The following is a 56,438-nucleotide window of genomic DNA, read 5'->3' as shown; positions in this document are numbered from 1 at the left end:
AAAAAAACAGTCTAGAGAATGATTATATACAGCTTTCGCCCTTAAGCAAAGCTGCCAAACCTTTCCTATATGTAGGAAATTTGAGCGAAACCCCAAGTTCTGTTTTGATTTTGGCATTACTGACCCGTTTGCTGTCTGAATAGAAACTCCGCGCCATCGGGCTGAGTTCAGCGTTCTCGAAGTCAATCAGTGGGGGCGGCTCCATCCCAAGCAATTCTGCTGCGTAGGCGACAACATCCTGTGGTGGCGCCGGCTCATCATCGGCGACATTATAGACTGCGCCAGGATTAGGATGCTCCATCGACGCGACCAGGATCGCCGCCAGGTCCGCGACATGAATGCGCGAGAAAACCTGACCGGGTTTGGCGATTCGTCGTGCTTTTCCGTTCTTCAACGACACCAGCTGGTTCCGCCCGGGGCCGTAAATTCCGGGAAGGCGGAATATATGAACCGGTAGGCCTTTTGCCTCATGAAGACCGCGCCAGGCCTGTTCCGCCCGCATGCGGCGCCTGCCCCTCTCGCCGGAGGGGTTATAGGGGCTGTTCTCATCGACCCAGCCACCCTCGAGATCGCCATACACACCCGTAGTCGACAAATACCCAACCCATTGCAGGTTTTTAAGACGCAGAATTTCTGCTGCCATGACGTCAAAAACCGGATCACCTTCCTCATCGGGCGGGACAGAGAGAAGAATATGAGTCACATCCGCCGCAATTTTAGCGAAATCCTCGACTGGCTGGTCACGGCGGAAGGAGACAAGGGGAACCTTATTGTTCCTGTCACCACTGGCGGGAGACCGGCTGGTGCCCATCACCCGCCAATGAGGAAAGTCTGTCCCAATCTGACGAGCTGTAAAGCCAAGACCAAAGCAGAATAATGTGTTTGTCATGCTACTCCTGCGTTACCGCTGGCGCCGCGGACCGACCAAGGATCACCCGTGCAGACTCCGACTGTTTCACGGAAACCAGAAGCTCCGCCCCGCCTTGCGATCCTGAGGCTGATTCCGCCATGCTGGACTTCATCATCATTGTGCGCGGGGCTGCATCCATGGTCTGCACCGGATAAAGCTGTACGAAATCGATCTTGCGGACATGATAATCAGCGCCCGGCATCACCTTGTTGAGCCGCGCCACTTCATCCAGGGCTTGCTGGTAAATCTGCGACCGCAAATCGCCGCGCAATTTTTCAAATTCTGCCAGAGACGGCGTGAAATCAACATTGGAGATTGTTGCCTTATAGCCCGGGCTGCTTGCCTCTTTTGCCCGATCCTGTAGGCCTGCGAGCACGGCCTCCGGGATTCGCGCTTCTGCGCTTACATACCAGCGGTTGAGCCCCGTCTGGTCGAGTTGCTGGCGAGACGATGTAATACGCCATTCAACATCTTTCGCGAGCGATTGCAGCGATCCGTCAATCCGGTTCTTAAGGGCGTCTGTCGCTTCTTCCTGCTGGACCAGCTCAAAATAGACAGATACCCGCGCCGTGTCTGTCTTCACCCAACCTTCTGTCGTCAAATTTAGAACAACTTGATCCTGCATGATAGAAGACTTGTGGGGCATTTCCGCTGCCGCAAGGGGAACGAAACTTAAAAAAGCGATAGTGGCAATAACCAGTTTGTTCATGATAGAACTCCCAATATAATCAATCCTGTATTCGGCATGTAGGATCGAATCAAGACTAATTTAAGGCAATCTATGATCGCGCGATTTTCAATTATTCTCATGGCCATTACCATATCGCTCGCTGCTCGGCCACAGCTCACTTTGGCGGCCGGCGCAATGGATGGGGTGCGGACGCAGGAAAGTGAATATGAAGCCTGCCTGACGCTAACCCGGAGGGAGCCAGAAAAAGCTTTTGAATCAGCCCTTGCGTGGCGCGATTCCGGCGGCGGCTTTCCGGCCCGTCACTGCGTCGCGCTGGCGCTGGTCGCGATGAAAAAATATGATCATGCGGCGCTAACCCTGGAAGAGCTGGCAGAGGATATGCAGGGCGCTGGTTCGGAATTACTCGTACCCGTCTTGACGCAGGCGGCTAATGTCTGGCTGCTGGCAGATGAGTACGACCGCGCCAATGCCGTCGCTACCACAGGCCTGGAGATTGACCCCGAAAACATAAATCTGCTGGTCGATCGAAGCCGTATTCTGGCGAAAGTCGGAGACTATAAAGGCGCCTTCGATGATCTTGATCTCGCACTCAAGCTCGACCCTGCGCGGAGCGACGCGCTTACTTTCCGTGCTGCCGCCTGGCGTCATCTGGGGGACAACGCCCGAGCGTTAGAAGACGTGGAACTCGCCCTATCGCTGGAACCTGACCTGCCTGACGCCCTGATTGAGCGTGGGATCCTCTATGAGGCGGCGGACAAACGGGATTTAGCGCGCAAAGACTGGTTGCGGGTGCTGGACCTCGCAACCAACACCGCGGCTGGCGACGAAGCGCGCCGTCACCTGGAATCCCTCGACGTCAATAAGGATAAATAGTCACCTCACCCATTCATGGCGAGGCGGCGACGATATTCGAGCGCTTCTGCAATATGGGATCGCAGGACAGTCTCACTCTCCGCAAGATCGGCAAGGGTTCGCGCGACTTTCAACACCCGATGATAGCCACGCGCAGAAAGTTTCAGCTTGCCAATGGCCTCCTGAAGGAGCGCTGTCGCGGACGTGTCCGGCTGGACAAACCGCTCTAACACCTCTCCTTCCGCGTCCGCGTTCGTGCGTATTGGCGTTGCATGATCAATATTCCGGTAGCGTTCCCGCTGTATTTCCCGGGCCCGCGCGACACGGGCCGCGACGATTTCTGTAGTCTCCGTCGGTGGAGGCAATGTCAGATCCGCGGCCGAGACAGCGGGCACATCCACATGAATATCGATTCGGTCCAGCATTGGTCCGGAAATACGGGAACGATATTCAACGGCGCATTTCGGCGCCCGGGCGCAAGCCTGCGCCGGATCATTGAGATGACCGCAACGACAGGGGTTCATCGCCGCAATCAGTTGCAGGCTCGCAGGGTAGGTGACATGCAGATTGGCGCGCGCCACCACCGCCCTGCCAATTTCCACCGGCTGGCGCAGGGATTCCAGGACCTGCCGGTTAAACTCCGGTAGTTCATCGAGGAACAAAACGCCGAGATGGGCGAGTGAAACCTCTCCCGGCTTCGCCCCCCGTCCGCCCCCAACCATGGCGGCAACCGATGCGGAATGATGGGGGTCGCGAAAGGGACGCCGGCGAGAGAGCCGACCCTCCTTCATTTCTCCGGCAATACTGGAGATCATGTTGACCTCCAACGCCTCGGCCGCATCGAGCGGCGGGAGCAAACCCGGAAGCCGCGCCGCCAGCATCGACTTGCCAGAGCCAGGAGGCCCGGTCATCAGCAGGTTATGCCCACCCGCTGCCGCAACCTCTAGAGCGCGCTTTGCTGTTTCCTGCCCCTTGATATCCTCAAGCTTCAGCGACAGCGCCTCATCGAGAATATCGCCATGGGCCGGCGGGGTGAGAACCTGCGTTCCCTTGAAGTGATTGATGAGCGCGAGTAGATCGGCAGGCGCCAGTACATTTAGATCTCCGGCCCAGGCAGCCTCAGGTCCCGAAGCCGCCGGGCAGATAATATTTTTATCCTCCCCCACCGCCGCAACGGCGGCAGGCAAAATACCCGTCACCGGATTACAGCTGCCATCGAGCGAGAGTTCGCCCATCACATAGTAATCATCGAGTTCTTCAGCGGGGAGAACACCCATCGCTGCGAGTATGCCAAGCGCGATCGGCAGATCATAATGCGCCCCTTCCTTGGGAAGGTCCGCCGGAGCAAGATTGACGGTAATGCGTTTGGGCGGCAGCCCAATACCGAGAGAGGTGAGCGCTGCGCGCACCCGCTCCCTGCTTTCCGCAACGGATTTATCCGCGAGACCGACAATGGTGAACGCAGGCAGGCCGGAGGCCATCATCACCTGCACATCCACTTCCCGCACATCCAGCCCTTGAAAAGCGACCGTCTTGATCTTCGCCTGCATGTCAACCTTCGGTTCATTAAATCGTTATACGCGCAACGATAGCATGTGTCCGAAGAATCTTCATGGTTAAAATTTAGTCGGCAAAATTAATAAGTGGTGGAATTACTGATCTTTTCCTCAAGGCAATCCCAGATGGTCGCCTCCAGCTTCACACCATCAAAGCGATTAATCTCCTGCAGGCCGGTGGGAGAGGTGACATTGATTTCGGTAAGATAATCCCCGATAACATCAATTCCGACAAAGATAAGGCCCTGTTCTTTCAGCGCCGTGCCGATGGCCTTGCATATCTCTTCTTCCCGCTTGGTGAGGGCCGATTTCACGGCCTGACCGCCGACATGCATGTTGGAGCGAACCTCACCCTTCTGCGGCACACGGTTGATCGCGCCGACCGGCTCTCCGTCCACAAGGATGATCCGTTTGTCGCCCTCGCGTACTTCAGGCAGGTATTTCTGCACAATCATCGGTTCGCGATAGAATTGCGTGAACATCTCACAGAGCGCCGTCAGGTTTTCGTCTTCGGGCTTCAGATGAAACACGCCAGCGCCACCATTGCCGTAGAGCGGCTTGATGATGATGTCCTTGAATTCACGTCGGAATTCCTTGATTTCATCCAGATTGGAGGAGATAAGCGTTGGCGGCATTATGCCATCGAAATGAGTGACGAACAGTTTTTCCGGCGCATTCCGGACGCTGACCGGATTATTCACCACTAATGTTTGCGGATGGATGTGCTCCAGCAAATGGGTCGCGGTGATATAGGACATATCAAACGGCGGATCCTGCCGCATCAGCACAACATCCATGGTCGCAAGATCGATCCGTTCGGGCGCGCCGGCGGTAAAGTGATTTCCCGGCTCACGCCGCAGTTCGAGCGGACGGGCATTGGCGATTATCCGACCTTGCGAAAAGGACATATCCTGAGGGCCATAATGGAATAGGCCATGGCCACGCGCCTGTGCCTCCAGGCCAAGGACAAAGCTACTGTCCCCGTTAATATCTATTTTTTCGATGGGATCCATCTGGATGGCTACGGCAAGACTCATTATTCCCGACCTTTATTGTTTAACGTAATGCGCCGCTATTTTTCTGAGGAGGGACCCTATCCCGCTTGAGCTGTCAATTCAAGCTGACTTCAGGTCCTATTTTGTTTTGACATAGCTGATGATATGACGAACGCCAGAAATTTCCTTGGCGTGATTTTTTACCCGCTGAAGTTCCGCCTCATCCTGGGCGATCCCCATCAGATAGACTGTTCCATCCACCGTCTCGACAGAATAATTGATGTTCATTATCTCCGTGTCGCCCAAGAGCTTCAATTTGAGCTTCGTCGTGATCAGGCTGTCAGACGCAAAACTTCCCCCCGACCCGCTACCCGCAACCTTGACCTCATTATGCACTTCCTTGACGCCCTTCACGCCCCAGATCAGGCGGGCCAGCGTTATCCGATCCTCTGGTGTTGGCACCTCCCCGGTTATCAGGACGACGCCATCAATCACTGTTGTTGAGGTTGAGGTGAACATCGGTTCGCTTTTCTGGAAGATGGCGTTCATGACCTGCGTCTTGATGGTCGCATCATCAATTACCGTCCCCACAGAGCGCTCCTCCGCGACGGCAACGCCTCCAATGGCCGCTCCGCCCAAAATTACTGTCGGGGTACATCCACTTAAAACAACGAGGGACGATAAAGCAATAAAAGCATAAGCAACAAATTTCATTCTGGGACGCCTTCAACTATAATTTTCACGCTACTATAAATACAATTCGCTCCGGTTAAAAGGGTCAGTTCACCCCAATTCCCATGCTCCTTCTATATGCCGCGGCCATTGCCAGAAGGACGTGACAAGCAGCACATCGAAGCGCACATTAAAGCCATTGAATTTCGGCTTTTCCATGACAAACGCTTCAAGCGCCCGAGCGATCCTGCGTTTTTGCTTGGCGCTCACAGCTTCTGCTGCATCGCCGATTCGCGGCCGCGCCTTCACCTCAACAGCAACAAGAAGATTATTGCGCCGGGCTATAATATCAATTTCGCCAACAGGCTTTCGATATCCCCGGGCGACAATATGATATCCCTTTAACCGAAGCGTGTTTGCCGCCATAAACTCAGCCGCATGCCCCCAGAAATAGGCACGACGGCGTTTACGTTTTAGCGCTTTTCTTGAAAGATGTGCCAAAATGTCGCCTCATGAACCTGTTTGTAATACCGCCATCAACAATTTACTTGCTCCGCTTGCGGGGGTTACCTAGTCTTCCGGGTCAGGAAATTGACATGAACACCGACGGAGTGAAAATTTGTTTCCCGCCAATTCTACCATGACATCGCGCTTCAAACGAAATTGGAACTCCCTGATTTATGTTGGCCTTGTCAGCCTTCTTGCCTTGCTTTTATCTGCCTGCCAGCCAGCAAAAATCGCCGATTCAGACCAGAAAGATATCAAGGAAGATAGCACAAAGACGATCGACTCCCAAGATCTGAACGATCTACTACCGTCGGATAAGACGCCATCAACCGAAGATCTTGCGAATACGCCAACCATCGATCCGATGACGCGATTGATAGAACCCGCGCCTGCGGTAATCGGACTGCGCGCGCCGGAACAATTAACCCCTGACCGGATAAAGATTGCCATCCTTCTACCGCTCTCCGGTCCGACTGCAGCCGTTGGTAATGATTTGCTGCGCGCCGCGAATATCGCCTTATTCGACCTCGGAAATCGCCAACTGGAACTGCTCCCCTTCGATACCAAGGGGACGCCGCGCGGTGCGGAAAGCGCCGCAGCAGAGTCGTTGGTTTCAGGCGCAGAGCTTATTCTAGGCCCTCTCTTTTCATCCTCCGTTGCCACCGTGCGCCCACTCGCACAGGAACGTGGTGTCAATGTCATTACCTTCTCCACCGACACGACGGTGGCAGGCGATGGGGTGTATGTCATGGGACTGACCGTCGGGCAGCAAGTTCGGCGAGTGATGGAGTTTGCCTATCGTCAGGGATTGTTTAATTTTGCGGTATTGGCCCCAAGTTCGCCATATGGCGACGCGGTTGTAAAAAATGTAACCGAGACAACCTCTAGCCTGGGCCTGTCTCTGGATCGCACGGTGCGCTACCCGACCGACGTTCCCGCCGGATCACAGGACCTGCACGAGATTGCCAGAATAATGGGGGATTACACGTTACGGCAAAAACAGCTGGAACAAGAAATTCAGCTTTATAGCAAAAAGGACGATGATGAATCGAAGGCCTATGTCAAACGGCTTGAAAAGCTCGACACGTTTGGTGAAGTAAGTTTTGATGCGCTGCTCATCCCCGAAGGCGGCGCCCGGCTGAAAGAGCTGGCGTCCTTGCTCTCTTATTATGATATCGATCCGGAAGTGGTCCAGTTCCTTGGCACCGGGCTTTGGGAAGATCCGTCGCTTTCAGCAGAGCCGGCGCTTGTTGGCGGGTGGTTCTCCGCGCCCTCCCCGGAAAAAGCCGCAGCTTTTCAAAAGCGTTTTACCGATCTCTATGGCTACCAGCCCTCCCGCATTGCCAGCCTCGCCTATGATGCGATGGCACTTGCCGGAGTCTTGGCGCTTGATCCGGCGGACATCCGCTTTTCCCCCGCCGCCATAGAAAACCCAAGCGGGTTTGCGGGGTATGACGGTATTTTCCGGTTCCCGGAGAATGGCATTGCCGAGCGTGGCCTTGCGGTGCTGGAAGTCGGGCCGAGAAAACAGCTCGTCCTGGAGCCGGAACCTGAGAGCTTTGCCCCTGCCTTAAACTAGGATTTCAGGAAGCAAACTATTCAGGACAAGGCGACCGCGGTCCGTGGCGCGCAGCTTTTGCTCATCCATCTGCATCAAACCAGCGTCGATGAGGTTATCCAACCTGTCCTGTCGCAGAAAGCCGGACATGGGCTGGCCGATGACAGCAGAAAAGTTCTCGAACCAAACTCCTTCGTCAAGGCGCAAACCCATCAGCAACATTTCTTCCGCGCATTCGAGTGAACTCCTGAGCGCTTCAGACACTTCCGTTCCATGGCCTTCTTTCTCAACCGCCGCAAGCCAGCTTTCCGGTCGTTTAATTTGCTGAGACGCTGTGCGTATTCCGTCTCGCACAAGCCGCCCATGCGCGCCGGGCCCGACACCGACATACTCTCCATAGCGCCAGTAGGTCAGGTTGTGGCGGCACTCAAAACCGGGGCGGGCATGGTTTGATATTTCATACGCGGGCAGACCGGCGGAAGCGCATAACGACTGCGTCATCTCAAACAGCTCTTCGGCGTTTTCTTCCGCGGGCATCGCAAATTCACCGCGCCTTACCGCGCCGGCAAATCCGGTATTCGGCTCGATCGTGAGCTGATAGAGCGAGAGATGGTCCCCGGCAAGGGTGAGTGCCGTCTCAAGATCGCTCCGCCAGTCATCAAGGCTTTGACCCGGCAACGCATAAATCAAATCGAAGGAGATATTCCGGAAGCTCTCCCGAGCGAGCTCAATTGCCTTCAGAGCCTCGCTCACAGAATGCTCCCGCCCAAGAAATTTTAGCGCTTCGTCCCGTATTGACTGAACACCGAGCGACAGGCGCGTCACCCCCGCCTGGCGATAGCCCGCGAAAGACGCGGCCTCGACCGATGTCGGATTTGCCTCCAAGGTAATTTCGATGTCGTCTGCGAATGTAAAATATTGGGCGGCACCCTCAATCAGCGCCCGGACCGTCTCTGGCTCCATAAGCGAGGGGGTGCCCCCACCGAAGAAAATACTGGTGAGCCTTTTCTTTGATGTCTGCCCCGCAAACCAGTCGAGATCCTGCAGCAGCGCCGCCGTCCAGCGTCGTTGGTCCACGGCCTCACGGACATGACTGTTGAAATCACAGTAAGGACATTTCTTACGGCAGAAAGGCCAATGGAAATACAGGCCAAATCCGGGGTCGGGGGCGCTATTCTCCGTTAAAGCAGGCATTTATCAGTTGCCGAAAGGCATCAGCCCTATGGCTCATGGCGTGCTTTTCCTCCGGCTCCATTTCCGCGAAAGTAACCTGATAGCCATCGGGCATGAAAATTGGATCATAACCGAAGCCTTTGTCGCCGCGAGGAGGCCAGACAGCGGTGCCACTGACCCGGCCCTCGAAACTCTCCACATGACCATCCGGCCAGGCGAGCGAGAGCGCGCAGATGAACTGAGCCTTGCGCCGCTCAGGCGTCATGGCGCCACGTTTCTGGAGTTCGTCCTCAACCTTTTGCATGGCAAAGGAAAAATCCTTCGTTGGACCAGCCCAGCGCGCGGAAAAAATGCCCGGCGCGCCATCAAGCGCATCCAGCGCAAAACCGGAGTCATCGCTAAGCGCTATCCTATTCGCGCCCGTCGCCGCCGCCAGTGCCTTGATCTCGGCATTGGCAATGAATGTATCGCCGTCCTCAACTGGTTCCGGCAAGCCCAACTCACCCGCAGAGACCGGTTCCACGTCGAAAGCAGCCAATAACTCGCCGATTTCGCGGACCTTGCCCGGATTGTGACTGGCGACAACCAATTTGCCGCCATCAAACTTTCGATGATTGCTCAAATGCCGAGAGCCTGTCGCTGGAGAGCGCATAGCTCTTTTACACCCTTCTTGGCGAGCGTGAAAAGGGATCCAAACTCAGCTTCAGAAAAAGGATCTTCCTCGGCTGTACCCTGGATCTCAATGATCTGTCCTTCGGATGTCAGCACGAAATTGGCGTCGGCCTGAGCATTGCTATCCTCCGGATAGTCAAGATCGAGAACAGGCGCGCCCTTGTAAATACCGCAGGAAACAGCCGCGACCTGGCCCTTCATCGGGATTTCAAGAATTTTCCCTTGCTCTACTAGCTTTTCAAATGCCTGATACAGCGCAACATAGGCACCGGTGATGGACGCTGTGCGCGTGCCGCCATCCGCCTGAATAACGTCGCAATCGACGGTGATCTGCCGTTCTCCGAAGCCTTCGAAATTGACCAGTGCCCGCAATGATCGCCCGATCAGTCGCTGAATTTCTACGGTTCGGCCCTGCTGCTTGCCGCGCGCGGCCTCCCGACCCATCCGCGATCCGGTTGAACGGGGTAACATGCCATACTCCGCCGTCACCCATCCCTTGCCCGTATTGCGCAGGAAGGGTGGCACCCGTTCCTCAATACTGGCAGTGCAGAGCACGTGTGTATCGCCGCATTTTATGAAGCAGGACCCCTCGGCATTCTTGGCATAGCCGGGTTCCATGATGATGTTGCGCAGTTGATCTGGGGCTCTGCCGGAGGGGCGCATAAAACTTCCTTTAATTTGAGAAACAAGATTTGCGCCTTTTGTACCTGCTGCACCAGATTGACGCAAGCCTCCCGCGTCACTACATTCAAGTGCAAGAGAGAAACAGCTATATCGCGATTGATCAACATGACGATACAAGAACTTAACGAACGCAGCCGCATCGTCTTCCGGCATATAGTGGAAACCTATATGCAAACCGGAGAGCCCGTCGGCTCGCGCACGCTGTCGCGGATAAGCGAACTTGACCTCTCTGCCGCCTCGATCCGCAATGTCATGGCCGACCTCGCCGATGCGGGCCTTCTGTATTCACCACATACGTCGGCCGGACGGCTGCCAACGCAGCAAGGGCTCCGCTTATTTGTGGACGGCATACTTGAAATCGGCAATCTGACGGAAGCAGAGCGAGCGGATATCAAGGCACGTTGTGCCGTTGACGGCCGCAATATGGAAGAAATGCTCACCGAGGCATCCTCCATGCTCTCCGGGCTGTCAAACTGCGCATCTCTGGTGATCGCCCCGAAAAGCGACAGCTCGATCAAGCAGATTGAGTTTGTTCGCCTCGGAGTTGACCGGGCCCTGGTGATTATCGTGACCGCCAACGGGATGGTTGAGAACCGGGCCGTCGATCTGCCGCCGGGGCTTACCGATTCCGGCCTCCGGGAGGCTGCCAACTATCTCAATGCGAAGCTGGCCGGGCGTACACTGCATGAGATGAAACAGGACATACAGCTCGAACTTGATAATCATCAGGCTGAACTCGATGAACTGACACAGGAACTGATTGCCCATGATATTGCGAGCTGGGGCGGTCGGGAAACCCTGATTGTCCGTGGTCATGCAAATCTGCTGCAGAATGTGCAAGCGCTTGAAGATCTTGAAAAAATCAGGGAACTGTTCGATACACTTGAAGTCAAGAAAGAGCGAATTAAATTGCTGGAATTGGCTGAAAAAGGGAGTGGTGTAAAAGTTTTTATTGGCTCGGAGAATAATCTTTTCTCGCTTTCCGGCACATCAATGATTATCTCTCCATATCATAACAGCCAAGAACAGGTCGTCGGCGCCATTGGTGTGATTGGCCCGGCGCGGTTAAACTATGCGCGTATCGTCCCGATGGTGGATTATACCGCAAAGGTAATCGGTAAATTGCTGGATTAGGAAACAGACAAAATGAATGAACCAAAGCAGCACCCCCTGAATGATCAGGAGGAGAATGAAAAATTGTCAAAAGAGGCACAAGCCGCGGCAGACGCCCTGAAGCAGGACGAAGAAGACGCGAACTCCGAAACGGACACGACTGAACAGTCGAGCGACGTTGATATCGTTGCTGAAAAAGATGCCGAGATTGCGGACCTGAAGGACAAGCTGCTCCGGGCAATGGCGGATGTTGAGAATATGCGCCGCCGGGCTGAGCGTGAAAAGCAGGATGCGCACACCTACGGGGTCACCAAATTTGCCCGGGATATTTTAGGTGTCGCCGATAATCTTCGACGCGCAATCGAAAGCATTCCTGATACGGCACGCGAGAATGCGGATGTAAAGAGTGTTCTGCCCGGCATTGAAATGACAGAGTCAGAATTACTCAACACGCTGGAAAAACACCAGATCCGTAAGATCGACCCAAAAGGAGAGAAATTCGATCCCAACCTGCATCAGGCGATGTATGAAATTGAAGACCCTTCCGTCGAGCCAGGCACTGTCTTGCAGGTGACCCAGGCTGGCTTCGTAATTGCCGACCGTCTTCTGCGTCCGGCTATGGTCGGGGTGTCAAAAGGTGGCCAGAAGCGCACCGAAACCCATATCGACGAGAAGGTGTAACCCTTTAAGGTACACCCTTGAGCACCGCGGGGCGACGCCGCCCCCGGTAACCATCTACGCTATAAATAATCAGGCCAATCCAGATCAGCGCAAAAGCAAACAGCCGCGACTGATCAAACGGTTCGTTGTAAAGATACACCGCGATAAAAACATGCATGGTCGGAGATAAATACTGCAGGACACCGATCGTCGTGAATTTTAGATACTTGGCGGCGGTGGTAAATAGTATTAGTGGGACCGCCGTCACTACGCCCGTGCCAACCAACAACAGCAAGGTGCTCGTATCAAACAGAAATCCGGTTGGCGCCTCCGTTGAGGTCGCGGGATCCACAGTGAACGTCAAATAAAGCAAATACCCGAGCGCCACCGGAAACAGCAACGTCGTCTCAACCACCAGACCAACGGCGCTGTCTGCACCGGTCTTCTTGCGAAGCAGGGCATAAAACCCGAAAGAAAAAGCGAGCACTAGCGATATCCACGGCAGATAGCCAACCTGTATCGTCAGGATGGTTACCGCAGCAACGGCGCATAAAATGGACACCGTCTGCCATTTATTAAGCCGCTCCCCCAGAAAAATCATACCGAGCAGGATATTGACCAATGGATTGATATAATAGCCGAGACTTCCTTCCAGAATACGATCATTGGATATAGCCCAGACGAAAGTCAGCCAGTTGCCTCCAATCAGCACTGTGGTCAGCACAAAAACGAAAAGCCGGCGCGGATCCCGGTAAATTTCCAGAAGCTGGCCAATTTTCCGTGTCGATAGGATCAACAGCAAAACCAGCACAGACGACCAGATGATGCGATGAGAAATAATCTCTATCGGAGAGACATGGGACAGCCATTTAAAATAGACGGGGGAACAGCCCCACACGAAGAAAGCACCAAATGCGCTCAACAGGCCGCGAGTCTCATCGGGCGAGAAAAAGGTGATGGCCGCACTATTGCCGCGACTGGGGGGTTCTGCGGTCACACGGATTTCCTGATTTAGTTGATTACATTTTCGTCTATCACACGCATCAGAGCCTGGTGGCAAGTAAAAAATAGGTGAAGCACGCCAGCCATGTCCTGCCTGCGGGGCGTGTCTGTACCGTTGAATCCAATATTATAGCGTTGCGCAACCACTCCGACCCTTGCACTGAATTTGTTTCGAACTTATATACACGGCAACGGACTTAACGTTTTAAATCCTGGGGATCACCAAGGTGCATGAGGTGGCTTTGATGATTTGCCATAATTAATGAGGATATGATGGCTAAAGTAATTGGAATTGACTTAGGAACGACCAACTCCTGCATCGCCGTTATGGACGGCAAGAATGCAAAGGTCATTGAGAATTCAGAAGGTGCCCGTACGACCCCATCAATGGTCGCCTTTACAGAAGACGGCGAAAAGCTCGTCGGTCAGTCAGCGAAGCGCCAAGGGGTAACGAACCCCCAGAATACCTTCTTCGCGATCAAGCGCCTTATCGGCCGCCGGTTTGACGATAAGACTACCCAAAAAGATAAAGAGATGGTCCCTTACGACATTGTCAAAGCGGACAATGGCGACGCTTGGGTCGAATCTCGCGGTGAAAAATACTCTCCAAGCCAGATTTCGGCCTTCATCCTGCAAAAGATGAAGGAAACGGCCGAAAGCTATCTCGGTGAAAAAGTCAGTCAGGCCGTTATCACGGTTCCAGCCTATTTTAATGATGCCCAACGTCAGGCAACGAAAGATGCAGGCAAGATTGCCGGCCTTGAAGTCCTTCGTATCATCAACGAACCGACAGCGGCCGCACTTGCCTATGGCATGGACAAGGCGAACCAGACCGTTGCCGTGTATGACTTGGGTGGCGGAACGTTTGACGTCTCCATCCTTGAAATTGGTGATGGCGTTTTCGAAGTCCGCTCAACCAACGGCGACACTTTCCTCGGCGGTGAAGATTTCGACCTGACACTGGTTGACTATCTGGCGGATGAATTCAAGAAAGAGCAGGGCATCGACCTGCGTGCCGACAAGATGGCGTTGCAGCGCCTGAAAGAGGCTGCAGAGAAAGCGAAAATCGAACTTTCCTCCTCTCAGTCAACAGAAATCAACCTGCCATTTATCACGGCGGACGCTTCTGGTCCGAAGCATATGCAGTTGAAGCTGACCCGCGCTCAATTTGAGCGACTGGTGGAAGGTTTGATCAAGCGCACTCTCGCCCCTTGTGAGAAAGCATTGAAAGACGCCGGATTACAAAAAGGCGAAATCGACGAGGTTATCCTGGTTGGCGGCATGAGCCGTATGCCCAAGGTTATCGAAGAGGTTAAAAACTTCTTTGGCCGCGAACCGCACAAGGGTGTGAACCCGGACGAAGTGGTTGCTATCGGCGCAGCCATTCAGGCCGGCGTGCTTCAAGGTGACGTGAAAGACGTTCTACTGCTTGACGTAACGCCGCTGTCGCTTGGTATCGAAACATTGGGGGGTGTCTTTACCCGCCTGATCGATCGTAACACGACGATCCCGACGAAGAAGAGCCAGACTTTCTCGACCGCCGAGGATAATCAGTCGGCCGTGACCATTCGGGTGTTCCAGGGCGAGCGCGAGATGGCTGCGGACAACAAGCTACTTGGCAACTTTGACCTGACCGATATCCCGGGTGCCCCACGCGGCGTTCCGCAGATTGAGGTGACCTTCGATATTGATGCGAACGGTATTGTCAACGTTTCGGCGAAAGACAAGGGCACCGGTCGGGAGCAGAAGATACAGATTCAGGCTTCCAGTGGTTTGAGCGAGGCCGACATCGACCAGATGGTCAAGGACGCCGAAGAGCATGCCGCCGAAGACAAGGCCCGCAAGGAAAAAGTCGAAGTCTTGAACCAGGCCGACAGCCTTGTTCACGCGACGGAGAAAACCCTTGAAGAAGCCGGTGATAAAGTAGGCGACGACGTCAAGGCGCCGATCGAAACCGCACTCGGTGAGTTGAAGGAAGCCAAGGAAGGTGATGATGTCGAGGCCATCAAGGCCAAGATGGAAGCACTGCAGGCAGCCTCCATGAAACTCGGTGAAGCTCTCTACGCCCAGTCGCAGGACGCGGGGCAGGCCGAGGCCGGTGAAGGCCAGGAACAGAGCAACGCCTCCGATGATGACGTTGTCGATGCCGACTTCGAGGAAGTCGACGAAGACAAGAAAGATAAGTAAGGATTTTTAGGGGAAACCCGATGAAATCCTGTCTTCCAACATACCGCTCCGATTCTGGGCAGACGCTCAATCGGGGCGGCTTTCGTTAAGTGATAGATACTGATGGCCAAACGTGATTATTACGAAGTTCTTGGGGTGGAAAGCAACGCTGACGCCGCAGTGATCAAATCCGCCTACCGCAAAAAGGCAATGCAATACCACCCAGATCGTAACCCCGGTGACAGTAGTGCCGAGGCCGCTTTCAAGGAAGTCAACGAAGCCTACGAAGTTCTGAAAGAACCGCAGAAGCGAAGTGCCTATGACCAATATGGTCATGCCGCCTTTGAAAATGGTGGTGGCCCCGGCGGCGCACAGGGCTTTGGCGGTATGGGCGGCGGTTTCAGCGATATTTTCGAAGACCTGTTTGGCGACTTTATGGGCGGCGCCCAGGGTGGTGGACGATCTCGAAGCCCGCGCGGCTCTGATCTTCGATATAACCTCGAAATCTCCCTCGAAGACGCCTACAATGGCAAAAAGATGGAGCTGAAAATCCCGACAACCGCCCCTTGCGAAAGCTGCGATGGGTCGGGAGCAGAGGCTGGATCTGAACCCACAGCCTGCGACAGTTGTCAGGGAATGGGTAAAATCCGTGCACAACAGGGATTCTTTACGATTGAACGTACCTGCCCGACATGTCAGGGACAGGGACAGGTTATCAAGAACCCCTGTAAAACCTGTCGAGGCCAAGGGCGGGTAAACAAGGAAAAAACCTTGTCCGTCAATATCCCTGCAGGTGTCGATGACGGCAACCGAATCCGCCTCTCCGGTGAAGGTGAAGCTGGCATGCGCGGTGGACCGCCCGGCGATCTCTATATTTTCCTGACCGTTCAGGATCACCGGATATTCCAGCGCGATGGCCAGAATATTCACTGCCGCGTTCCCATTCCGCTCACGACCGCCGCGCTTGGCGGCGATATTGAGGTGCCAACACTGGAAGGCGCGCGCGCCAAAGTCAGCATTACGGCAGGCACCCAGTCCGGGCGGAAGTTCCGTCTGCGCGGCAAGGGCATGCCGATCATGAATTCCCACAGCCATGGCGATATGTATATCCATACCATCGTTGAAACGCCGGTTAATCTCAGCAAGCGCCAGAAAGAGCTGCTGAAGGAATTTGAAGCAGAGGGTAAAGGCGCACACAGCCCCGAATCCGAAGGCTTTTTCTCGCGTGTGAAGGATTTTCTCGCCGATCTAAAGGACTGATGGACCGTCACGGCATTACCATCTCGCCACATTCTTCTGACTGTGCTACATCCTGTGGCGCGATAACAGAGGTAGTGTGACATGAGCGACTTGAAGATTGGAATTGTCGGGGCGGCTGGTCGAATGGGCCGGATGCTGGTAAAGCAGGTAACGGAAACGGCTGGCTGCGAGATATGCGGCGGGACCGAACCCACCAATTCCCCGGACATCGGTAAGGATATCCACGCCCTCGCCGGACTGGACCCCTCCGGCATTCTGGTCAAAGATAATACTGAAAAACTTTTCGATTTGGCCGATGCGGTGATTGATTTCACGACACCCGCTGCTTCTGTCGCCCATGCGAAGCTTGCCGCGAACAGCGGTAAGATTCTTGTCATTGGCACCACCGGCCTCAGCAATGACCAACAGGCTGAGATTACCGCCTGCGGGGATAAAGCAGTCATTGTCCAGGGCGCAAATATGAGCCTTGGAGTCAATTTGCTGGCCCAACTCACCCGCAAGGTTGCCGCTATTCTCGATGATGAGTTTGACGTCGAAATTCTCGAAATGCATCACCATCACAAGGTCGATGCACCGTCGGGAACCGCTTTACTGCTGGGCAAGGCGGCTGCGGTCGGTCGGGGTGTTGATCATAATACGGTTGCGGATCGCGGTCGCGATGGCATTACCGGTGCCCGCAACCGTGGGGATATCGGTTATGCGGTGTTGCGCGGGGGGAATGTTGTCGGCGATCACACGGTGATGTTCGCCGCGGAAAATGAACGGATCGAGCTGACCCACAAGGCCGGAGATCGGTCCATCTTTGCCCGTGGTGCCGTCCGTGCCACGCTCTGGGCGAAGGACAAGTCGGCTGGAAATTATGATATGATGGACGTCCTCGGGCTGGGTGACTGAAGAAAACCGCCCTCGCGATAAGTCTCAAGCGCCGTTGCAATCAATTCCTGCACCTCGATCTTTTCATCTTCGCCGAGAAAGTTGCCAATTTCGTATAATTTCCCCCGGTTCGTCACCCAGAGCCGCCCCTTCTCGATCATCGCCCGTGCCCAATAGGCATCGAACACTTCCACCTTCGCGGCACCGTCAGGCGCGATGCGCGTGATGGTGAAGACATCATTCTGGATATCCACCGTCTCATAACGCCGGGCGGCACGGAAATTGAGCCGGAAAGCGAGATAGATCAGAAGCGCGTCCAGCCCGAAAAAACCTAAAACCGGCCAAGCCCCCATGGAGAGGAAGGCCATTCCCGAGATAAAGCTGATCAGGGCAACGCTGCTCATCAGAAAAACAAACCCAGGCTGCGACAAACTCCGGTTCGGATGAAGGGACATAAAGAAGGAACCTGCCGCGCCTGTCTGCAAGTCCTCCACTTCCGTCCTGTCATCTGATTTCGGCATCGCCTGATCCTCCATATTGATTATTGCGCATAAATCCCGCCTATGCCAATAACTAAGGAATAGAGCCCATCAAGTTAACGTCATTTCGCGCAAGGCAGGGAGAATTGCCATGAAAAAAGCAGATATTCACGAATTTTTTCGCCGCCTTGAGGAAAACAACCCCGAACCGGAAGGGGAACTCAATTACGTCAATCCCTTCACGCTTCTGGTTGCCGTAGTTCTCTCCGCACAGGCCACAGACGTCGGTGTGAACAAGGCGACGGGGCCACTGTTTGCCATCGCCGATACCCCGGAGAAGATTTTTGCACTCGGGGAAGATACTTTACGCGATTATATCAAGACCATCGGGCTTTATAAGACCAAGGCAAAAAATGTTATCAAGCTGTGCGAAGCCTTGATCCGTGATCATGACAGCAAGGTGCCCGAAACCCGCGAGGAACTTGAAAAACTAGCCGGCGTCGGGCGGAAAACAGCAAATGTTGTCCTCAATATCGCCTTTGGCCATCCAACGATTGCGGTGGACACACATTTATTTCGCCTCGGTAATCGGACGGGGCTCGCGCCGGGCAAAACACCGCTTGAGGTCGAAAAGAAGTTAGAGAAGAAAATCCCGAAAGAATTTCTTCGCCATGCCCATCACTGGCTGATCCTGCATGGGCGCTATGTCTGCAAGGCCCGCAAGCCCGAATGCTATCGCTGCATCGTCGCCGACCTTTGTGCCTTCAAGGGCAAAACAGTCGCATAGAACCCAGTAGCGAAATTGCCGTGGCGTCAGGACGCCTTTTTAGCAATGAAGGCCTCTTCTGCGCCGACTGAGCGTAAATACTCATTAAAGCAATGCTTGCGATCAACGTCCGAAAAGGAAGCGACGCTCCGTCCATTTATAGCGATATGGCGGACAACCAGTCTGCCCTCAGACGACTTCGCGGGATAGAAGAACAGATGCAAGGCGCACTCCCGCGTGAGATACTGCCAAACCTCCGCCGGACTGTCCTCACGCTTCAGGTTAGGGTCACCAAATGCCTGTTCTATTTCTGTTGTAGTTTTACCAACGACAACCGTTGGATCCAATAATACCCGGGGGCGGACCGCTGCAATAGCCGGAGGTATATCCTGCGTCTTTGATTTAGGTTGTTGTGTCGCCGCCGGATTTTGTAGCCTGATAGATGTGCTGGCTTTTGGTATGTCCGTGGAGCTTGCCGGCGCCTGCGCACAGGCCGTAAGCCCGAGTGCAAGTACAAGCAGGCAAAGACCTGAAAGCCTGCCCATCAGGTAACCAATTCCCGGCTCTTGGGTTTGCTTCCGACCCGCTTTTTGTATAGATGAACCATTGCCGCTGTCGCGATAATCGGGGCGACCAGATTGAGGATCGGAATGGTCAGAGTAAAGGCAATCACTATACCCATCAGATAAAGCTCAGAGGCGTTAGTCTTGCGAAGCCGAGCCACTTCTTCCATATCATGATGGCGGATCGCCACCATCTGGAAATATTCCCGAGAGATCAGATAGCCGTTCAGCAGGTAGTAGACAAAAAGATTAATGACCGGGATGAAATAGAGTGGCAGTACAATGATATTGCAGGCGATGACTAGCGCGAGAAATTTAACTGCATCCCAGATACTCGACAGGATCGGAATATCATGCGCCGGATCATCCTGTGGATAGTGCTTTTTCTCGACCGCATCGGATATATCATCCAGAAACAGTCCGATCAGGGCACTGATTACCAGTGGGAAAAGAAAAAACCCGCCGAGCAGAAAGCCGAGCCCGGCAAGAAAACTGATCGCCGTATTAAGCCAGCCATACTCGAATTCGGGGACGAGCGAAAATGCCTCCGACGCGCCAAAACCGACAAGAATGAAGATGCCGGCCGTCAGAGCCAGGGCTTTCAAAAGAACAGAACGAAATGCTTTGTCATCCAGTTGCCCAACGGCCTTGCTAATTGCAGAAAACAAAATGCGCCCTCTTGCTTGTTAAATCGAAAATACTTCGGTTCATGTAAGCGTTACCTGACTCCGGTGCAAGATTTTTAGGGTTTATGCCGGTGTAATCGGATCAATCGGCACCTGCGACGCAAAGTCATGGTCGCGTTCAAACGCATAGGCCGCCTGAAGTACCCGGTCTTCGCGCGCATTTGGTCCCACGATCTGCAATCCCACGGGAAGACCACTTTTTGTGAACCCGCAAGGGATTGATATGGCCGGGCAGTTGGTTACCGTGATCATGGAAGGTAGCGCTAGCCAGGACATGTAGTTGTCAAACTTGACGCCGTTAACTTCCTCAACATAGCGTAATTTATGAGGAAAGGCGGGGACGATTGCCGCCGGTGTCAGCAAAAAGTCGTACTTCGAGAAAAATTGAACAACCCGCTGGTACAGATCGCCCTGCGCCCGCTGTGCCGCTCCAATGTCACCAGCGTTAAGTTTCGCGCCCTTTTCGATATTCCAGATAACTTCCGGCTTGAGCTTGTCGCGATGTTCTGCAAGGAGCGGCGCATGGTTGGCAATAAAAAGTTGCGCGCGCAGGGTCTGGAAAATCTCCTCGGCATCATGAAGGTCGGGGCAAGCTTCATCGACACCCTCACAATATCGCATGAAGTCCGCCGCCGCTTTCGCGCATATCTCGGCTACTTCCGGATCAACAGGACATTGACCGAGATCAGGGCTGTAAGCAATGCGACCAAATTTAGGGATATCCTTCAGGCTATCCACATAGGAGGTTTCAGGTGCTGGCAGACTGCCCGGATCGAGGATGTGCGACCCAGCCATCATATCAAGAAGCAACGCTGTATCTGGAACATTTCGGGCCATTGGCCCCTCCACCGGATAGGTCGCGAAGGGAAGGCGCAAGGGACCATGCGCCACTCTCTTTGGCGACGGACGCAAGCCCACAACACCGGTAAAACTAGCCGGGGTACGCAGACTACCTCCCAAATCGCTTCCCTGTGCCAGCCAGACCTGCCCCGAGGCCAGCGCTACTGCGGCCCCCCCAGAGGATCCAGCCGGTGTCAGCTCCGTATTCCAGGGATTCTTGGTCGTGCCAAAAACCTCATTAAAGGTCTGGCCGCCCGCACCAAATTCCGGCGTGTTTGATTTGCCAATGACAATACCGCCCCGCTCCTCCAGCCGCTCGACCATCACATCGGAATAGTCGGCAATGCGGTCGGCAAAAATTGGGGAACCGGAGGTGAACCGCACATCCTTGACAGGTGTCAGGTCCTTTATCGCAATGGGAAGGCCATGGAGATGCGTCTTCGAGCGATCTGCGGGATTTTCGTTTTCCAGCTTCGCCGCATGGGCCCGCGCACGATCGAAGCACAAAATCGGCATCGCATTAACAGTACCGTCCGTCTCCTTAATCCGCGTTTCGGAGGCGTCGAGAAGCTCGCTCGGGGATACTTTCCCCTTTTTCAGAAGGCCGACAACCTCCGTTGCCGTCATTTTTACCAAATCCGTCATCTCTAATCTCCTAATTCGCAACACGACGCAAAGCGTTCTTGCTCCGGCAGCCGCAAAGACTATACTCGCCCGATACCGGAGTAACGAGCGGGAATAGTATGACGAAGCGGATGTTTGACACAACCTGTATTGGCAATGCCATTGTCGATGTGATCAGTAAAGCGGATGACGCCTTTCTGGCGACAGAAAACCTGACGAAGAATTCGATGAACCTAATCGATAAGGCCCGTGCCGAAGAGCTCTATGCGAAGATGCAGTCGGCAATTGAAATGTCGGGAGGGTCTGCGGGAAATACGGCGGCAGGTGTCGCCTCTCTCGGCGGAAAATGTGCCTATATCGGCAAGGTCCGCGATGATCAGCTCGGCGATATTTTCAGCCATGATATCCGCGCTGCGGGGGTCACCTTCGAAACCGCGAAATCGACAAACGGCGCCGCAACGGCCCGTAGCCTCATTCTCGTGACACCGGATGCGCACCGCACGATGAATACCTATCTCGGCGCTTGCATAGAGCTGGGGCCGGAAGACATTGACCCGGAGATCATCGCCGCCTCCAAGGTGACTTATATGGAAGGCTATCTGTGGGACCCCGAGAACGGCAAGCAGGCATTTCGCAAAGCGGCCGAAATTTCCCATGACGCGGGGCAACGGGTCTCGCTTACCCTCTCTGACAGCTTCTGCGTCGATCGCTATCGCACGGAATTTCAGGAGTTTATCAAGGGCGGTGTCGACATTCTCTTCGCCAATGAAGATGAAATCAAATCCCTCTATGAAACGCAGAGATTTGATGAAGCCCTGGATACGGTGCGTGGACAGGTCGAGATAGCCTGCCTGACCCGTAGTGAAAAAGGTTCCGTCATTGTTAAGGGGTCGGAAGCCCATGCCATCCCGGCGGATACTGATATTGACGTTGTCGACACCACGGGCGCGGGCGATCTTTTTGCAGCCGGCTTCCTCTATGGCCTTACCAACGGTCATGATCTCGCCATGAGCGGGCGAATTGGTGCCATGGCGGCGGCGGAGGTTATCAGTCATTATGGCGCCCGACCGACGGCAGATCTGAAAAAGCTGTTACAACAGAAGCTGGCCGTCGTCTAAAAACTAAGGCATACCGGATGGAAAGACCACAGGGCCTAAAGCGAGTAGCATCGTCGATCCGAATAGCCCTTCGGCCGGACCGGATCCGACTGGCAAGCGGCGTTATTCTGATGGTGTTTCTAACCGGGCATCTTCTCAATCACGCGCTGGGGCTGATCTCACTTAACGCCATGGAGGTCGGTCGGGACATTTTCCTCGCTCTATGGCGGAGTGTTCCCGGCACGATCCTGTTACTCGGTGCCATAAGCCTTCATATTGCCCTGGTATTCTACAAGCTGCTCCGGCATCGGTCGTACCGCCGCCTATCGGGCAAGGACATCCTGCAAATCACCCTTGGGCTTTTCATTCCACCCCTCGTTATCCTCCATATCATTGGCACCCGCGTTGCCCATGAAATTTATGGCCTTGAAGACAGCTATACATTTGTACTGTTCAGCCTGTGGGTAGCGACACCAACCCTTGCCTTGCTGCAAAGTATCGCCCTGATTGTTGCCTGGATACATGGCTGTCTCGGCATACATTTCTGGCTCCGGCTAAAGCCTTGGTATGAAAAGAAATTTTCACTCCTTTATAGTCTTGCACTGATCCTGCCTGTTATCTCGCTGAGCGGCTTCATCAATGGGGCGAATGAAGTGGAACGGTTGTTCGCGGATGCGGACTGGCGCGATGCCTTTTTCGCCCGCCTTGACTTACCGCCAGATCTCATCGGCTGGGCTTATACAACGCGGGATATCGGTTTTCTCGTGATGTTTGCGGCGCTTGGAGTCCTTATCCTCAGCCGACTTTACTGGACCATCCGTTTTCGGCGTCGCAAAGTTAATGCCATTACTTATCCGGATGAAAAAATTGTTCTTGCGGCGCCAGGCCTTTCCATTCTGGAAGCAAGCCAGTTGGGTAATATTCCTCATGCGTCGGTCTGCGGTGGACGCGGACGTTGTTCCACCTGTCGCGTCCGTATTATGGAGGGGTGGGATAAACTGAACCCGCCAAGTGACAAGGAAATTGCCGTGCTTCGCCGCGTAGGTGCACCGGAGGGAACCCGCCTCGCCTGCCAGAGCGTTCCGACCGGCGATGTGTCCGTTATCCCGCTTTTGCCGACAACCGCGACTGTGCGACAGGCTTTCAATCAACCCGCCTATCTACAGGGGCAGGAAAGGGAAATCGCAATCCTGTTCGCTGACTTGCGGGCCTTCACCAAATTTTCCGAGCAAAAACTTCCCTATGACGTGGTGTTCGTAATCAACCAGTATTTCCGCCATATGGGTGAAGCAATTGAGGAAAATGGCGGACATCTGGATAAATTCATCGGGGATGGCGTCATGGCGCTATTCGGCCTGAGCGAAAATAGCAAAACCGCCAGCCGCATGGCCTTAAACGCCGCCCGGTCGATGGCCAATGAGCTTGAAATAATGAACGAGAACCTCAAAACGGATCTACCCTCACCGCTTAAAATAGGGATCGGTATACATGTCGGGCAGGTCATCGTCGGTCAAATGGGCTATGGCAGCGCCACGTCGATCACCGCAATCGGCGACCCGGTCAACACCGCAAGCCGTCTCGAATCCTTGACCAAGGAATACGCCAGCCAGCTAATTTTTTCAGACAAGGTAGCAAAATTTGCGGAAGATGATTTTTCAGAATTGCGCCATGAAAGCGTGGACATACGCGGACGTGTTGAACCGCTCGGCATTTATATTGTTAAAGACGCCCGGCGCCTGCCTTACTTCACGGTCTGATCAGTCGCCCGTCATTCCTTCCGTCATGCCCGCCTCTCCAAGTGGCTTGCCAGACATGATATGAATATGGAAATGCGGCACCAGCTGGCCTGAATTCTTACCCGTATTGGCAACCAGCCTGTAACCATCCTCACGAAGGCCAAGCTGATGCGTAATCTCGACAACCTTCGAGAAGAAATTGCTGACTTCTTCGGGCGCGCCATTAAGAACGAAATCATCCATATCGATATAGGGGCGTTTTGGGATTACCAGCACATGGACAGGTGTTCTGGGCGCAATATCGTTGAACGCAAGAACGCTCTCATCCTCATAAACAGTTGTGTTCGGAATTTCGCCTCTCAGTATTTTGGCAAATACATTGTCGTTATCGTAGGCCATTTTTCTTTTCTCCATCATTCTTTCGCGCCGCCTTCTCCGCAAGGCCCGACTGACCTTCACGCGCTTCTAATTTGGCATAGATATCGGCAGGGTCAACATCCGCATTCGCCCAGAGAACACTTAAATGATAGAGGAGGTCCGCACTCTCCGAAATAATCTCATCGCGATCCTCTAGCGCAGCAGCAATGGCGAGCTCGACCGCTTCCTCGCCCACTTTCTGGGCAATCTTTGCACTCCCTTTTGTGTAAAGCTTTGCCGTGTAGGACTGAGCCGGATCACCGCCTTTTCGTGCTGCCACAGTCGCGAAAAGTCTGTCCAGGCCACCTAAATCATCCTTGCTCATGCCATGTCCTCTTCCAGCCGAACCGCAATGCCGGCGTCGCGCATCGCCTCTTTCGCCTCTTTGATCGTGAATTCGCCAAAATGAAAGATCGAGGCCGCAAGTACCGCTGTCGCATGTCCGTCGCGAATGCCTTCTGCGAGATGTTCAAGCGCACCGACACCACCCGAGGCAATAACCGGGACCGGAATGGCATCAGCCACTGCACGGGTTAGCGGGATATTAAAGCCCGAACGCGTACCATCACGGTCCATGGAGGTCAGCAGGATTTCACCTGCGCCGTAGTCCGTCATCCTTTTCGCCCACTCTATGGCATCAATGCCTGTGGCCTCTCGTCCGCCATGGGTAAAAATCTCAAACTTGTCTGGCCCGGTCTGCTTGGCATCGATGGCAACAACGATACATTGACTGCCGAACTGTTCCGCCGCTTCCCGCACGAAATCGGGCCGCTTGACCGCCGCGCTATTGATCGACACCTTGTCCGCCCCAGCCAGCAACAGTTTTCGCACATCTTCCACCTGGCGAACACCGCCGCCAACAGTGAGTGGCATAAAGCATTGCTCTGCTGTCCGTCGCACAACATCGTAAATCGTTTCGCGATTGTCAGAGGTTGCGGTGATATCAAGGAAGCAAAGCTCGTCTGCGCCTTGCGCATCATAGATACGCGCCTGCTCCACCGGGTCACCCGCATCAATCAGATCAACAAAATTGACGCCCTTGACAACGCGTCCGTCCTTTACGTCAAGGCAGGGTATGACGCGCGCCTTAAGCATTGTCGCGCCTCACAAGCTCGATCGCCGCTGCTGGATCAATCCGCCCGTCATAAAGCGCGCGACCGATGATTACGCCCTCAATCCCGCTTGTCTCGACAGCCAGAAGTTTCTCGATATCGACAATGGAGGCTACCCCGCCCGAAGCAATCACCGGTATTGAAATCGCGGCGGCAAGATCGCGCGTTGCCTCGACATTCACGCCCTGCAGCGCGCCATCGCGGTCGATATCCGTATAGATGATCGCCTCTACGCCCGCATCCTCGAACTTGCGAGCGAGATCAAGAGCGGAAGTTTCACTGGTTTCCGCCCAGCCTTCCACGGCAACCATGCCATCCCGCGCATCAATACCCACGGCAATATGTCCCGGAAATGTCTTGCAGGCTTCTTTCACCAGTGCCGGGTTACGAAGAGCAATCGTACCGAGAATGACCCTGCTCAACCCCTTTTCAAGCCACATCCCGATGGTTGCCAGATCACGAATGCCACCACCTAGCTGCGTTGGAGCATCTGTCGCCGCCAGAATACTTTCCACAGCGCTCGCATTGACCGGCTTGCCTTCGAATGCACCATTCAAGTCTACAAGATGCAATCGGTCAAACCCCGCTGTTTTGAAGGCACGCGCCTGATCAGCCGGGTCAGTATTAAAAACTGTCGCAGCGTCCATTTCGCCGCGCAACAGGCGGACGCAGTTGCCATCCTTCAGGTCAATAGCCGGATACAAGTTCATCGCCGTTACAGCTCCACCAGTTCTTTTTTGTAATAATGTCCGTCTACGTAACGATCGCCGTTCCAGGCATAGTTCGTCTTGGTCGCCCATTTCTCATAGCCATTCGCTTCAAGCAGCGCGATAGCCGCAGACTGGGTTTCGCGCACATCCACCTCGAGTATCTTGAAGCCCTGCTCCTTTGCACTTTTCTCAATCACCGCAAGAAGGCCGATGGCAAGGCCGTGACCGCGCGCGTAAGGCGCGATGAAGAAAGTCGCGACCTGTGCAATATGGGCCCCGGCCTCGTTATTCGAGAAAGGCTTCACAAGCTGGCCAGAGCCGACGATGCGTCCTTCGAAGCGGGCGCAATAAAGCTCCCGCACCGGGACCATCAATACGCCCTTCCAGAAATTCTCCTGCACCGAGCGGCGCGGGGGAGTCAGCCAGCCAAACCCGTTCCCGTCAACGATCGCTTCTTCTGCAGCTTCGCACAGGTCGTCAAGATCGGCCGGGTCGAATTCCTTTATTGCCTCGATGACCGGCTGTTGAATATATCTGGTATTATCTACCATTCTAAGGATTCCATCTCAAAAAATTCGCTATCAGCTGAAGACCCGTCTCCTGGCTTTTCTCCGGATGAAATTGTGTGCCGATCATGTTGTCCCGACCGACAATCGCCGTGACGGGCCCGCCATAATCCACGGTCGCCAGAATATGGGCCGGGTCCTGAGCCGCCAGATGATAACTATGCACAAAGTACGCATGCTGACCGCTCTCTATACCGTCGAATAAAGGATGGTGCGCGTCAATCTGTAACTCGTTCCACCCCATATGCGGGATTTTCAGCTCCGGATCATTCGGGGTTAGTTTTACAACATCTCCCGCGATCCAGCCAAGCCCTTCCGTCGTGCCGTGTTCGATCCCCCGGCTCGCCATGAGCTGCATTCCGACACAAATACCGAAAAAGGGTCGGCCTTTTTCTATTACCGCCTTCTGCAGGGCCTCAACCATGCCATCGACAGCGAGGAGACCGTTCTTGCAGGCCCGAAAGGCGCCAACGCCCGGCAACACGATGCGGTCAGCAGCAGCAACCTCCGCGGGATGGCTGGTCACCTCGATCGCCATTTTCAATCCGGCTTCCCGGCTGGATCGTTCAAACGCCTTCGCGGCGGAGCGCAGGTTGCCCGAACCATAGTCAATAATTACAGTCTTCATATCCGGTACAATTTCTTCCGCAGACTAATGCGGCAATTCGAAACTAGAGGCTTTGACCGAGCGTTCCCTTGGTGGAAGGTACGGCGTCCGCCCGGCGTGGATCGATCTCAATGGCATCGCGCAAAGACCGCGCCAATGCCTTGAAACAACTTTCCACGATATGATGGTTGTTGGTGCCGTAAAGATTTTCCACATGCAGCGTAATGCCCGCTGCCTGCGCGAAGGCCTGGAACCATTCTTTGAACAATTCCGTATCCATCTCACCCAGCTTGTCACGGCTGAACTCAACTTTCCAGATCAGATAGGGCCGCTTGGAAATATCCAGTGCCACGCGGGTCAGGGTCTCGTCCATCGGGATATGCGCCTCGGCATAACGGCGAATACCCTTGAGGTCCCCGAGAGCTTCAGCAAATGCTTCACCGATGGCAATGCCGGTGTCTTCCGTTGTGTGATGATAATCGATATGCAAATCGCCGTCCGCCCGCACTTTCAGGTCCATCAGGCTGTGACGGGAGAGCTGCTCCAGCATATGATCGAGAAAACCGATACCTGTCTTGACATCATACACGCCCGTGCCATCAAGATTGAGTTCAACCTCGATGTCGGTTTCCTTTGTTTTCCGCTTCATCGTTCCTACGCGCATGAATTATCCTTCCAGCCGGGCACTTTACCGCGTGAATACTGGCGAGGATATAGCAGGTACAGTGCAGAAAACCAAGCCTTAGAGACAATGACAATTGTGAAAGATTGCGTTACCGGCTCCCAATTTCATCGGATATGGGTGCAACGGCCGCCATTGCTATATTTCCATCAGCCTTTTGCTCCGCCATTGTGCCTGTATTGGCCGTGCCCTTGATGAGTTCTTCGGCAAGATTGAGGGCAAACTCAATGCGATCCCCGAGTTCCTTGTAATTGTCCTTTAAAGCATCGGCATGAATATAGCTCAATATCTCGAAAATCGCCCGAAGGTTGGAGGCTTTATCCGCGGCGGTGGCCTCTATGTCACTTTCTGTAAACATCTGTCTCTCCTTCGTTGCACATCCATTTGCAGGAATGACGTTCCATTCTGTTAGTTGTGAAGGGTGGTATCGACAAAAATACATGGATCATCAGGGACAAAGCCCTTTGCACCTTGACCCGTGCGGCAAAATAGTTACATCGTCAAGGCAAGTTTAAAAAATGAAGAGTCCCTATGTCCGAAAAAATCGAAAGTTGGCACGGTACGACAATATTGTCCGTGCGCAAGAACGGAACCGTAGTGGTTGCCGGAGATGGCCAGGTATCGCTTGGTCAAACTGTCATCAAGTCTAACGCGCGCAAGGTCCGCCGGATCGGCACCAAAAATGATGTCATTGTCGGTTTCGCCGGTGCAACAGCTGATGCCTTCACGTTATTTGAGCGACTGGAAGGCAAGCTGGAGCAACATCCGGGCAACCTGACCCGCGCCTGCGTCGAACTGGCGAAAGACTGGCGGACGGATAAATACCTGCGCCGTCTTGAGGCCATGATGGCCGTCGCCAACAAGGATGTTTCCCTGATCCTGACCGGGACTGGCGACGTACTGGAGCCTGAAGACGGTATCATCGCCATTGGGTCCGGTGGCAACTATGCGCTGGCTGCGGCACGGGCGCTGATCGATCGCGAGGATATGGAAGCGAAGGACATCGCCCAGAAAGCCATGTCGATCGCGGCCCAGATCTGCGTATACACGAATGAGAGCGTTATTATCGAAAGTATTGGTAAGAATGACTAATTTATCACCGCGGGAAATCGTCTACGAGCTGGACCGTTATATCATTGGCCAGTCGGACGCCAAGAAATCCGTCGCTATCGCCCTTCGTAACCGGTGGCGCCGGCAGCAATTGCCCGAAGAAATGCGCGAAGAAGTGCTGCCCAAGAACATCCTGATGATCGGCCCGACGGGCGTCGGTAAAACGGAAATCTCCCGGCGGCTCGCTAAACTCGCCCATGCGCCTTTCCTGAAAGTCGAGGCCACGAAATTCACTGAGGTCGGCTATGTCGGGCGCGATGTGGAACAGATTGTCCGCGACCTGATGGAAATCGCCCTCAACATGGTGCGGGAGGATCAGCGCCAACAGGTTATCGCCAAGGCAGAACTTGCCGCGGAAGAGCGGGTGCTGGATGCGCTGGTCGGTCCCAAGGCCTCCCCCGATACGCGCCAGAAGTTCCGCAAAATGTTGCGCGAAGGCGAGCTGGACGAGAAGGAAATCGAACTGGAATTGGTAGATACCGGAAGTTCCGGGCTTCCGACGTTCGATATTCCGGGCATGCCTGGTGCCCAGATGGGGATGCTTAATCTCAACGATATGCTGGGCAAGCTAGGCGGCCAACGCACGAAACCGCGCAAGATGCAGGTGAAAGACAGCTACAAGATTCTCATAAACGAGGAAAGCGACAAGCTTCTCGACGAGGATGCAGTTGTCCGCGACGCCATCAAGCTGGTTGAAAACAATGGCATCGTCTTCCTCGATGAGATTGACAAGATCTGCGCCCGTAGCGACCGCCAGGGCGCGGATATCAGCCGCGAAGGTGTACAACGTGACCTGCTGCCCCTGATTGAGGGCACCATCGTCAGCACGAAATACGGCACAGTACGGACGGATCATATCCTTTTTGTCGCCTCCGGTGCCTTTCACATCGCCAAGCCCTCGGACCTGCTGCCGGAACTTCAGGGCCGGCTGCCGATCCGGGTTGAGCTGAGAGCACTGACCAAGGATGACTTCAAGCGCATCCTGACCGAACCGGAAGCGAGCCTGATCAAGCAGTATGTCGCGCTAATGGAGACAGAGGAAGTACATCTTAACTTCACCGATGATGCGATTGAGGCGATTGCCAGCATTTCCGCTGACGTGAACGCAGCGGTCGAGAATATCGGTGCCCGCCGGCTACACACGGTGCTGGAGCGTGTGCTGGAGGACATCAGCTATCATGCCTCGGATAAAGGCGGCACGGTCGTTAATATCGACAAGGATTATGTCGAAGAGCATCTTGGCGAACTGGCGACGAATATGGACCTTTCCAAATTCATCCTCTAGGCCGGAGTGGTTAAGCGCCCTTGAAATTGGCGGGGCGCTTTTCCGCCAGCGCCTGCTTACCTTCGATAAAATCGTCTGATTGCAGACATTGAAGCTGGAACTGGCGAGCTTTCGCCACATCCAGCTCCCCGCGGGCGATATCATTGAGTGTTTCCTTCATCCCACGCAAGGAAAGCGGAGCGAGGGCCGCAATATCCTGTGTCAACGCCTCCGTTCGCGCCTCCAACTCCTCCGGCGTGACCAGAAAATCCAGAAACCCGATTGCCTTCAATTCCTCCGCCGACATCCTTTCGCAGGCGAGGAAGAAACGCTTTGCCGGCCCCAGCCCAAGGCGGGCGACGGCGCGCGCCAGACCCGCAGGCGGATAGTGAATACCAATCCGCGCAGGCGGAATAAAGGAGCTCATGGTCGTGATCCCAATCCGGAAATCACAGGACAATGCAAGATCGGCGCCACCGCCATAAACGCCGCCGTTCAACGCACAGATCGTCGGAAAGGGAAGCCGCTCAACCACATCGGTAAGCTGTTCCAGCGGATTTTCATCGAAATTATAACGGCCAAGTTCCCCAAGGTCGGCGCCCGCACAAAAACTTTTTCCCGTCCCCGTCAGGACCATCACCCGCAACGATTTATCTTCCGCCTTCTCAGTAAGTCCCTCACGCAACGCCTTCATGGTAGCAGGCGAGAGCTTGTTGTGCTGCGCCGGATTGTCAAGGCGCACTCTAAGAGTGGTATTTTCAACGTTGATATGAAAAGATGCGCCCATTAACAGTGTCCTTTTTGTTTTTCTTGAATTCGTCCCGACCATAAAGAGATTGCCGCAGCCACGCCATGCAAAATAATCAAATATTTGACTCTCGGAAAGACCTGCCATGAGCCTGCGTCGCCTGCGCATGGGCCTGAATACTGTTCTCGGCCTGAAGAAAGAAGGATTCTTTATTCCCTACCGCTATGCCGCGAGCCTGCCGGATGCGGAAGCACGCCAACCGTATCGCGCAATAGAAACTTTCATGGCGGCGCGGGAAGCAGATTTTGCCAAACGCCTTGATAATCTGGCCGCCTACAGGGACATATTCGAAGGTTTTGGCACATTGCCGCCGCCTGAGCCCCGGTTCGAGCAAGACTGGTTTCCCCGGCTGGATGCCGCGATCTCCTATGCTATGGTAAGACAGGAAAAACCTGCGCGAATTGTTGAGGTGGGCTCGGGTCACTCGACGCGTTTTATGGCGCGGGCGATCAAGGATGGTAATCTTTCAACGGAATTCACCGCGATTGACCCCGCCCCGCGCGCGGCCATTGAATCATTGCCCATTCAGGTAATCCATAAAACCCTGCATGAGGTGGAGAAGGCCCCTTTTACCAAACTTGCCGCCGGCGATATCCTGTTTATCGATAGCAGCCATATCGCTATGCCAGGAAGTGACGTCGACCACCTGTTTCTGGATATTCTGCCATCCTTGCCGCCGGGAGTGTTTATCCATATCCACGATATTTTCCTGCCAGACGACTATCCGGCAAGCTGGGATTGGCGCGGATATAACGAACAGCAGATCACCGCCCCGCTGTTCCTTGGAGGAGGATTCGAACTCATATTTTCGAGTGCCTACGTCGCAACCCGTATGAAGAAAATGCTGGCGCAATCTACGGTCGGTGGGCTGCCCCTACCTCAGGGAGCGTTTGAAACAAGTCTTTGGATACGAAAATAGGCAATCACAGGAAAATGAAGGTTTTTGCTTTCTAATTTACCGGGAATGGGCGCATATGTTGGGGATGTGGAGAAACTTACAAAGAGCCATCCTCGGGGAGGAAATCGACGGGAAGCTGCCCGACCGTGTACAGGACGCTATCAAGCGGCAGCAGACGCAGTCGGAAATACTGATCGCCTGGGTACAGGTTTTTATCGTTGTTACCTTCTCCACCCTCTACGCTCTGTCGCCAAAAACCTTCGCGGCCGATGTCATGTTTGCGCCGGTACCCTATGCCTTGATGATCTATGGCCTGTTCACCGCGCTTCGCCTGTTGCTTGCTTATTTCAGTAAGATGCCCGCCTGGTTTATCGGCATTTCTGTCATTGCCGACATGGCGCTATTGATGTTCCTGATCTGGAGCTTCCATATCCAGTATGAGCAGCCACCATCTTTCTACCTGAAGGCCCCGACCCTCCTGTATGTCTTTATCTTTATTGCCCTTCGTGCGCTTCGGTTTGAGGCAACCTATGTGCTGCTGGCTGGTGCCTCCGCAGCGATCGGCTGGCTTATCCTGCTTGGATATGCAGTTCAGATTGATGGAGGAATGGCACAAATCACGCGAAACTACGTCGAGTTCACCATGTCTCACAAGATACTGCTCGGCGCAGAATTCGATAAGGTGATCAGCATTGTCGTGGTGACGCTCATTATCGCACTTGTGATTGTGCGCGCACGTCGGCTGCTGATCCATTCGGTGGCACAGGCGACAGCAGCGGAGGATTTATCGCGCTTCTTCTCACCAGAAATCGCGGCACAGATTACCCATTCGGAAAGCTGGATCGAACCGGGCACCGGCGAAAGTCGTCAGGCGGCTATATTGCATTGTGATCTGCAGGGCTTCACTAAACTCTCAATGGAGCGGCCAGCGAATGAGGTCATCTCGCTTCTGGCCGAGTATCAATCGCGCATGGTGCCGGTCATCCAGAAACATGGTGGCACCATCGACAAGTTCCTCGGCGATGGTATTCTGGCAACCTTCGGTGCGGCAGTGTCAACGGAGCAGTATGCCGCGGACTGCCTGCGAGCGATGGAGTACCTGGAAAGAGAAGCCGCCACCTGGAATAGCGAACGGAAAGCGGAAGGAAAAGATCCCATGACCGTTCGATTCGTCTCCGCTGTTGGAGCAATCGTCTTCGGCGCGGTCGGCGATAACAGCAGGCTGGAATATACGGTGATCGGGGAACCGGTCAATCTTGCCGCCAAACTCGACAAACATGCCAAGGATGAAAATGCGACAAGCGTCACCACGCGCGAGGCGCTGGACCTCGCCAAGGCGCAGGGCTATACGCCACGGGCCCAACTGGAGCTTCGCGAGGCGCGTCATGTTGAGGGGGTCAATGGGACCGTCGACCTCGTAATATTCCGCCCCTGAGACCTACTTGTAGGGGTCTGCTGCATCCCGCAAGCCATCTCCCAGGAAGTTAAAGGCCAGCACGATGATAATCACCGGCAACACCGGATAAATCAGCCAGGGCGTCGTCGCCACCGCGTTGATATTGGTCGTCTCATTGAGGAGAACCCCCCAAGACGTGATTGGCGGTCTGAGGCCAAGGCCAAGGAACGACAGGGCCGTCTCCCCCAAAATCATGCTCGGGATGGCAAGGCTGGCACTGGCGATTAGATGGCTGGCAAATGACGGCAGCAGATGACGGCCGATAATCCGTTTCGGCTTTGCGCCCATGAGCTGCGCTGCGGTACAGAAATCTTCCTCCCGGAGTGAGAGGAACTTGGATCTCACCGCACGGGCAAGTCCTGGCCAGTCAAGCAGCCCGAGGATAACCGTCAGGCCAAAGAAAACGAGGATCGGCGACCATGTGACCGGCAGCGCCGCAGAGAGCGCCAACCAGAGTGGCAGCTGCGGCAATGATTTCAACAACTCGATTGTTCGCTGGATAACATTGTCGATCCACCCGCCGTAATAGCCGGAAATGCCACCTAAAATAATGCCAAGGGTGAAGCTGATGGCAATGCCGATCAGTCCAATGGAGAGGGAAATCCGCGCGCCATAAATTATGCGCGACAGGATATCCCGCCCGAGCCGGTCCGTACCGAGCCAAAAGAAAGACGCCAGTTTCTTCTCGTCTGGACAAACAAGGTGTAAATTTGCGTCAAACAGGCCCCAGAATTCATACTCATCCCCGGCGCAGAAAAACCGCAAGGGGTAAGGCTTGCTTGTGTTCACATCATATTCGCGCTTCAGCGTTTCACGGTTAAGCCGTTGTTTATAGCCATAGACAAACGGGCCAATGAATTCACCCTCATGAAACAGATGGATCGACTGCGGCGGCGCGAAGATATATTTCGTATGCCGCGTCTGCAGATCATAAGGTGCCAGAAACTCCGAGATCAGGATCGAGATATAGAACAGCAACAGGATGATGCCACTAATGACAGCAATCCGGTGGCGCCGGAACTTCCACCACATCATCTGCCATTGCGACGCCATATAGAAGCGTTCCTGCTCGGGCGTGAATTTCTCGACCGAGTGGGGATCGAAAGGATCCTTCGAATGCCAATGCTCGAGTGGTGGCTCCTTGTTTGGTCCGGTCGTATCCGTCATTTTGTCGCCCCCCCGGACAATCTTATGCGTGGATCAAGGACCGCCAGCAATACGTCTGAGACAAACATGCCCACTACCGTCAACAGCGCCAGGAACATCAGCAGAGAACCCGCCATATACTGGTCCTGGTTCCGCAGCGCCTCAAGCAGGAGCGGACCGACGGTCGGCAAGCTCAAAACCATGCTGACAATAACTGAGCCGGAAATCACATCGGGCAACAGGTTACCAATATCGGCAATAAAGGGATTCAGCGACATGCGGATCGGATATTTGATGAGCGCCTTCAGCCGCGGTACACCCTTTGCCTTCGCCGTCGTTACATACTGCTTCTGCAACTCGTCCAGCAAATTAGCCCGAAGACGCCGGATCATTGAGGCCGTTCCGCTCGTGCCGATCACGATCACCGGAACTATCATATGATCGACAACCGACATCGCCTTTTCAAAGCTCCAGGGCTGGTTGATATATTTGTCATCCATCAACCCGCCAATGGAAACCCCGAAATAGACATTGGCATAATAGAGCAGCACCATGGCAAGCAGGAAATTCGGGGTTGCAAGACCAAGATACCCGATCAGCGTAAACCCGTAGTCTCCGATGGAATATTGCCGTGTCGCCGAATAAACACCGATCGGGAAAGCGACAATATAGATAAAGAGAATAGTCGAGAAATTAATCAGGAAGGAAAGACCGAGCCGATCTCCCACAACCTCCTTCACCGGCAAATCATAGGCAAAGGACTGACCCCAATCTCCCTGTATCAGGCCGGAAAAGCCGTTCGGGCCGGGCCAGAACCCCATCCAGAGCGCATATTGCTCAATTGGCGATTTATCAAGGGCATATTGTTCACGGTAAAAGGCGATCTTCGCCATTGCAGAAGCAGATTCGCCCTGGGAGCGTAATTCTTCAAGCTGGTTGGAAAGGTAGTCGCCGGGCGGCAACTGGATAATAACGAATGTCAGAATACTAATCACCAACAGGGTCGGGATCATAATCAACACTCTATGTACAAAATAGGTAAACATTCAACTCCGCCCCGCGAGATACCGATTATTCATCGGTAATGCCGCCATACCATTTTTGTATTGTTCGCGAAAATATGGCGCGCCGTCAACCAGCGCCCTGAAAAATGCCTGAAATTACGCGAAAGCTCCTCCCCCATTGCCCCGATCTCCCTAATTACTAATTTTCAAACCAGAAAAGATCCGGATGATAAATTCCGAATTGCGCACCTGGGTCCCAGTTATAGATCCCTTCCCGGGGCACGTTCCGTAAATTATCAGAGACGACAACAGGCTGTAAAATCGCGCCAACGACACCAATCGTAAATTGCTGATCCGCATGAATGTTTAGCATTTCACGCCAGATTTCTGCCTTTTCGTCATCATTGGTAGAGGCGAGCCATCTTTCATACAACTCGAACAGATGCTGTGCTTCCGGTATATCTACAGGTTCGCCGGACTTACCCTTTGTTTCAAAATACTGGCCCCATTTCGGCCATTGATAACTGGTCTGGCTGGTCGGGGCCCGCGCCGCCGGGCTGGATTGCGCATTTGGGATGCCATCTTCAAACCCTGACCAGACGGACATTACCGTTTCACCAGAAAAAATGCGGTTCCGAAAAACGGCCCGCTGGGATGGCTTGGTAAAGACTTCGACCCCAATTTGCTCCCAGGATTCATTGATGAGCTCCAGGATATCCGATTGCTCTGTCTCTTCACCCGCCGTTTCAATCACGATCACCAACGGCTTACCGTTTGGCATTATCCTGATACCGTCATTGTTGCGTTCTGTCAGGCCCATCTCGTCGAGCAAGGCGTTCGCCTTATCAAGATCGAAGGTCGCCCATTTGGTACGCAGCTCTTCTGTATAAAACGGGCTTTGCTTCTGCACCGCATTATTGCCTTCGACGGCCAAACCGAAGAACAGGATATCATTGATTTCCTCCCGATGGACGGCGAGGGAGAGCGCACGGCGGAAGCGCACATCCCGCATCAGCTTGCGCCAGGTTGCATCTTCACTATTGAGGTTGGGATAGAGCGTGAAATGCGAGCCCCGCGCCGTCTCCCAAAGGAGGACCTTATACTGCGAGCGCTGCTCATTCTCCTTTAGAAAGGTTGCATCCTGAAGGCGTAAGCCACGTGCCTGCAGATCTACGTCACCAGAGGCCGCCTTCGCCGGGATCAGCTTGCTTTCCGATACCGTGAAAATCAGTTCATCAATATAAGGTAGCTGTCGTCCTTCCGGATCAACCCGATGAAAATAAGGATTACGCTTGCCCACAAACCGGGTTGCGGGCGGTGGCGTTGAATTCCGCCATGGCTGCAATGTCGGCAGGTTCGGGTTATCAAACTTGTAAAGGTTATCAAGTCGGTTATGGTTCGCGGCCCAGGCCTTGAGCTTGATCTTCTGTACAGGTGACAGCTTCGCCGGGTCAATATAGGCAACATGATGTTTTCTAAGATAATGCGCTGGGCGATAGATCAGAAGTGGGGCGGCGCCGGCAAGGTCGGTGAGGAAATTGGGGTTCGGGGCAGACCAGGAGTAGACGACCGTTTTCGCATCAGGAAACTCGACTGTGGGCAATTCCCCGTTAATGATCAGGGGGGCCGGCGGTCCCGCAGGTGAGAGCTTCGGGTTATTGGCGATATCCTCCCACCAATAACGAAAATCCTCTGAGGTGAAGGGGTGGCCGTCTGACCATTTGTGCCCTTCACGCAGTTTCATGGTGAAAATTCGACCTTCACTTACTTCAACCGATTCGAGAATATCCGGCTTGATTTCAAGATCGGCTGTAAAACCGACAAGGCGGGCATACCCATTCACAAACATCAGTTTCACATCGGAGGGATTGCCGATCAATGTTCGCAGCTTGCCACCATAATTGCCAATTACCTGGTCTTTCCCCGGCGTTACCTCCAGGGGATTGGTCGGCAGTCGTTCCTCCATCGGTGGCAAAAGGCCGGACAAAACAGCATGCTGAAAATAGGGCACTTCAGCTTGAGCACCTCTTGCCAAAACCACCCCGACCAGAGCCAGAAAAGAAAGTCCTTGTGAAATTCTGCGCAAACCTATCACGCCCGCAACTCCTTCAGATCCGTATTTTCATGAACCCGGACATAGTGCCCGTCCCCAATATCCATCATGACCGGACTTGTATAACTATCCGTCGTAAAGGGGGCCGGCCACAGTTCAGGATTGGATGCCTTCTCCTCGACAAGGTTGGAAAAGTTGAGCTGATGGTTTGGGTCTGGCTCCGGCACGGCCGCGAGAAGGCGCTTCGTATAGGGATGCACCGGGTTCTTGAACAACGCCTCTTTTGGCGCCGTTTCCACCAGCCGCCCTTTGCACATCACGGCGATCCTGTCGGCGATATAATCCACCACCGCCAGATTGTGGGAGATGAAAAGATAGGTCAGCCCAAGCTCAGCCTGAAGATCTTTCAGCAGGTTGAGGATCTGTGCCTGAATAGACACGTCCAACGCAGAGACCGGCTCATCGCAAATCAACAGATCAGGTTTCAGCGCGAGGGCCCGCGCAATGCCAATCCGTTGCCGCTGGCCGCCGGAAAAGGAGTGCGGATAACGGCGCAGGAACCGGATGTCGAGCCCGACCAGCGTCATCAGTTCCTTCACTGTTTCTTCCCGCTCCGCCGCGGTGCCGACTTTATGGATAATCAGCGGTTCAGAAATAATATCAAAGACGGTCATCCGCGGATTGAGGGAAGAAAACGGGTCCTGAAATATAAACTGAACCTTGTTGCGATAGTCAAAAAGCGCGTCTTTGGAAAGGGCGAGAACATCTATATCCCGTCCACGGTCATTATAGGTCACTTCACCGGCCGTTGCTGTCAGTGCCCGTAAAATAAGCTTGGAAAGGGTTGTCTTGCCGCACCCGCTCTCCCCCACAAGGCCAAGGCATTCACCAGGGCGAATAAAGAAGCTGACATTATCTACCGCCAAAACCTCACCGCCCGGTTTTGCTCCGAAAAAGGTCGATTTGCGCGTCATGAATTTCTTGGTGAGGTTTCGAACCTCCAGGATCGGCTTCTCATCTCCCGTTGCGATGGGGCGCGGATTAGCCTGTTCAAGAAACTTGCTGTCATTGTCGCGCTTGATTTCGCGGATCGGCGTCAACCGTTCGCTCGGCTTCATGTCAAAACGTGGAATGGCCTGCATCAGGGCTTTCAGGTAGGGATGGGATGGGTTTCTGAAAATATCTTCCAGCGTGCCCTGCTCCATCACCTTGCCATGATACATCACGACCACCTCATCGGCCATGCTGGCAACGACGCCAAGGTCGTGAGTAATCAGCAATATGGCCATGCCGAGCTGCTTTTGCAGTTTCTGCATGAGGTCGAGAATTTGCGCCTGGATGGTAACATCGAGTGCGGTGGTTGGTTCATCCGCGATCAATAGGGCGGGTTTGCAAATCATCGCCATTGCAATCATCGCCCGTTGACGCAGCCCGCCCGAAAGTTCAAACGGATAGGTATGAAAGGCGGCGTCGGGATCGGGAAATCCTACCAGCCGGAGCATGTCTACCGTTATCTGCACCCCTTCGCCCTTGGTTTTCTTGTGGTGCAGATGCAAGGCCTCGGATATTTGGTCGCCAATAGTATGCAGCGGCGAGAGGGAGGTCATTGGCTCCTGAAAGATGATCGAGATCCGCCCGCCTCGAATATTGCGCATTTCCCTGCTATCGGGCTTCAACTTGGCGATGTCGTAGAAAACACCGGGTTTTTCCGGGTCGAAGAATAGGATTTCCCCGCTTGTTATATGCGCCGGTTTCGGGAGTATAGACATAATCGCCTGGCTGATCACCGATTTACCGGAGCCGGATTCGCCAACCAGCGCAACCGTTTTTCCATCCGGTACGCGAAAGCTGACACCCTCCACCGCCTTGATTGTACCTTCCGCGACCCGAAACTCGACCTTAAGATCCCTGACCAGAAGCACATTCGTCATCGGTCTGCCGTTCCATATGCAACTGGAGTCATCATGTCCGCGCGGGTAATGCCGAGCGCCTGAAGGTTTCCGGTAGTATTCCTGTTGGGGACAACACCGTTGTGAGCCGCGGCGCGCGCCGCCAGCCTCACCAGGTCCTCAAACTCGTTGATTGTTGAATCAATACTCAATTTCGCGCCCCCGCCTATCAACCTAAGATGCATCCACCCTGCTTCCCGATCCCGCCGTGTCGAGTAATAGTTCAGGTTGAATCCGTCCAGTTCAGCCCACTTAATGCTTCGTTTTAAGGGACCGGTCATGACTATCCCGGTTCCGCTCACCTCGAAGCGAGTGAATTGCCGGAAAATTGCGCGCAAACCATATACGATGAAAGCACATAGCAAAAATACCAGCAAATAAACAATGACAGATATCGGATTTAACAACAAGAGTGGAACGGCTGTCAAAACAACTCCAACCAAGGCCCGCAGATAGCTGCCAAGGATATTCTTACGGGGATATGTGAAGACCCGGATCATTCCTCCGCCTGTTCCGCCTCTCTCATGAAGACATCTTCCGGCATCCCGTCAACAAGCGCGAGCGCGCCTTCTATGGTAAGAAAGCGGACCGCCGGATGATCTGTCAATGTCGCCAAAAGCTTGTAAACACCCGCCCAGGTTTCCTCATCATGAACAAGATGATGGGTGAGCAGCCCTGTGGGCTCCTGCTTATCAGCCCGGCCCTGTCGCCGCGCCATCAAATGTTCCAGCACCATTTCAAGAAGTGTTGTTTCCGGCAGGACGCTCCGATCTCCACGCCAGTTTATGGGATCGATATGCGTATTGATTTCCGCAAGTGCGGGGCGGATTAACGCGCTTTTCCGTGCCTTGTAGCGGGAAATGCCGATAAATCCCAGCCCTGCCAATACACCAATATGGTTGTTCGCAATCCTGTTCCAGGGGGGCACCATTATGGGGGCAAACTGATCGGTAAAAATCCGCGTCAGGGTCTCTTTTCCCTGGAGAATGTCTCGTTCGATCTCATTCCTTGCGCGCGCTTCGGGAAATTCAGATTTCTTTGCCCCGTCCGCTGCAAAATTCTGATGCCCAAAGCCGTGCTGAAGTATCTCACATGATTCCAGATAATTTACCAGCTCCGCATCGACTTCCGACGGGATAACCGCAAGGGCGAGCGGAATATCGAAATGATCCTTAAGGTGCAACAACCGCTCAAGCGCGGGAGTTGGCGCGATAACATCATCGTCACGCCACCAGAAAGTCGCGATACGTCCCTCTGAATGCCAGAGGTCCAACTCACTTTTCAGGCTGCCCCAATCGCTCATACGCCCTTTTCAATCCATCTTTTCATCAGGTCTATCGTTTTCGCCGCACCATTAACATCAATTTCGGCCCGTGCCGGCGGCCCATTCAGGGCCATATCGACTCTGGCTGCAAGTATTTCCGGGGTAAGTCCCGTTTCATCAGCAATTTGCAGCACCCCCTTTTCGGCAAGCAGCCGGGCGCGGAGCGTTTGCTCCGTTTCAAGGCCACCGGCATATGGCACGATCACTGCCCGGCACCTGGCATGGAGAGTTTCCATCACCGTGTTATAACCGCCCTGACTAATAGATAGCGCACAATTCATCAAAAGCGTGGTGAAATCAGGGCGCGCGCGCTCGACAATCACGCCATCCGGCGCCAGCGCTGTCAGTTCGTCAAAAATTTCCCTTTCCACCGTGGTGCCGACCATCATGCGCCAGACCCGGTCTTTCGCCGAGCTGAGAGCCCGCGCCTGCATCGCGGTTTTCAGAAGGTTGGTGCCAACCGCGCCGCCGCCGCTGGAAACAATCACCTCCCCCGCGCCGGGCGCCTCATCGCCGCCCTTAACACCGGTATGATCGACCACGTAGCCGGTGTAGAAAATCTGGCCCTTGATCCGTTCCGTATGGGGAAAGGTTATATCGAGCGATATGAGATCGGGATCGCCATGAACCATGACATAATCGAAATATTTGCGGACCAGCTCCAACATCTCCTCATTCCGCCCAGGCTTTTTCTGCGCCACCAGGATATCCCGAACGGAGGAAATAATGAGAGGGCGTGGATGGTCTGCACGCGCCGCATCCAGCATCGGCAGCAATTCAAACCGCATCTGCCGCCGGCCAAAGGGGAATAATTCGGTAATCAGGATATCGGGCTTATGCTCGTGATAGATATCGAGCAGCATATTCGCACGTTTCTGCCGCCATTCATCGTCGATCTGCTGTCCTTCCTCATCGACCAACACCTTGAAATACAGGTCTGTCGCCCGCGTCGCCGGCAGCTGGATCAGGCGCGCGCCGCCCAGATCAACATCAATTTCATGCCCGCCGGAAACGACGGTGACGTCCAGTCCCGCACGCATCATGCTGCGCGCAAGTGTCGCCGTTCGTTTGAGATGTCCGATTCCCAGAAGATGCTGGACATAGAACAGGATTTTTTTTGGCTGCGTTGTCTCAATCATGCGCTTTCCATACTGATATTAATGCGCAAGGGACGGAGGCCGCCCTCTGCGGTCACGTCGAACAAATGTCCGGTCGCCCAGTCGAACTTGACCGGCGCCTTGTCCGTCATATCCCAATTATAGGCAATTGATTTTAATGCGCGTATGACACCCTTGTGGGTGACGGCTATGGTATCTTTCTCAAGGCTCCTCAGCCAGGGCCGGAGCCGTGCAACAACATCTGCCGGGCTTTCACCACCAGGCGGTGTCATATTGATACCGCGTGCTTCGTTATACTTGAACTCTGCGCCATAGGTCGCCCGAAGGTCCGTCAAGGTTCGCCCTTCCCACTCGCCCCAGTGCATTTCGATGATGGCGGGCTCGGTCTTCAGGGTCTGCGCCCCGAGCAGTTCCGCTGTTTCCCGGGTGCGTTTTAGCGGGCTTGCAGTCCAGGCAAACTCCCTGAATTCGGCGGGAACCCGTTTGCCGGCAAGCTCCGCCCGACCGAGGTCGCATAACTCTATATCCGTCCGGCCCTGGATCTTCTTCTGTAAATTCCAGTCGGTTTTGCCATGGCGTATAACCAGCAACCTGACCATTACAGAGCTCCTCTAATATGTGTCCCCAGGAGATGCGCGGCATGGGCACGTGTGCGTTCCGTCCTGACGAAACGGCTTCCGGCCCGCCCCATTTTTTCACGCAGGGGTAAACTGGCAAGAAGTCGGTCGACCGACCAAGCGAAAGCATCTGCATCGTCCGGCGGTGTCAGAAGCCCCGTTTCCCCGTCTTTTACAACATCCGGCACCCCCCGGATACGACCCGCCACCACCGGAAGGCCACAGCCCTCTGCCTCGAGAAAGGCCATGCCATAAGCCTCCCCGCAGGCGGGCCAGACGTACAGGTCAGCATAGTCATACCAAGCGGGCAGTTTTTCGGGCGTCATGGCGCCAAGATAGACAACACGCGATCCAAGCGGTGAAAGAGCCTTTTCAACCTCGTCTCTCTTCTCGCCCTCGCCGATTACCAGAAGCTGCCAATCCGGCGCCGTCACCCGCGCAAGAGCCGTCCCCAGTTGCCGGTAGGACATCAACTTGTCGCCCCCGCGCATCATGGCAACGCTGAGCAAGTTCCGGACCCCTAGTCGCCCCCCTGCCTTTATAACTGCGTTGTCGGTATCCACAGGCATGGCCCGCGCCAGAAATTCTTCGATATCCAGAAAGGGCGGCAGCATGACGAGGGAGTTTCCCGCCAACATCAAGGGTTTCAGGCAGGCCCCGTCCAATGTTGTCATATGGAAAACGACGCGGGCGGAACTTATGGCGTCCGCCGCGGCCTCATATCCCATCTGCCAATCGCCACGGGCGCGTTTTGGCGCATGGCTCGCCTCCGCCACGAAATAGGGAATATCCAATGCGCGGCACACCTCCGGTCCAATCCAGTCCGGCGCCTTGTGGTAGATATGGTAGGTAAACCACCCTTTCGGCGCTGTTTCCGGCCGGGCACGCCATTTTGCAATCAGGGCGGCGGCCTCCCTCTCTCCCTGCCTTTTCATGGACAATTGAAACGTCGAGTCACCCTGGCCATCGAAACTCCGCATGTCGGACGCCAACTCTAGCTCAAATCCGGCTGATTCCAGCGCCGCCCAGAGCAACCGCCCCATCCGCCTGTCCCCGGACGGAACCGGGTGGTCGGGCGATTTCATGGGCGCATAGAAGGCGAGTTTCACGATCCGGTCCCGGTTTTACGTGAAGGAGGCGATGCCCCCAGTTTCTCTGCGAGGCTGCCTATCCAGCGATTGGCGTCAAACAGCTCTCTCAAGCGCCGGTTCCCTTTGTCAGAAAACTGTTGCCGGAGGTCTGGTTCACGGCAAAGTCGCGCCAGGGCCATCGCCATTGCGGCAGGATCGCGTTCCGGGACCAAAAGGCCGGTCTCGCCGTCGATTACCAGTTCCGGGATGGCAGACACATTCGTCGCCACAACCGCCGCTTTCTGGCTTTGCGCTTCCATCAGCACATTCGGCAGGCCGTCGCGATCGCCGTCATCAGCTATCCGGCTGGCCAGCACGAAGACATCCGCCTTCTGCAACGCCTGCAGGACCTCTCCTTGCGGCAAGGCACCGCGCCAGTCAAGCTGGTCCGCAATTCCAAGGTCACTTGCCTGAACCTTCAACCTGTCCAGCAAGGGCCCGCCGCCGATATGCGTGAATTTCCAGTTTATGTCATCCGGCAGGGTCGCGAGCGCATTCAGCAAATCATCATAGCCCTTCTTCGCGACCGCCCGTCCGACGGAGAGGATTTCAACAGGCGCGTCCGCATCCCTACCATCGCGGACATGTAAACGCCCGGTAAACTCCCCAAAGCGCGTAAGGTCAAGGCCGTGATACATCAAGGATACCTTGGTTTCGTCAGCCGCCAACCGGGAGAGATAATCGGCATTGATCGAGGTACAGGTCACCAGCCATGAAAGTTCCGACAGCTTCTCGCGGAGTTCCCATTCAGGGGAAGTCCATATATCCTTTGCATGGGCAGAGCAACTCCACTCAAGTCCGGTTACCAGGCTCGCATAACGTGCAACAGATGCCGGGGTATGTAGAAAATGTGCGTAGATTACCCGCGTGCCCACCGGCATCTCCGTCGCCAGAACGAGCGCCTGACCGAAGCGGCGAACACGGTTCGGTGTCAAATCGCGCCACAGATCCTTAAGCCATGTCGCCCGCGCTTTTCTGTAACCGGAAAGCCTGCGTGCCCGCCACCAGGATTTCAATACCCGGAGTGGTTCCTGATAAAGATATTCCGGAAGGTAGTTGACTGACGCCGTAATTTCCTGATGCACGGGATGGGTTGTCTTGTCCGTCGGGTGACGCAATGAGACGATATTGAGCTTAAGACCGCGCCGTTCCAACGCCAAAAGTTCCTGGGCAATAAAGGTTTCCGACAGCCGCGGATACCCCTTCAGCACAACAACAATTTCAGTGTTTTCATTTTCCATGGTCGACATTGGCGTCCGGATAAAATCTGATAGATCGTCCTTGTTAAGCGCAGAAAGGGTAAATATCAACCAGCAATAAGAACCCGAAGGGCATTCTCGCAGGGCTGGCGCAAATTTCCTCCTTGCGGCAAAGGATAAAACTATGAAAAACTGTGCCGGCACTGGGCCCATATCATGTGCAGAGCTGATGGGAAGCAAGTAGGTCGCGTTCAATGGAACATAATATTTACAAGTATATTTTACGCTACAGCAAAAAGCAGCAGTTCATACTTACGGTATTGTCCATTTTATCTTTCCCCGCTCTCTACTATTATCTTGAACTCCCGAAAATCATTATTAACCAGGCCATTCAGGCGAATGATATTGCCTTTCCAGTTGAATATGTCGGTTTTGAGTTTGACCAGATAGACTTTCTATACCTGACTGTTGGGCTCTTTCTGTTGATGGTGATCGTCAATCAGGCCTTCAAATATGTAATCAATGTCTATCAGGGGATTACAGGCGAACGGATGCTGCGTCGCTTGAGATATGAGCTTTACTGCCGCATTCTGCGTTTCCCGATCCCAACTTTCCGCAAGAAGAGCCCTGGCGAGATAATCCCGATGATCACCTCTGAAGTGGAACCGCTTGGCGGCTTTATCGGGGAGGCGTTTGCGCTGCCGATCTTTCAGGGCGGGTACCTTCTCGTCATCGTCAGCTTTCTTGTTGTCCAGAACTGGATTATGGCTGTCGCCGCCATTGCACTCTATCCGCTACAGGCCTATTTCATTCCAAAGCTGCAAAAGAAGGTAAATCTTCTGGGCAAAACCCGGGTTCGGCTGGTCCGAACCCTTTCAGACCGCCTCAGCGAATCCGTCAGCGGAGTTGAGGAAGTTCACGCCCATGATGCCTCCAGCAATATGCGCGCGAATTTTTCCAATCAGCTGGACCAGATTTATACTGTCCGCTACCGCATCTATCTTCTTAAATTTGTAATTAAGTTTCTGAATAACTTTATTCAGCAGCTTGGCCCATTCTTTTTCTATGGCATTGGTGGCACCATGGTCATCAATGGCACGCTGGAGGTTGGTACACTGGTTGCGGCGATCGGCGCGCATAAGGAAATGGCGGCGCCATGGAAAGAATTGCTGTCCTATTACCAGCGGCGGGAGGACGCCCGGATCAAGTATGAACAGGTGATCGAGCAATTCGAGCCTGCGGGAATGCGCGACGCCGACAACCAATTGATTGAACCAGACGAGATCCCGAAACTAACGGGCGAGATGATTGCCAGCAATATCGAGCTTTCTGATGATACGGGCTCGAAAACCCTGGAAGGGCTGAGCACCCGGTTCAACCTCAACGAACGGGTGGCAATTATTGGCCCGGCCGGCTCAGGGCGCGAGGCGTTGACCCATGTTCTGGCGCGCCTGATAGACCCAGACCGCGGACGGTTGATGGCCGGAGATGTTAATCTTGTCACCGCACCAGAGGCTATTATCGGACGCAAAATCTCCTACGTCGGCCAGCATGGCTATGTCTTTAACACGACCTTGGGGGAAAATCTCTATTTCGGCCTGAAACACCGGCCGTTGCATGAAAAATCCTACTCTGGGGATGCGGCGCAGGAACGCCAAACCTATATCAAGAATGCCGACCTGACGGGTAATTCGAGCGATGATATCAATGCAGATTGGCATGACTATAAATTAGCTGGCGTCGAGAACGAGGAAGAGCTGAATGCCCGTGCCCTCAAAATACTGGAGATGGTAGACCTGAGTGAAGATGTCTACCGGCTCGGTCTACGAAGCACGATCGACCCCGAAAAAGCGCCAGAAACAGCCGAACTGGTCCTCTCGGCCCGACGGCGGTTCTTCGAGAAAATCGAGAACGACCCCAGCCTTAAGAACATGATCGAGGCGTTTGAGCAAGACCAGTATAACACTAATGCTTCAGTCGCCGAGAACCTGCTGTTTGGCACACCTGTCGGAGACGAGTTCCACCTCGATCGCATGGCAGAAAATAAATATGTGCAGAAGATTATTGAAGAAGCAGGCCTGACCGAAACATTCCTTAAGATGGGGTATCAGGTCGCGACCCTGATGATCGAACTGTTTGCGGACCTGCCGCCGGATCATGAATTCTTCCAGCTATATGGCTTTATTTCCTCCGATGATTTGCCGGAGTACCAGGCTATGATCAGCCGGATTGATTCTGAGCGGCTGGACAATCTGCGTGAAGAAGACCGCTTACGGTTTATGTCGTTGCCGTTCAAGGTTATCCCCTCCCGGCACCGCCTTGGCGTGCTGACAGACGATATCGAAGAAAAAATCGTGGCCGCGCGGCATAAATTCGCGGAGGAACTGCCGCCACACCTGCAAAACAGCGTCGCCTTCTTTGATGCCGATGCCTATAACGCGGCAACCAACCTTCAGGATAATATCCTGTTCGGTAAAATTGCCTTCGGTTTTGCACAGGCCGCTGACAAAATTGGTGCAGCGCTGGCTGAGGTTGTCGAGGAAATGTCGCTCAGAGATACGATTATTGCTGTCGGGCTGAATTTCACGGTGGGCACTGCAGGCGCCCGGCTGAATGCTACCCAACGGCAAAAGATCTGTATCGCACGGGCGATCATTAAAAATCCGGATATTCTGATTCTGAACCAGGCGACCTCCTCCTTCGATGCGTCTACCCAGACACGGCTTATGAACAACATACTTGAGGACTTCAAGGGCCGGTGTCTGATATGGTCGCTAGACCATGCGGAAAAGACTGTCGGCTTTGATCATGTATTGATTATGCGCGGCGGCCGGATCGTGGAGCAGGGCCGCCCGGAGAAGCTTAAAGAGGATAGCGCCCCATACAAGGAGTTGCTGGCGGCTTCCTAGATCCGCCAGAGTGAGAAGGAGAAGATAGGTGAGCCTGAAAGAAGAAGTTGAAATCCTCCGGCAAATACCTCTGTTTGCGAAAATTGAACCCTCCAAGATCAAGCTGCTGGCTTTTACCTCGGAGCGGCTGACTTATCAGCCGGATGATTTCGTATGCGAACAAGGGGATAACGGTGATGCGGCCTATTTTATCATGGCCGGCGAAGCTGATGTCATTGTGGAAACCCCATCGGGCCCGTTGACCGTCGCGACACTCGGGAAAAATGATGTCGTCGGCGAGATCGCCATCCTGATTGACGTGCCCCGCACCGCAACGATCAAGGCGAAAACTGAACTTACAACCCTCAAAATTACCAAGGATGTTTTTTTCCGGATGGTAACGGAATTTCCTGAAATGGCAGTAGAGATGATGCGCGTTCTGGCCGAAAGACTGGTCCGAACAACTGATGACCTGCAAAAAGCCAAGGAAATTATCCGCAAAGACAGCCAATAAGCGACGGCCCCACCTTTATTAAGTAGATTACGTTTATGAGTAACCTGAATGAAATGAACGCCCGATGACCGGCTGGCTATCCGCCCTTTCCGTCTATCGCGACAGACGCATCATAAGCATTACATTGCTGGGCTTTTCTTCCGGCGTTCCGCTGCTTCTGACCGCCAGTATCTTGCAGGCCTGGCTCACTCAGGAACAGGTCGATCTTACATCAATCGGGCTGTTCACACTCGTTGGGCTTCCCTATACGCTCAAGTTTCTATGGGCGCCGCTCATCGACAGCATCCGCATTCCGGTCCTCTCCCGCCTGTTTGGACGACGGCGCAGTTGGCTTCTCCTGTTGCAGGCTTTTCTAATCGCAGCCACGCTGGTCCTTGCCTTCAGCGATCCGAAGGCAAATCTGTTTCACGTCGCCGTTGCTGCCCTGGTGGTCGCATTTGCGTCGGCTTCCTATGACATCATTGTCGATGCCTTCCGGATCGAGATCTGCGATGAGAAGAACATGGCGGCAGGCGCGGCAACCTATGTCTACGGGTATCGCGTCGCGATGTGGCTGACCGGTTTTTCCAGTTTCGTCATCGCCGATTTTTTCGGCTGGACAGTGAGCTACATGGTGATGGCCGCCTTTATCCTGATCGGAACCCTAACCGTCTTGATGACAGCCGAACCAGAAGTCGAAACGGAATTGCTGGAGGAAACGGTACCGCAATCAACAAAAGGCTATTTTGACTGGCTGAAAACCTCGGTGATTGATCCCTTTCTCAATTTTATGCAGAAACCTGACTGGTTGATAATCCTGCTGTTCACGGTTCTCTATAAATTCGGCGACAGCCTTGCCGGCGCAATGACGAATCCGTTCTATCTGCAAACGGGATTCACCCTGACCGAAATCGCCGAAATCGTTAAAACCCTTGGGACAGTTGCTATTTTTGGCGGGCTTTTTCTGGGTGGCTGGTTACTGGCGGCAACAACTATGTATCGCGCGCTCTGGATTTCCGGAATTTTGCAAATGGTATCCAACCTGATGTTCGCGGCGCAAGCCGCCATCGGGCCCGATCTCTCCTTCCTCGCCCTCACGATCGGGCTGGAGAACGTGGCAAGCGGGATGGGAACTGCCGTCTTTGTCGCTTATCTTTCCAGTCTCTGCAATATTGCCTATACGGCGACGCAATATGCGCTGCTTACCTCTCTTATGGCGGTGGCGCGCACTGTGCTCGTCTCGCCTGCCGGGTGGTTGGTGGAACGCATCGGGTGGATCGAGTTCTTCATCCTGACCACTGTCGCGGCCCTGCCGGGGCTTGCGCTCCTCTGGTATCTCTCATATCGTCAGCCGATCGAACAACAAGAAGGGGCGACCTGAACCCCTCGGGAGACAATCGATATGAATATCGCTAACCTGCTGAAACGGACTGCCAAAACCTACCCCGATCTGCCTGCCCTCGCCCATGGCACCGAGATTGTAGCCACCTACCGCGAATATGAAGACCAGGTCGCGCGGCTCGCCGGGGCACTTCGAGGAGGTCTCGGGCTAAACGCCGGAGATCGCGTTGCCCTAATCATGAAGAACCATCCGGAATACTGGATCGCGCTTTTCGCCGTATGGCGCGCAGGGCTCGTCGCGGTGCCGGTCAATGCCAAGCTGCATATCAAGGAGTTTCGCTACATATTGGAGAATTCCGACAGCCGCCTGGTCTTCGCAACACCGGAATTGGCGGATCAGCTCACCCCCCTCACAACGGAACTTCCGGAACTGGAGGCCGTCATCTCCATTGATGACGAGAACTACCTCGCGCTCAAGCAGGAAGGCCCGCTTCCTTTACAAGACGCTGCACCGGACGATCTCGCCTGGCTTTTCTATACCTCCGGCACCACGGGCAAACCCAAAGGCGCGATGCTGAGTCATCGCAACCTGCTGACCTCCATACTCAGCTATTTCGCCGATGTGACCGCGCAAGATCCCGGCGATGCGGTCATCCACGCTGCGCCGCAAACCCATGGCGCCGGATTGTATGGCCTGCCCCTCATTGCCAAAGGAGGGATACAGGTAACGCCACTTAGCGGTGGTTTCGATCCTGCCGAGACACTGGAGTTAATCGCCCACTACCCGAATTGCAGCTTCTTCTTCGCACCGACGATGATCCACCGGCTAATTTCCAGCCCCGCGTTTGAGGGCGCGGATACCAGCAACCTGAAAATCATTGTTTATGGCGGCGGCCCGATGTATGAGGCCGATATTCGCCGCGCCATTGACGCGCTGGGCCCCCGTTTTGCGCAGATTTACGGGCAAGGGGAATCGCCCATGACCATCACGGGTCTTTCTACCGCCCTTATCCGCGATGAAAACCATCCCCGCCGTAGCGAGATTCTGGCCTCCGTCGGGACCGAGCGCACGGATGTCGAGGTGAATGTTTTCGATGCCCAGGACAATCCGCTTCCCGTCGGTGAAATTGGCGAGGTTGTGGTGCGCGGCGACGTGGTCATGCTTGGCTACTGGAAAAACCCCGAGGCAACAACGGAAAGTCTGCGCGGGGGCTGGCTGCATACTGGTGATATGGGCTGCTTTGACGCGGAAGGCTTCCTCACCCTGAAAGACCGGTCCAAGGATATGATAATCTCGGGCGGCACCAACATCTACCCACGCGAGATTGAGGAAGCGCTGCTCACGCACCCGGATGTGGCGGAAGTTTCCGTCGTTGGGCGCCCGCATGAAGATTGGGGCGAGGAAGTTGTGGCTTTTGTAGTCCTCCGCAAGGAAGGCGCCATGACGCCAGAAGAGCTGGATCGCCACTGCATCGAACAGATTGCCCGCTTCAAACGGCCGAAAGAATACTTCTTTGTCGAGGAATTGCCGAAGAACAATTACGGTAAGGTGTTAAAGACGGAGTTACGGGCGCGGCTATCCCGTTAAGCCCTATGATCTTGACTTAGCGGTGAGTTTTTTAAGGGCGTCGGCGGCGGCAGTAATGTCCTCTGCTCCCCAGAAGCCGTCGTTATACATCAGGAACGGTGCAGAACCGGACCAGGAAATTATACTGCCGCTTGAACCGGGCGCCCATTTTTCCTTATCCTCCTGATAGGGGTTGGGGGCCTTAGCCTTGCTAAACCGCAGGCGGATATCACCGCGCGCCCTGTCAAACCGCTTCAAGCGGAAATCAGTGATATCGTCAGCAAAGAAGGCCGTCTCATGTACCCGGAACAAGCCCTTTCTCAAGATAATCGCGCGCTTGTCCGTCACGAAATAAGCCGTGCGATAAGCCCGCCAGCCATAGCGAAGCGGGCTGAGCAGAAGCCAGAGGGAGCCTAGGGCAAACACCGCCTCAGGCAACCGGATATCTCCAACCGTTTCTGTCGTCCACAGGAACATGATAAGCAGGACCGTCAAAAAGGCCCCAACCGGACAAAACCAAAAGTTGAAAAACAGGGATCTGAAAATATCTGGCCGGCCTGACCAGAAAAGTGTCTCGTCCGGCCAGAGAATATGTTTTCGAAACCAGCTTTCTGCTGAAGAAGGCGGCAAGGGAGTCTTCATTTTATTTCCTTGTGATTTTATGCATAATATCAAGGACAAAGGGTGCGCACAAACAACGCCGAGGAAAATATGAAGAATGAATTGAACCGACCAATCACCGATGAAGAAATCAGGACCTTTCAGGAGGATGGTGTTGTTTGTCTTCGCGGGTTTTTTAATACTGACTGGATTGAGCGTCTGCGCGATCTGATTGATGAGGATATTGCCAATCCCTCCGGCATGGTGAAAAGCATTGATGCCGAAGGCGCAAGCGGCTTTTTCTTCGGCGATACATTTGTTTGCCACCACCTTGACGGCTTTAAGGATGCAGTGTTCAACTCCCCGGCGTCACAGATCGCCGCTTCCGTCCTGAAAGCGAAAAAAGTCAATCTGCTGTTTGATCAGATTCTGGTGAAGGAGCCCGATACCTCCACCCCGACCCCCTGGCATCAGGACTATACCTACTGGCCCGTCGCCGGTGATCAGGTCGCGACTCTGTGGCTAGCGCTGGATCCCGTGACTTTTGAAAGCGGCGCGGTTGAGTATTTGCGGGGCTCGCATCGCTGGGGAAAGAAATTTCTCGCCATCAGTTTCGATCCTGATCAACAGTATAAAGAGGAACTACCAGAGGTTCCGGATGTTGAAAGCGCACGTGATGATTATGATATCGTCTCCTATGAACTGGAACCCGGCGACTGTACGTTGCACCATGGCTTGACCCTGCACGGCGCGCAGCCGAACCGAACGCCCAATGTCCGCCGCCGCGCCTATATCCAGCGTTGGGCTGGCCATGATGTCACCTATAATCCGCGGCCGAACCTGCAGAAAATGCTGCGCGATCCAATGATCCAGCCGGGCGCCCCGCTGGACAGCGACCTTTTCCCTGTCGTTTGGCAGGCCTAATCGGCTTTTCGCGAACGAGACGCCGTTTTCTCGTCTAGATACAACTCTTCAAGGGCAGTGAGTCCCTTGAAGAGCGCCTCGCTGTTTTCCTTGCCGAGGCTGGAAATCAACTCACTTTCAACCCGCTGCATCTTTGGGACAAGGCTCTCATAAGCCCTTTTTCCCTGCTCTGTCAGGGAAATGCGCTCCAACCGACGATCATTTTCGTCTACTTCCCTTACAAGCCAGCGTTTCTGCTCCAGCGCAAAGATCGCCCGACTTACCTTGGTCTTGTGCATGGTTGAGAAGTAGGAAATCTCTGTTGCCGTCATGGTTCCTTTCTGTCCAAGAAGGGCAAAAGCCCGCCATTCCGGACGCGTCAGGCCATACTCTGTTTTATAGGCAATGCTTGCATTGCGGCTAAGTGCTTCGGCAAGCCGATTGAAACGATAGGGCAAAAATTCCTCTAAAACGAGAGTCATCAAAAAAACTTCCTTGATAGTTACATATTAGACCGTTACAAATGTTACTAATTTAGATAGTGAAGATCAACAAGGAATTGTCTCTATGGCTCTTGCCTATTTGACCGGTTTCAATAATGAGTTTGAAACAGAGGCGCTTCCCGGCGCATTGCCGCAGGGCCGCAACAACCCCCAAAAATGCGCGTATGGCCTCTATGCGGAACAACTCTCGGGCACCGCCTTTACGGCGCCCAATGCCACGAACGCCCGAAGCTGGCTCTATCGGATGCGTCCCTCGGTTCGGCATGTCCGGCAGTTCGATCCCCTTCAGCGCCCGCTCTGGAAATCCGCCCCATCCGTGTATGAAGAAGCGCCACTTGGGCAATTCCGCTGGGACCCGATTCCCATCCCTGACGACTCCACGACATTCATCGGCGGTATGCGCACCATTACCACGGCGGGCAGTGTTCTGTCGCAGGCCGGCATGGCTGCACATATTTATCTGGCCAACGCGGACATGACCGATGACTATTTCTTAAATGCGGATGGGGAGATGCTGCTTGTCCCGGAAAGGGGCAGACTGAGGATCATCACTGAACTCGGCATTCTAGTGGTGTCGCCGCTTGAAATCTGCGTCCTGCCGCGCGGTATGATGTTTCGCGTCGAGCTGATGGACGGTACTGCTCGCGGATATATCTGCGAGAATTACGGTCCGCGCTTCACCTTGCCGGAACGCGGTCCTATCGGCGCGAATGGCCTTGCTAATCCGCGCGACTTCAAATATCCCGTCGCCGCCTATGAGGAAAAGGAAACACCCTGCCGGATTGAAGTAAAATGGGGCGGGAAATTTTATGCGACGAAAATAGGGCATTCCCCGCTAGATGTCGTCGCCTGGCACGGGAATTTTGCACCCTATAAATATGACCTCCGCCACTTCAACACGATTGGATCGATCTCTTTTGATCACCCGGACCCGTCGATTTTCACGGTACTGACCGCACCCTCCGGAGAGCCCGGTACGGCGAATGTAGATCTCGCGATCTTTCCACCGCGCTGGATGGTGGCCGAGGATACTTTTCGGCCGCCCTGGTATCACCGCAACATCATGAGCGAGTTCATGGGCCTGATTGAAGGACAATATGACGCGAAGGAAGAGGGGTTCCTCCCCGGCGGAATGAGCCTGCATAACATGATGTTACCGCATGGGCCGGACACGTTCGGATTTGAGAAAGCCAGCAATGCGGAGCTTACACCGCAGAAGCTGGAAGAGACGATGGCATTCATGTTCGAGACCCGCCTGCCGCAGCTCGTCACCGAGTTTGCTGCGCGTCATGACAGCCTGCAAAAGAATTACATCAATTGCTGGGACGGGCTTGAGAAAAAATTTGATGGAACGATCGAGGGAAAAAAATGAAACTTGCAACACTAAAAAGCGGCAACCGGGATGGCCGGCTGGTCGTAGTCTCGAAAGATCTGAGCCGCTGTGTCGCTGTGCCGGACCTTGCCGCAACAATGCAGGGCGTACTCGATAACTGGGAGGCGGTCTCTCCGAAACTCAGCGAAATAGCCCAAAAGCTGGAAAACGACACCTCATTCGGCGAAAAATTTGATGAAAGCGCGACGCATTCACCCCTGCCGCGCGCCTATCAATGGGCGGATGGATCGGCCTATGTCAATCATGTGGAACTGGTGCGAAGGGCCCGTGGAGCGGAAATGCCACCCTCCTTCTGGACCGATCCGCTGATGTATCAAGGCGGGTCAGACAGCTTTCTCGCTCCCCATGACCCGATCCGAGTGGCAGATGAGGCGTACGGCATCGATATGGAAGGGGAAATCGCGGTGATCGTCGATGATGTCCCGATGGGTGCGAACCTCGAACAGGCGCGGGCGGCCATCCGGCTGATCATGATTGCCAATGATGTCTCTCTCCGTGGCCTGATCCCGGGGGAACTCGGCAAGGGTTTCGGTTTTTTCCACGGAAAACCGTCAAGTGCCTTTTCCCCCGTCGCGGTGACACCGGAAGAACTTGGTGATGCCTGGGACGGCGCGAAGCTGAACCTGCCGCTGCTTATCGACTATAACGGCGCCCCCTTCGGCAAGGCTAATGCGGGAATCGACATGACTTTCGATTTCGGCGAGTTGATCGCGCATGCGGCGAAGACCCGGCCACTCTGTGCGGGATCGATCATCGGTTCGGGCACGGTGTCCAACAAGCTGGACGACGGACCCGGAAAATCGATTACCGAGGGCGGGGACGGATATTCCTGCATCGCGGAGATCCGCATGATCGAGACGATTAACAGCGGAAAACCCGTCACCCCCTTCATGAAATTCGGCGATACCGTACGCATAGAGATGAAGGACGCGAACGGCGCCTCCATCTTCGGCGCAATCGACCAGAAAGTGGAAAAATACACGCCAACCGACGCATAGCAGACTAAAAGGAAGTTATCATGAGCAAAGCATTTGCCTCTCAAGGCGATATGGAAGAAAAAACCATCTCTTTCACTGAAATCGGCCCCGATCTATGGGCCTTCACGGCGGAAGGTGACCCCAATACTGGCGTTATCATTGGCGACGATTCGGTAATGGTCATCGACACCCAGGCAACGCCGCGCATGGCGAATATGGTGCTGGAACGCATTCGTTCCGTCACGGACAAGCCGGTCAAATATGTCGTTCTGTCCCATTATCATGCGGTCCGGGTGCTCGGCGCCTCGGCCTATCAGGCGGAGGAGATTATCGCCTCCGATAAATGCCGTGCGATGGTCGCGGAGCGCGGTCAGGAGGACTGGGACAGCGAGTTTGAGCGCTTTCCGCGCCTGTTCGAAGGACATGAAGGAATTCCGGGCCTGACCTGGCCGACCATGACATTCTCCA

Annotated in this window: 56 protein-coding genes and 1 pseudogene (1 of these 57 running past the window's edge); 22 read left to right on the top strand and 35 right to left on the bottom strand. The window is 54.3% G+C overall.

Features of this window, described 5'->3' with window-relative positions; all coding sequences use genetic code 11:
- Positions 1–22 precede the first annotated feature (22 nt).
- Both GQE98_RS04670 and GQE98_RS04665 read right to left on the bottom strand, forming a co-directional pair.
- Positions 23–889: an SDR family oxidoreductase gene (locus GQE98_RS04670; RefSeq protein WP_161314468.1), complete on the bottom strand. Its 867-nt coding sequence runs from the start codon at positions 887–889 to the stop codon at positions 23–25.
- Position 890: 1 nt separating this feature from the next.
- Entirely contained in the window at positions 891–1,619 is a 729-nt protein-coding gene (locus tag GQE98_RS04665; RefSeq protein WP_161314467.1) for a hypothetical protein, read from the bottom strand.
- 72 nt (positions 1,620–1,691) lie between these two features.
- Between GQE98_RS04665 and GQE98_RS04660 the strand changes: the two genes are divergently transcribed.
- A complete protein-coding gene (locus tag GQE98_RS04660) occupies positions 1,692–2,474 on the top strand; it encodes a tetratricopeptide repeat protein (RefSeq protein WP_161314466.1) in 783 nt (260 codons plus the stop codon).
- A gap of 5 nt (positions 2,475–2,479) precedes the next feature.
- Here the strand turns inward: GQE98_RS04660 and GQE98_RS04655 are convergent, their stop codons facing one another.
- From GQE98_RS04655 to GQE98_RS04640, 4 genes are all read right to left on the bottom strand, one after another.
- Positions 2,480–4,003: a YifB family Mg chelatase-like AAA ATPase gene (locus GQE98_RS04655; RefSeq protein ID WP_161314465.1), complete on the bottom strand. Its 1,524-nt coding sequence runs from the start codon at positions 4,001–4,003 to the stop codon at positions 2,480–2,482.
- 86 nt (positions 4,004–4,089) lie between these two features.
- Positions 4,090–5,046, bottom strand: coding sequence for a glutathione synthase (gene gshB / locus GQE98_RS04650; RefSeq protein ID WP_161314464.1), 957 nt, complete (start codon positions 5,044–5,046; stop codon positions 4,090–4,092).
- A 96-nt stretch (positions 5,047–5,142) separates the two neighbouring features.
- Complete coding sequence (locus GQE98_RS04645) at positions 5,143–5,718, bottom strand: BON domain-containing protein (RefSeq protein WP_161314463.1); 576 nt, start codon at positions 5,716–5,718, stop codon at positions 5,143–5,145.
- A gap of 69 nt (positions 5,719–5,787) precedes the next feature.
- Positions 5,788–6,177: a YraN family protein gene (locus GQE98_RS04640; protein WP_161314462.1), complete on the bottom strand. Its 390-nt coding sequence runs from the start codon at positions 6,175–6,177 to the stop codon at positions 5,788–5,790.
- A 139-nt stretch (positions 6,178–6,316) separates the two neighbouring features.
- Here GQE98_RS04640 and GQE98_RS04635 point away from each other — a divergent pair, with 139 nt between their 5' ends.
- A complete protein-coding gene (locus tag GQE98_RS04635) occupies positions 6,317–7,762 on the top strand; it encodes a penicillin-binding protein activator (RefSeq protein WP_246157152.1) in 1,446 nt (481 codons plus the stop codon).
- On the opposite strand, the gene hemW is transcribed toward GQE98_RS04635, so the two are convergent.
- The 3 genes and pseudogenes from hemW to rph form a co-directional block, all read right to left on the bottom strand.
- A complete protein-coding gene (gene hemW / locus GQE98_RS04630; protein ID WP_161314460.1) occupies positions 7,754–8,935 on the bottom strand; it encodes a radical SAM family heme chaperone HemW in 1,182 nt (393 codons plus the stop codon). The two genes, GQE98_RS04635 and hemW, sit on opposite strands and share 9 nt — an antisense overlap.
- Positions 8,913–9,493, bottom strand: a pseudogene (locus GQE98_RS04625) (non-canonical purine NTP pyrophosphatase); the annotation flags it as partial. The gene hemW and the pseudogene GQE98_RS04625, both read right to left, overlap by 23 nt.
- A gap of 39 nt (positions 9,494–9,532) precedes the next feature.
- Complete coding sequence (gene rph / locus GQE98_RS04620; protein WP_161314458.1) at positions 9,533–10,249, bottom strand: ribonuclease PH; 717 nt, start codon at positions 10,247–10,249, stop codon at positions 9,533–9,535.
- Between the two features lie 126 nt (positions 10,250–10,375).
- On the opposite strand from rph, the gene hrcA reads away from it, so the two are divergent.
- Both hrcA and grpE read left to right on the top strand, forming a co-directional pair.
- Positions 10,376–11,404, top strand: coding sequence for a heat-inducible transcriptional repressor HrcA (hrcA, locus tag GQE98_RS04615; RefSeq protein ID WP_161314457.1), 1,029 nt, complete (start codon positions 10,376–10,378; stop codon positions 11,402–11,404).
- Positions 11,405–11,416: 12 nt separating this feature from the next.
- Complete coding sequence (gene grpE / locus GQE98_RS04610) at positions 11,417–12,064, top strand: nucleotide exchange factor GrpE (RefSeq protein WP_161314456.1); 648 nt, start codon at positions 11,417–11,419, stop codon at positions 12,062–12,064.
- A 4-nt stretch (positions 12,065–12,068) separates the two neighbouring features.
- Here grpE and rarD read toward each other — a convergent pair whose 3' ends face one another.
- On the bottom strand, positions 12,069–13,040 hold the full coding sequence (gene rarD, locus GQE98_RS04605; RefSeq protein ID WP_161314455.1) for an EamA family transporter RarD: 972 nt from the start codon (positions 13,038–13,040) through the stop codon (positions 12,069–12,071).
- 278 nt (positions 13,041–13,318) lie between these two features.
- On the opposite strand from rarD, the gene dnaK reads away from it, so the two are divergent.
- The 3 genes from dnaK (at position 13,319) to dapB (ending at position 17,365) form a co-directional block, all read left to right on the top strand.
- Entirely contained in the window at positions 13,319–15,232 is a 1,914-nt protein-coding gene (dnaK, locus tag GQE98_RS04600; protein WP_161314454.1) for a molecular chaperone DnaK, read from the top strand.
- 102 nt (positions 15,233–15,334) lie between these two features.
- Positions 15,335–16,471 (top strand): molecular chaperone DnaJ, encoded by a 1,137-nt coding sequence (gene dnaJ, locus GQE98_RS04595; protein ID WP_161314453.1) that lies wholly within the window; start codon positions 15,335–15,337, stop codon positions 16,469–16,471.
- Between the two features lie 90 nt (positions 16,472–16,561).
- Positions 16,562–17,365 carry a 4-hydroxy-tetrahydrodipicolinate reductase gene (gene dapB, locus GQE98_RS04590; RefSeq protein WP_161314804.1) on the top strand — a complete coding sequence of 268 codons (804 nt, stop codon included), beginning with the start codon at positions 16,562–16,564 and terminating at the stop codon, positions 17,363–17,365.
- Here dapB and GQE98_RS04585 read toward each other — a convergent pair.
- Entirely contained in the window at positions 17,329–17,865 is a 537-nt protein-coding gene (locus GQE98_RS04585) for a DUF2244 domain-containing protein (protein ID WP_161314452.1), read from the bottom strand. The genes dapB and GQE98_RS04585 overlap by 37 nt on opposite strands.
- 109 nt (positions 17,866–17,974) lie before the next feature.
- Here GQE98_RS04585 and nth point away from each other — a divergent pair, with 109 nt between their 5' ends.
- Positions 17,975–18,610: an endonuclease III gene (gene nth / locus GQE98_RS04580; protein ID WP_161314451.1), complete on the top strand. Its 636-nt coding sequence runs from the start codon at positions 17,975–17,977 to the stop codon at positions 18,608–18,610.
- Positions 18,611–18,636: 26 nt separating this feature from the next.
- Here nth and GQE98_RS04575 read toward each other — a convergent pair whose 3' ends face one another.
- The 3 genes from GQE98_RS04575 to GQE98_RS04565 all read right to left on the bottom strand — a co-directional run bounded on the left by GQE98_RS04575 (position 18,637) and on the right by GQE98_RS04565 (position 21,323).
- The gene (locus tag GQE98_RS04575; RefSeq protein WP_161314450.1) at positions 18,637–19,134 is read right to left on the bottom strand and encodes a hypothetical protein; all 498 of its coding nucleotides are present in this window, start codon (positions 19,132–19,134) and stop codon (positions 18,637–18,639) included.
- Positions 19,134–19,820, bottom strand: coding sequence for an EI24 domain-containing protein (locus GQE98_RS04570; RefSeq protein ID WP_161314449.1), 687 nt, complete (start codon positions 19,818–19,820; stop codon positions 19,134–19,136). The genes GQE98_RS04575 and GQE98_RS04570 overlap by 1 nt, the downstream gene beginning before the upstream one ends.
- An 81-nt stretch (positions 19,821–19,901) precedes the next feature.
- Complete coding sequence (locus GQE98_RS04565) at positions 19,902–21,323, bottom strand: amidase (protein ID WP_161314448.1); 1,422 nt, start codon at positions 21,321–21,323, stop codon at positions 19,902–19,904.
- 98 nt (positions 21,324–21,421) lie between these two features.
- Between GQE98_RS04565 and GQE98_RS04560 the strand changes: the two genes are divergently transcribed.
- Positions 21,422–22,420, top strand: a complete 999-nt coding sequence (locus GQE98_RS04560; protein ID WP_161314447.1) for an adenosine kinase — start codon at positions 21,422–21,424, stop codon at positions 22,418–22,420.
- A gap of 17 nt (positions 22,421–22,437) precedes the next feature.
- On the top strand, positions 22,438–24,156 hold the full coding sequence (locus GQE98_RS04555; RefSeq protein WP_161314446.1) for an adenylate/guanylate cyclase domain-containing protein: 1,719 nt from the start codon (positions 22,438–22,440) through the stop codon (positions 24,154–24,156).
- On the opposite strand, the gene GQE98_RS04550 is transcribed toward GQE98_RS04555, so the two are convergent.
- The 8 genes from GQE98_RS04550 to GQE98_RS04515 all read right to left on the bottom strand — a co-directional run bounded on the left by GQE98_RS04550 (position 24,157) and on the right by GQE98_RS04515 (position 28,587).
- Entirely contained in the window at positions 24,157–24,534 is a 378-nt protein-coding gene (locus GQE98_RS04550; protein WP_161314445.1) for a histidine triad nucleotide-binding protein, read from the bottom strand.
- The gene (locus GQE98_RS04545) at positions 24,521–24,877 is read right to left on the bottom strand and encodes a phosphoribosyl-ATP diphosphatase (RefSeq protein ID WP_161314444.1); all 357 of its coding nucleotides are present in this window, start codon (positions 24,875–24,877) and stop codon (positions 24,521–24,523) included. The genes GQE98_RS04550 and GQE98_RS04545 overlap by 14 nt, the downstream gene beginning before the upstream one ends.
- Positions 24,874–25,647, bottom strand: a complete 774-nt coding sequence (gene hisF / locus GQE98_RS04540; protein ID WP_161314443.1) for an imidazole glycerol phosphate synthase subunit HisF — start codon at positions 25,645–25,647, stop codon at positions 24,874–24,876. Before hisF ends, GQE98_RS04545 begins: the two co-directional genes overlap by 4 nt.
- Positions 25,640–26,374, bottom strand: a complete 735-nt coding sequence (hisA, locus tag GQE98_RS04535; RefSeq protein ID WP_161314442.1) for a 1-(5-phosphoribosyl)-5-[(5-phosphoribosylamino)methylideneamino]imidazole-4-carboxamide isomerase — start codon at positions 26,372–26,374, stop codon at positions 25,640–25,642. Before hisA ends, hisF begins: the two co-directional genes overlap by 8 nt.
- A 5-nt stretch (positions 26,375–26,379) precedes the next feature.
- Complete coding sequence (locus GQE98_RS04530) at positions 26,380–26,925, bottom strand: GNAT family N-acetyltransferase (RefSeq protein WP_161314441.1); 546 nt, start codon at positions 26,923–26,925, stop codon at positions 26,380–26,382.
- Position 26,926: 1 nt separating this feature from the next.
- The gene (hisH, locus tag GQE98_RS04525; RefSeq protein WP_161314440.1) at positions 26,927–27,568 is read right to left on the bottom strand and encodes an imidazole glycerol phosphate synthase subunit HisH; all 642 of its coding nucleotides are present in this window, start codon (positions 27,566–27,568) and stop codon (positions 26,927–26,929) included.
- A 43-nt stretch (positions 27,569–27,611) separates the two neighbouring features.
- Entirely contained in the window at positions 27,612–28,211 is a 600-nt protein-coding gene (gene hisB, locus GQE98_RS04520) for an imidazoleglycerol-phosphate dehydratase HisB (RefSeq protein WP_161314439.1), read from the bottom strand.
- A gap of 109 nt (positions 28,212–28,320) precedes the next feature.
- A complete protein-coding gene (locus GQE98_RS04515; protein ID WP_161314438.1) occupies positions 28,321–28,587 on the bottom strand; it encodes a hypothetical protein in 267 nt (88 codons plus the stop codon).
- A 173-nt stretch (positions 28,588–28,760) separates the two neighbouring features.
- Between GQE98_RS04515 and hslV the strand changes: the two genes are divergently transcribed.
- On the top strand, positions 28,761–29,321 hold the full coding sequence (gene hslV / locus GQE98_RS04510; protein WP_161314437.1) for an ATP-dependent protease subunit HslV: 561 nt from the start codon (positions 28,761–28,763) through the stop codon (positions 29,319–29,321).
- A complete protein-coding gene (hslU, locus tag GQE98_RS04505; RefSeq protein WP_161314436.1) occupies positions 29,314–30,624 on the top strand; it encodes an ATP-dependent protease ATPase subunit HslU in 1,311 nt (436 codons plus the stop codon). Before hslV ends, hslU begins: the two co-directional genes overlap by 8 nt.
- Positions 30,625–30,634: 10 nt before the next feature.
- On the opposite strand, the gene GQE98_RS04500 is transcribed toward hslU, so the two are convergent.
- On the bottom strand, positions 30,635–31,390 hold the full coding sequence (locus tag GQE98_RS04500; RefSeq protein WP_161314435.1) for an enoyl-CoA hydratase/isomerase family protein: 756 nt from the start codon (positions 31,388–31,390) through the stop codon (positions 30,635–30,637).
- 106 nt (positions 31,391–31,496) lie between these two features.
- Between GQE98_RS04500 and GQE98_RS04495 the strand changes: the two genes are divergently transcribed.
- The gene (locus GQE98_RS04495; RefSeq protein ID WP_161314434.1) at positions 31,497–32,330 is read left to right on the top strand and encodes a class I SAM-dependent methyltransferase; all 834 of its coding nucleotides are present in this window, start codon (positions 31,497–31,499) and stop codon (positions 32,328–32,330) included.
- 55 nt (positions 32,331–32,385) lie between these two features.
- The gene (locus GQE98_RS04490; RefSeq protein WP_161314433.1) at positions 32,386–33,744 is read left to right on the top strand and encodes an adenylate/guanylate cyclase domain-containing protein; all 1,359 of its coding nucleotides are present in this window, start codon (positions 32,386–32,388) and stop codon (positions 33,742–33,744) included.
- Positions 33,745–33,747: 3 nt separating this feature from the next.
- On the opposite strand, the gene GQE98_RS04485 is transcribed toward GQE98_RS04490, so the two are convergent.
- The 10 genes from GQE98_RS04485 to GQE98_RS04440 all read right to left on the bottom strand — a co-directional run bounded on the left by GQE98_RS04485 (position 33,748) and on the right by GQE98_RS04440 (position 45,356).
- Positions 33,748–34,932, bottom strand: a complete 1,185-nt coding sequence (locus GQE98_RS04485; RefSeq protein ID WP_161314432.1) for an ABC transporter permease — start codon at positions 34,930–34,932, stop codon at positions 33,748–33,750.
- Positions 34,929–35,957, bottom strand: a complete 1,029-nt coding sequence (locus tag GQE98_RS04480; protein ID WP_161314431.1) for an ABC transporter permease — start codon at positions 35,955–35,957, stop codon at positions 34,929–34,931. The genes GQE98_RS04485 and GQE98_RS04480 overlap by 4 nt, the downstream gene beginning before the upstream one ends.
- A gap of 157 nt (positions 35,958–36,114) precedes the next feature.
- Positions 36,115–38,010 (bottom strand): ABC transporter substrate-binding protein, encoded by a 1,896-nt coding sequence (locus GQE98_RS04475; protein WP_161314430.1) that lies wholly within the window; start codon positions 38,008–38,010, stop codon positions 36,115–36,117.
- Positions 38,007–39,899, bottom strand: a complete 1,893-nt coding sequence (locus tag GQE98_RS04470) for an ABC transporter ATP-binding protein (RefSeq protein ID WP_161314429.1) — start codon at positions 39,897–39,899, stop codon at positions 38,007–38,009. The genes GQE98_RS04475 and GQE98_RS04470 overlap by 4 nt, the downstream gene beginning before the upstream one ends.
- Positions 39,896–40,417, bottom strand: coding sequence for a hypothetical protein (locus GQE98_RS04465; protein ID WP_161314428.1), 522 nt, complete (start codon positions 40,415–40,417; stop codon positions 39,896–39,898). The genes GQE98_RS04470 and GQE98_RS04465 overlap by 4 nt, the downstream gene beginning before the upstream one ends.
- Positions 40,414–41,220, bottom strand: coding sequence for a polysaccharide deacetylase family protein (locus tag GQE98_RS04460; protein WP_161314427.1), 807 nt, complete (start codon positions 41,218–41,220; stop codon positions 40,414–40,416). The genes GQE98_RS04465 and GQE98_RS04460 overlap by 4 nt, the downstream gene beginning before the upstream one ends.
- A complete protein-coding gene (locus GQE98_RS04455; protein WP_161314426.1) occupies positions 41,217–42,380 on the bottom strand; it encodes a glycosyltransferase family protein in 1,164 nt (387 codons plus the stop codon). The genes GQE98_RS04460 and GQE98_RS04455 overlap by 4 nt, the downstream gene beginning before the upstream one ends.
- On the bottom strand, positions 42,377–42,958 hold the full coding sequence (locus GQE98_RS04450; RefSeq protein ID WP_161314425.1) for a histidine phosphatase family protein: 582 nt from the start codon (positions 42,956–42,958) through the stop codon (positions 42,377–42,379). The genes GQE98_RS04455 and GQE98_RS04450 overlap by 4 nt, the downstream gene beginning before the upstream one ends.
- Positions 42,958–44,085 (bottom strand): glycosyltransferase, encoded by a 1,128-nt coding sequence (locus tag GQE98_RS18380; protein WP_161314424.1) that lies wholly within the window; start codon positions 44,083–44,085, stop codon positions 42,958–42,960. The genes GQE98_RS04450 and GQE98_RS18380 overlap by 1 nt, the downstream gene beginning before the upstream one ends.
- Positions 44,082–45,356 (bottom strand): glycosyltransferase, encoded by a 1,275-nt coding sequence (locus GQE98_RS04440; RefSeq protein ID WP_246157151.1) that lies wholly within the window; start codon positions 45,354–45,356, stop codon positions 44,082–44,084. The genes GQE98_RS18380 and GQE98_RS04440 overlap by 4 nt, the downstream gene beginning before the upstream one ends.
- Before the next feature lie 203 nt (positions 45,357–45,559).
- Here GQE98_RS04440 and GQE98_RS04435 point away from each other — a divergent pair, with 203 nt between their 5' ends.
- The 4 genes from GQE98_RS04435 to GQE98_RS04420 all read left to right on the top strand — a co-directional run bounded on the left by GQE98_RS04435 (position 45,560) and on the right by GQE98_RS04420 (position 51,615).
- On the top strand, positions 45,560–48,214 hold the full coding sequence (locus tag GQE98_RS04435; protein WP_161314422.1) for an ABC transporter transmembrane domain-containing protein: 2,655 nt from the start codon (positions 45,560–45,562) through the stop codon (positions 48,212–48,214).
- 28 nt (positions 48,215–48,242) lie between these two features.
- Positions 48,243–48,707 carry a cyclic nucleotide-binding domain-containing protein gene (locus tag GQE98_RS04430; protein WP_161314421.1) on the top strand — a complete coding sequence of 155 codons (465 nt, stop codon included), beginning with the start codon at positions 48,243–48,245 and terminating at the stop codon, positions 48,705–48,707.
- Between the two features lie 64 nt (positions 48,708–48,771).
- The gene (locus GQE98_RS04425) at positions 48,772–50,067 is read left to right on the top strand and encodes an AmpG family muropeptide MFS transporter (RefSeq protein ID WP_161314420.1); all 1,296 of its coding nucleotides are present in this window, start codon (positions 48,772–48,774) and stop codon (positions 50,065–50,067) included.
- Between the two features lie 21 nt (positions 50,068–50,088).
- Positions 50,089–51,615, top strand: a complete 1,527-nt coding sequence (locus GQE98_RS04420; RefSeq protein WP_161314419.1) for an acyl-CoA synthetase — start codon at positions 50,089–50,091, stop codon at positions 51,613–51,615.
- A gap of 3 nt (positions 51,616–51,618) precedes the next feature.
- On the opposite strand, the gene GQE98_RS04415 is transcribed toward GQE98_RS04420, so the two are convergent.
- Positions 51,619–52,236 carry a hypothetical protein gene (locus GQE98_RS04415; protein ID WP_161314418.1) on the bottom strand — a complete coding sequence of 206 codons (618 nt, stop codon included), beginning with the start codon at positions 52,234–52,236 and terminating at the stop codon, positions 51,619–51,621.
- 69 nt (positions 52,237–52,305) lie between these two features.
- Here GQE98_RS04415 and GQE98_RS04410 point away from each other — a divergent pair, with 69 nt between their 5' ends.
- Positions 52,306–53,118: a phytanoyl-CoA dioxygenase family protein gene (locus tag GQE98_RS04410; protein WP_246157150.1), complete on the top strand. Its 813-nt coding sequence runs from the start codon at positions 52,306–52,308 to the stop codon at positions 53,116–53,118.
- Here GQE98_RS04410 and GQE98_RS04405 read toward each other — a convergent pair.
- Entirely contained in the window at positions 53,115–53,579 is a 465-nt protein-coding gene (locus tag GQE98_RS04405) for a MarR family transcriptional regulator (protein ID WP_161314416.1), read from the bottom strand. The two genes, GQE98_RS04410 and GQE98_RS04405, sit on opposite strands and share 4 nt — an antisense overlap.
- An 85-nt stretch (positions 53,580–53,664) precedes the next feature.
- Between GQE98_RS04405 and hmgA the strand changes: the two genes are divergently transcribed.
- The 3 genes in view from hmgA to GQE98_RS04390 are tightly spaced (at most 20 nt apart) and all read left to right on the top strand, a layout consistent with a single transcriptional unit that may run on beyond the window.
- On the top strand, positions 53,665–54,972 hold the full coding sequence (gene hmgA, locus GQE98_RS04400; protein WP_161314415.1) for a homogentisate 1,2-dioxygenase: 1,308 nt from the start codon (positions 53,665–53,667) through the stop codon (positions 54,970–54,972).
- Positions 54,969–55,991: a fumarylacetoacetate hydrolase family protein gene (locus GQE98_RS04395; RefSeq protein ID WP_161314414.1), complete on the top strand. Its 1,023-nt coding sequence runs from the start codon at positions 54,969–54,971 to the stop codon at positions 55,989–55,991. The genes hmgA and GQE98_RS04395 overlap by 4 nt, the downstream gene beginning before the upstream one ends.
- Positions 55,992–56,011: 20 nt before the next feature.
- A protein-coding gene (locus tag GQE98_RS04390) for an MBL fold metallo-hydrolase (protein WP_161314413.1) crosses the window boundary here: on the top strand, positions 56,012–56,438 show its beginning. The gene runs 524 nt beyond the window's last position; only the first 427 of its 951 coding nucleotides appear in the window; the start codon lies at positions 56,012–56,014; the stop codon falls past the right edge of the window.

Source organism: Sneathiella litorea, assembly GCF_009882915.1.
Classification (GTDB): Bacteria; Pseudomonadota; Alphaproteobacteria; order Sneathiellales; family Sneathiellaceae; genus Sneathiella; species Sneathiella litorea.
The sequence above is the reverse complement of the archived record's forward strand: the minus strand, read 5'-3'. Positions and strand labels throughout refer to the sequence as shown.

Bases quoted from the DNA above. Each gene is read 5' to 3' on its own strand.
- GQE98_RS04565 (WP_161314448.1), bottom strand. From the start codon at position 21,323: ATGACGGATTTGGTAAAAATGACGGCAACGGAGGTTGTCGGCCTTCTG.
- hslV (WP_161314437.1), top strand. From the start codon at position 28,761: ATGTCCGAAAAAATCGAAAGTTGGCACGGTACGACAATATTGTCCGTG.
- GQE98_RS04635 (WP_246157152.1), top strand. From the start codon at position 6,317: ATGACATCGCGCTTCAAACGAAATTGGAACTCCCTGATTTATGTTGGC.
- hslU (WP_161314436.1), top strand. From the start codon at position 29,314: ATGACTAATTTATCACCGCGGGAAATCGTCTACGAGCTGGACCGTTAT.
- hisH (WP_161314440.1), bottom strand. From the start codon at position 27,568: ATGAAGACTGTAATTATTGACTATGGTTCGGGCAACCTGCGCTCCGCC.
- GQE98_RS04410 (WP_246157150.1), top strand. From the start codon at position 52,306: ATGAAGAATGAATTGAACCGACCAATCACCGATGAAGAAATCAGGACC.
- GQE98_RS04495 (WP_161314434.1), top strand. From the start codon at position 31,497: ATGAGCCTGCGTCGCCTGCGCATGGGCCTGAATACTGTTCTCGGCCTG.
- GQE98_RS04585 (WP_161314452.1), bottom strand. From the start codon at position 17,865: ATGCCGAAATCAGATGACAGGACGGAAGTGGAGGACTTGCAGACAGGC.
- GQE98_RS04500 (WP_161314435.1), bottom strand. From the start codon at position 31,390: ATGGGCGCATCTTTTCATATCAACGTTGAAAATACCACTCTTAGAGTG.
- GQE98_RS04435 (WP_161314422.1), top strand. From the start codon at position 45,560: ATGGAACATAATATTTACAAGTATATTTTACGCTACAGCAAAAAGCAG.
- GQE98_RS04425 (WP_161314420.1), top strand. From the start codon at position 48,772: ATGACCGGCTGGCTATCCGCCCTTTCCGTCTATCGCGACAGACGCATC.
- GQE98_RS04415 (WP_161314418.1), bottom strand. From the start codon at position 52,236: ATGAAGACTCCCTTGCCGCCTTCTTCAGCAGAAAGCTGGTTTCGAAAA.
- hrcA (WP_161314457.1), top strand. From the start codon at position 10,376: ATGACGATACAAGAACTTAACGAACGCAGCCGCATCGTCTTCCGGCAT.
- GQE98_RS04575 (WP_161314450.1), bottom strand. From the start codon at position 19,134: ATGGGCAGGCTTTCAGGTCTTTGCCTGCTTGTACTTGCACTCGGGCTT.
- GQE98_RS04515 (WP_161314438.1), bottom strand. From the start codon at position 28,587: ATGTTTACAGAAAGTGACATAGAGGCCACCGCCGCGGATAAAGCCTCC.
- GQE98_RS04645 (WP_161314463.1), bottom strand. From the start codon at position 5,718: ATGAAATTTGTTGCTTATGCTTTTATTGCTTTATCGTCCCTCGTTGTT.
- GQE98_RS04560 (WP_161314447.1), top strand. From the start codon at position 21,422: ATGACGAAGCGGATGTTTGACACAACCTGTATTGGCAATGCCATTGTC.
- dnaK (WP_161314454.1), top strand. From the start codon at position 13,319: ATGGCTAAAGTAATTGGAATTGACTTAGGAACGACCAACTCCTGCATC.
- GQE98_RS04555 (WP_161314446.1), top strand. From the start codon at position 22,438: ATGGAAAGACCACAGGGCCTAAAGCGAGTAGCATCGTCGATCCGAATA.
- grpE (WP_161314456.1), top strand. From the start codon at position 11,417: ATGAATGAACCAAAGCAGCACCCCCTGAATGATCAGGAGGAGAATGAA.
- GQE98_RS04670 (WP_161314468.1), bottom strand. From the start codon at position 889: ATGACAAACACATTATTCTGCTTTGGTCTTGGCTTTACAGCTCGTCAG.
- GQE98_RS04450 (WP_161314425.1), bottom strand. From the start codon at position 42,958: ATGGTCAGGTTGCTGGTTATACGCCATGGCAAAACCGACTGGAATTTA.
- GQE98_RS04465 (WP_161314428.1), bottom strand. From the start codon at position 40,417: ATGATCCGGGTCTTCACATATCCCCGTAAGAATATCCTTGGCAGCTAT.
- GQE98_RS04545 (WP_161314444.1), bottom strand. From the start codon at position 24,877: ATGAGCAAGGATGATTTAGGTGGCCTGGACAGACTTTTCGCGACTGTG.
- GQE98_RS04665 (WP_161314467.1), bottom strand. From the start codon at position 1,619: ATGAACAAACTGGTTATTGCCACTATCGCTTTTTTAAGTTTCGTTCCC.
- GQE98_RS04455 (WP_161314426.1), bottom strand. From the start codon at position 42,380: ATGATTGAGACAACGCAGCCAAAAAAAATCCTGTTCTATGTCCAGCAT.
- hisF (WP_161314443.1), bottom strand. From the start codon at position 25,647: ATGCTTAAGGCGCGCGTCATACCCTGCCTTGACGTAAAGGACGGACGC.
- GQE98_RS04440 (WP_246157151.1), bottom strand. From the start codon at position 45,356: ATGTCGACCATGGAAAATGAAAACACTGAAATTGTTGTTGTGCTGAAG.
- hisB (WP_161314439.1), bottom strand. From the start codon at position 28,211: ATGCGCGTAGGAACGATGAAGCGGAAAACAAAGGAAACCGACATCGAG.
- GQE98_RS04660 (WP_161314466.1), top strand. From the start codon at position 1,692: ATGATCGCGCGATTTTCAATTATTCTCATGGCCATTACCATATCGCTC.
- GQE98_RS04480 (WP_161314431.1), bottom strand. From the start codon at position 35,957: ATGTTTACCTATTTTGTACATAGAGTGTTGATTATGATCCCGACCCTG.
- GQE98_RS04470 (WP_161314429.1), bottom strand. From the start codon at position 39,899: ATGACGAATGTGCTTCTGGTCAGGGATCTTAAGGTCGAGTTTCGGGTC.
- nth (WP_161314451.1), top strand. From the start codon at position 17,975: ATGAAAAAAGCAGATATTCACGAATTTTTTCGCCGCCTTGAGGAAAAC.
- GQE98_RS04420 (WP_161314419.1), top strand. From the start codon at position 50,089: ATGAATATCGCTAACCTGCTGAAACGGACTGCCAAAACCTACCCCGAT.
- GQE98_RS04490 (WP_161314433.1), top strand. From the start codon at position 32,386: ATGTTGGGGATGTGGAGAAACTTACAAAGAGCCATCCTCGGGGAGGAA.
- hemW (WP_161314460.1), bottom strand. From the start codon at position 8,935: ATGCCTGCTTTAACGGAGAATAGCGCCCCCGACCCCGGATTTGGCCTG.
- rph (WP_161314458.1), bottom strand. From the start codon at position 10,249: ATGCGCCCCTCCGGCAGAGCCCCAGATCAACTGCGCAACATCATCATG.
- GQE98_RS04405 (WP_161314416.1), bottom strand. From the start codon at position 53,579: ATGACTCTCGTTTTAGAGGAATTTTTGCCCTATCGTTTCAATCGGCTT.
- GQE98_RS04655 (WP_161314465.1), bottom strand. From the start codon at position 4,003: ATGCAGGCGAAGATCAAGACGGTCGCTTTTCAAGGGCTGGATGTGCGG.
- dnaJ (WP_161314453.1), top strand. From the start codon at position 15,335: ATGGCCAAACGTGATTATTACGAAGTTCTTGGGGTGGAAAGCAACGCT.
- hisA (WP_161314442.1), bottom strand. From the start codon at position 26,374: ATGAACTTGTATCCGGCTATTGACCTGAAGGATGGCAACTGCGTCCGC.
- GQE98_RS04485 (WP_161314432.1), bottom strand. From the start codon at position 34,932: ATGACGGATACGACCGGACCAAACAAGGAGCCACCACTCGAGCATTGG.
- GQE98_RS04460 (WP_161314427.1), bottom strand. From the start codon at position 41,220: ATGAGCGATTGGGGCAGCCTGAAAAGTGAGTTGGACCTCTGGCATTCA.
- GQE98_RS04395 (WP_161314414.1), top strand. From the start codon at position 54,969: ATGAAACTTGCAACACTAAAAAGCGGCAACCGGGATGGCCGGCTGGTC.
- gshB (WP_161314464.1), bottom strand. From the start codon at position 5,046: ATGAGTCTTGCCGTAGCCATCCAGATGGATCCCATCGAAAAAATAGAT.
- GQE98_RS04530 (WP_161314441.1), bottom strand. From the start codon at position 26,925: ATGGTAGATAATACCAGATATATTCAACAGCCGGTCATCGAGGCAATA.
- hmgA (WP_161314415.1), top strand. From the start codon at position 53,665: ATGGCTCTTGCCTATTTGACCGGTTTCAATAATGAGTTTGAAACAGAG.
- GQE98_RS04550 (WP_161314445.1), bottom strand. From the start codon at position 24,534: ATGGCCTACGATAACGACAATGTATTTGCCAAAATACTGAGAGGCGAA.